Raw genomic sequence first — 57671 nt, 5'->3', positions numbered from 1 at the left:
GGGACAGGGCTATGAGGCGACGTAGCCAAGGAATGGCAGATGTGGCGCCAGAGAGAACGGTTTCAGCCGAAACCGGTTGGTGCAGAAGTTATTGATGAGATGCCAGGGATTAAGCAGGCGAGACGCGGGGCCGCACCGGCGTCCCCGACTTGGGCCCTGACTGCCGTCGTCAGGCCCTGGTGGGTGGCACTGCCGGGTCGGCCGGCCCGGTCAACCGGACCCGGCTGCCGGAGGTCGGGCTCCAGGTGGCAACGGCGGGCAGCCGGGCAGCGGCTGTGTGTCCGGGAATCTCCGGTGAACTTCCGCCTCCCCTAGCACAAGCGTTCTCCAGCCTCGACCATCGGACCGGGCCGGCCACCAACACACCGCCTGCCCCCATGCCCCCAAGGGCATGGCCGTTGCCGGCCTTTGTGGGCTGGATGAAACACGGGGGAAGCCATGCCCAAGCTGTTGAAGACACCCAAGCTCCGCCGCACCATAGCCATGGCCGCCGCCGTGCTGACCATCGCCGGCGGTGCCACCCTCACCACCGCCGGCACAGCCAACGCGAACGTCGGCGGCGAGCAATGTGGCCCCTCTCAGGGCCCCTGGTGGGGCTGGACCCTGCAACCCTGCGTCGATGAGGTCTCCCCCGGCGTGTACTACAGCAGGGTCCTCATGATGGGTGGCAGCACCGACGTGCGCGTCTACACCGGCGTCTACGACAAGTGCAACGGCGTCACCTACGGCATTCCCGGTGACTCGCCCGCCAACGACATCTTCCCGGGCACAGCCTGGTTCTACAGCTACCAAACCCCCTACATCAACTGCTCCCAAGGTGTGTGGGGCATCGCGCGGGTCGCTGACGACGGGATCGGAGCTTCTTGGGCTCCGGCCTTGGCGCCGTGCGGTGTTCCGTCGAGCGCTGCCCGAGGCGCCTCTAGGGGTCGCGGTAGTCGTCGAAGTTGTCATGCCTCGACACTAGCGTCTACATCTGTGTAGACAGTACCGGTGTCGCGTGTCTGCAGATGCCGATCACGGCATCGATCACCGCGTGGGTGCCGCACTCCACCCGTGCCTACCGTGAGTGGCGGCGCGGCGCAGCTCCCGGGGTCCGCTGATGAGGCGGCGTTCCGGGTGAGGCACGACAACAATGGATCACATGGACGCCGTGCAGGGGTACATCGACGGGATCGCTCTCGAACACCGCCCTCTCTTCGATCGGGTGAGCGGCCTGATCCTGGAGGCGTTCCCGGAGGCGGGCCTGGTGCTGTCATACGGGATGCCGACCTACCGAGTTGGAAAGCGCAAGCTTCATGTCGGCGCCTGGCAGCACGGTGTCTCGATCTACGGGTGGGGCAAGGACCGCGATGCGGGCTTCAGCTCCCGACACCCCACGCTCGTGAGCGGGAAGGGGACCATTCGGCTGCGGTCCCAGGACGCGGTAGTGATCACCGATGACGAGCTGCGCGATCTCATCCGCGCCACACTGAAAGCCTGAGCGAACCTGCCGTCGCGGCGGACCCAGCCTCGTCAACGCCGCGTGTTCCGGGGGATCGGGTGAGGCCCGGATGCCGCTGGGAGCCGCTACTGACCGTGATGACGACTGCGGCCAGGTGACTCCCCGTCAGGTGGCCGAGGGGCCGGCCGTTCCAGGCCGCGGGTGCTCGCCACCACCGCGTACCCGAGCAGCCCGAGGCCCAGCACCGTGGGCAGGCCCCACAGCAGACCGGCCTGCTCCAGCGAGGCCGAGTCCGCCAGCACCGGCCGCAGCGGCGAGTCACCGCCCGGCAGGTAGAACGCACTGACCGGGGCGCCCTCGGGTGCCGGGCAGGAGCCGGTGGTGCGCAGCGGCTCGATGCCGCCCGGCAGGTCCAGGTAGCACTGGCGGTAGTGGGTGCCGTGGCTGCCGATCTCGGAGTCCTCGTAGGCGATGTGGACGGTCCCGTGGGTGCCGAGCGCCATCACCGCCACCGCCCCCGCGGACGCGGTCGCGTAACAGAGCGCGAGGGCGCCCAGCACGTAGGCGACCTTCACTGCGCGCGGCGCGGTCCGCCTGCCGTAGACCAGCCGGCGCACCGGCAGGAACCAGCCGACGATCAGTCCGATACCGCCGATCACGATGCCGATGCCCAGGTCCACGAAGCCCAGCAGCGCCTGGACGATGACCAGCAGCAGCACCAGCGCCCAGCCCAGCACCGCCCGCCTCGGGGTGCGCGGGCGCAGCGGTTTGCGCTCCCGCTCTTCCAGCGCCTTGCGGTCGCCGAGCGCCGAGCGCGTCAACCCGTTGTCCGGGTCCAGGTGGCCGAGGCCGCGTTGCTTCAACTGCTCGCGCAGCACCGACCCGGGCCGATGGCTCGCCATCCGCCACGCCTCGCCCACCCGCGCCACGTCCGCGGTGCCGGGCTGCTCGCCCGGGTAGCAGTCGGTGAAGCAGAGCAGCACGCTGCGGATCTGCGAGACGCCGTACTTGCTGCGGCTCAACTGGTAGAGCCGATCGAGGTCGAACCCGACCTTGGTGAGCTCCCTGCGCTGCTCCTTCGTCAACGCCGGAAGCCCAGGTGAGCGCCAGTCCTGTGGATCGTCCATGGTGTCCCCCGTTCGCCTGTCGGGCGGACCATACCGCACGGCGCTCACAGGGTGTTCGTGCGTTCGACGCGTCCACAGGTCCATCACTTCCGGATCCCCTGACGGGACAGCGGCACACCGACAACCCGCCTGTCGCATATCTGATTACTATGCGATTCGACTGCTCAAGCAGTGCGAGGACCCGGGGGCGTGCGCGTGGAGCTGGAGCTTCGACACCTACAGGCTCTGTGCGCGATCGCGGACGCGGGGAGCCTGGGCCGGGCCGCGGCCGAGTCGGGGTACTCGCAGCAGACGATGAGCACGCAACTGCGCAGGATCGAACTCCACTTCGGCGAGCCGCTGTTCGAGCGCAACGCTGCGGGCGTGCGGCCGACCAGGTTCGGTGTGGAGGTGGTCGCGCGGGCCCGGGACGTGCTGGCCCGGGTCGAGGCCATCGGACGGGGCCCGGTCGAGGACGCGGCGCCGCGACCCGTGTTGCGGCTGGCCGCCACCAACTCCCCGATCCTGTCGGGCATGGTCGGACGCCTGCGGACCGAACTGCCTGATCTGGTACTGACGGTGAGCAGCGTGTACCGGTCCTCCCAGATCGTCGAGCTCCTGGAGACGGGCATGCTCGACGCCGCCATCGGCGTGGACTACCCGGGTCTGGAGCTGCGGCACTCCATCGCCATCGAGCATCGCGGGATCGTCACCGAGCCCTCGTTCGTGGCCCTGCCCGCCGGGCACCGGCTGAAGCACCGCACGGCGGTCGAGCTCGCCGACCTGGCCGAGGACCCCTGGTTCCTCACCCCCGACGACGGTGCCGGCTGGCCCGGCGTCTTCTACGCGGCCTGCGCGGCGGTCGGCTTCGCGCCGGCGATGGTGCACGAGTTCCTCGGCGACCGGCTCCAACTGCTGGACATGATCGCCGACGGCCTCGGCGTCTCGCTGGTGCAGGCGACGACCCGGACGATCCCCGGCGTCATCGTCCGGCCCCTGATCGGCACGCCCGTCTGGTGCCGCTACCTGCTGGCCTGGCGCAAGGAGAGCGTGGCCGAGGACGTGGCGGCGACGCTCTTCGGCGCGGCCGCCGCCTCGTACCGGGACCTGATAGCGCGGTCGCCGCACTTCAAGACGTGGGCGGCGCGGACCTACCGCGGGACGCTTCCGTAACGGCACTGCCACGCGTGTTGAGGCGAGGACAGGTCAATCGCTGTGCCCGGCCGCACTGTTCGGCGCAGCCGCGGTGAGAGGTCGTGCGGTGCGGGGTGGAATCGGAACTCGCGGTCAGTACCAGTTCGGTTGGGGGCGGACGAAGAGCACGTTCTGCTGCCCCTCGGCCCGGACCTCGTGCTCGGTGCGTCCGTCCAGGCTGACGTTGAGCCGCGGATCGGAGTGCTGGGTGTAGCGGACGTCGCCGTCCGGGGTGACGGCGGTGACGATCGCGGTGTGGTGGATCTGGCCCTGCGGGAGGCTGGGGTCCTGGTTGTTGTTCTCCTGGAAGAAGACGAGGTCACCCGGCTTCACCTGATCCTGTGTCACCTCCTGGCCGCCGTTGCCGGTCAGGAAGTCGTGCAGGTTCTGCGCGGCGCTCCAGCTGTCGCTGTGCTCCTGCCCGGCGATGAAGCCCAGGCCGAAGTCCCAGCCGCTCTGGCCGGCGATGCTCTGGTTCCAGCCGTTCGAGTCGTACGTGTTCCAGCCCTTGTACTGCATCCCGGCCTCGTGCAGCGCGTTCGAGGTGAAGTTGGTGCAGTTGTCCTCGCCGCTCACGTCCCCGTGGCCGTCGTTCCAGTGCGCCTGCGCGTACTGCACGAACGCCACCCGGTCGTACTTGCCGTCCGTGCCGTGCAGTTCGGCCTTGACGTCGTCGGGGATGCCGGGCAGGCCGGCGATGGCGACCGGTTCGGAGAGCATGAACTGGTGCTGCTGGAGCGGGGTGAGGCCGTTCCACCAGTCGGTGACCAGTTGCGGATTGTCACCGCTCGGGATGTCGCCCTGGTAGGCGGCGAGTTCGACGTTGGAGGCCTCGCCCTGGATCTGGTCCAGGGCCTGACCCAGGTCCGTCACATTGGTGTCGTTGCCCAACTTGGCGAGCTCGGCGGCCACTTGCTGGTCGGCCTGCGCGGCCTCGCCCAGCGCCTCGACGAGCAGCCCGTTGACTTCGGCGAGCGCGTCGCGGTTGTCGGGCGAGTCGGCTCCGCCGGGCGGGATGCTGGCACCCGCGCCTTCGAGGTCGACCGACAGGTTGAACTGCTGGGCGAGGGCCAGTGCGCGGTTGAGCGTGCTCTGGGCGTACTCGATGCTGTGGGTCAGGCCGTGCAGCACCATCGCCACACCACGCATGATGTCGGAGGCGGCCTCCAGCGCGTCGGCCTGGCCGGAGAGCTTCTGACCGGCCGCCTGGCCGACCGCGTCCTGCCAGTGGTCGCCGAGCGGGCCGACGCCCTGCGCGTGCAGGTCGTTGGAGGCATCGGTCGCCTCCTGGGCGGCGAGCATCCAGCCGTCGGCGGCCGTCATCCACTGCGTGGGGTCGGCCTGTTGCAGGTCCGCGAGGGTGATCATGGCGGCCTCAGCTCGCGTTCAGGTCGGCGACCGCCTGCTGGAAGCGGCGGCCCGCCTCGGCGTCGGCCGCGTCATAGGAGTTGGCAGACTGGTTCAACTGGTCGGAGTAGGCCCGCAGTTGGCCGACGATGTCGTTCAGCCGAGCCTGCCAGTTGGTGGCGCAGGTGGTCAGCGCCGAGGAGGACTGCCAGGCGGGCTGCGCCTGAGCCACCGTCAGGCTGTCGTCCAGCAGGTGGTCGGCGGTCGGCGAGGCCTGGTCGGAAATCGCGCGCACCGCCCTGGCCGTGCCACGCACGCCGTCGGGATGGACCTGGATGTCATTCATTTCTTTCGCGCTCCCCCGTCATCCACCGGCGGCGAGCCACCCCCGGTGGCAGGATACTAGCGCGTGCCCGGGCCCGTGGTCTGCACTCAATCGCAGGCGTACGGAGCCAAGTTGCCCGGCATGAAGTCCTGGTGCACCGCCAGCACGTCGACCAGCAGCAGCACCACCGCGACCAGCAGCAGCAGCGCCAACAGCGCCGTCCCGAGGCCGACCCCGGCACTACCGTCGCGTGGGGAGCGGACCAGCGCCCACACCGCGACCGCCGCACCCGCCAGGGTCAGCAGCAGCGCCGCAGCGCTCGCCACGCTGGCGAGCGCCGGCACCCCCGCGACGTGGTGGCAGTGCGCGAGCACCTGGGTCACCTGCTGGTCGTAGACGTGCGCCTCGAAGGACAGCCCGGCGACCCCCAGCGCGAGCAACCCGAAGACCACCGCGATCCGCCGTCCGAACCGCCCGGCCCCTGCCTCGGCGGCGGGCGAGCGAAGTCCCTGCTGTGCCGGCCTGTCGTTCATGTCAGTTCCCCCTCGTGAGGCGCGCCACGTGCCTTCAACCTGGGGAATTGTACGGACGGACGGGAGTAGTGCGCCCACCAGGGCCACGGTGTCCGCTAGGGCCTGTACGGCGGATCTTTCCGGGCCCGCGACGCCGGGCATCCCGGCTGGACGCACGCCCGAATCGCCCAAGTACGTCCAGTACGAGGACGACTCGGGCGCACGCCCAGCCGGGCGCCCAACGCCGCGGGCTCATCCGAAAAGATCCGCCGTACAGGCCCTAGGCCACGTTCGGGTTGGCGGGCCGCTCCCCGCCCGCCGCCACGCGGGGACCCCTGCCGCGCCTTCCGATGACGACCGTCTTCATGGTGACCTGGGGGTAGTGCGGGCTGTAGTAACCGCCGGTCCAGTAGTCGTGGAACGATGACGTCGAGCCGACGGTGTACGTCCCGGGCTCCGGGGCGGTCTGCCCGCTGCCGGCGAATGCCTCCATGGTCACGGTGTCGTCGCCGTCGACCCCCACGACCGCCGCCGCGTGGTACTGCGACATGACCGTTTCGCCCGGGTTCATGGCGACCATGACGTAGGCCTGGCCGACGACCGGAGCTGCCCGGCGGTCCGGCTCCCCGTCGAAAGCATCCGCACGCTCGCGGTTCAACTCGTCCGACGTACCGAAGGGCAAGGTTCCGCCGGTCGTGCGGATGTTGCTGTTCAGAGCGCCGTCCTTCAGTTCTCCCACGGCGTTGTGCATGATCTCCTCCGCGGTGTGGAGGCAGTCGTCGAAGATCTCCCTGGCGAGCTGGTACTCCCGGTAGTTCCCGGTACCGAAGAAGTCCTGCGGCTGCGCGCGCGTCGGCCGCAGGGCCGGGGAGATGCTCGCGGCCGGCGCTCCGACGTGCACCCAGATCGAGGTGGGGGTATGGGCAGCGACCGCGAACAGCCCGCCCGCCGAAACCGTCATGGCTTGCTGGGCCTGGGAGTTCTGGTTCGCCCAGCGCTGGACCGCCTGCCCCGGGGCCTGCTCGGCCGCCCGCGCCTCGTTCTCGGCCTGCCGGGTCGTCGGCACCGGGCCGGTCAACACGCGGCGTGCGGTGCTCTCCGCCTCCCGCTCGAAGCGGTCGGCGGGGTCGGACACCCGGAGGCCGGCTCCGTTGTCGGTGCCGGCCACCGGCCCCTGGCGCTGCTGGATGACGTGGGTGAGCTCGTGGGCCAGGGTGTGCTTGTCGGCACCGCCCTCGCCGATGACCACGTGCTGGCCGGCGGTGTAGGCGCGAGCGCCGATGGCGGCCGCGGACGCCCTCGCGGCGCTGTCGTCGTGGATGCGGACATCGGAGAAGTCGGCGTCGAGACGGCTCTCCATCTCGGCGCGCGTGCTGTCGTCGAGCGGCCGTCCGTTGGTTCGCAGGACGTCCTGGACCTCTGCGCGCTGCACCGCCGCCGGCTCGCCGGGGTGCCCGGCCTTGCGAAGCATCTGCACGACGGCGGAGTTCCCGACGGTCGACTGCAGGCGCTGGAGACCCGGGAGTTGCCCGCCCTGGGCGGCTTTGCGGACCGCCGGAGCGGCCTCCTCCTTGTCGGTGCCCCTGGTGTTGGCGTGGTCCCGCACAGTGCCCCCTTCCGGCGTAGGAGTACGTCTCCTCCTGGATACTCGGGAACGGGGCGCGGACGTCAGGTCCGCAGGGGTAGATTGCACCGGCTGTGAGGGCAGACCGCAGGGACCACGAGGGCATCTTCGCCCGCGACGGCCAGGACCTCGTCCAGCCGGCGGCGAGGCCCGGCCGGGCGGCCGGCCACCGCACGTCGAGCCCCGACCTGGAGGATTGCGAAACCATGGCGACTGACAACGACCGAGCCGCCGAGTCCCGCGCGCACCTGTTCGCCCGGCTGGAGGACGTGGTGCGAGGCGGCTTCGAGAGTCGCCAGGACATCCTCGACCGCGTCGAGGAAGACGTGGAGGACGAGTTCGGTGAGCTCGATGCCGACGACCTGGCCGACCTGGTCGCCGAGTTGGAGGCACACGTCAGGCGACTCTGGGACGACCAGCGCGCCCGCGAGGCGAGTTGGCGCGAGCCGACCACGAACGACGCCATCGACCAGGCCTTCGCCGAGCTGAACGCACGCGGCATCGTCGCGTTGCAGAACGCGGGCTACACCATGTCCGACGGCTGGTGCGAGGTGAACGAGATCGCCACCGAGCGCCGCACCCCGCCGCGCGGGGCGGTCTTCTACCACGGCCAGGATTTCGAACGCGCCGTCGGAGGCGGCGGGTTGCTGCTGGCGTTCGGTGCCTACGAGGACGACGACGCGAAGCGTGACGCGGCGAGTGCCGCCATAGCCCGCGAGGCCTGCGAGACGCTCGCCCGCCACGGCGTGGCGACGAAGTGGAACGGCTCGGTCACCTCGCGCGTCTCGATCCTCCCCTTCGAGTGGCGCAAGCGCTGCCGCCCGCACACCGCCCGCTGAGCGCGCGGCCCGGCGCTTGCGTCTCCCCCAGGGGGAGGCGCGAGAGTTGGGCCCATGGACGGCGACACGCTCTACTCGATCGGCGATCTGGCCCAACGGACCGGACTGACGGTCAAGGCCATCAGGTTCTACGCGAACCGTGGCATCGTGCCACCGACCGACCGCAGCCCGGCCGGCTACCGGCGCTACGACACCGACGCCGTCGCACGCCTGGACCTCGTACGGACCCTGCGCGACCTCGGCCTCGACCTGCCCACGATCCGCAAGGTGCTGGATCGTGAGCTCTCGCTCCCCGAGGTCGCCGCCGCGCACGCCGAGGCACTCGCGGTGCAGATCCGCACGCTGCGCCTGCGGCACGCGGTGCTCACGGCGGTGGCCGAACGCGGGTCGACCCCGGAGGAGATGGATCTCATGCACAAGCTGGCCAAGCTCTCGGCGGACGAACGTCGGCGTCTGATCGGCGAGTTCCTCGACGCCGTCTTCGGCGACCTGGACGCCGCTCCCGAATTCGCCGGGATCAGCCGGACGATGACTCCCGAACTGCCCGACCACCCCGAGACCGACCAGGTCGCGGCCTGGGTGGAACTGGCCGAGCTCGCCCAGGACCCGCACTTTCGCGCCGCCGTGCGGCGCATCGCCGGGCACCACGCGGCCGACCGCGCCCGGGACGGCGCCGTGGGCCCGCGTCGCGATCCCGCCTCAGTGGTCCGCGACCTGGCCGGCCCTGCGTTGGCGGCCGGCACCGACCCGCAGTCGGCGCAGGCCGATCCGGTGGTCGCGGCGGTCGTGGCCCACTACGCGCACGTCCTCGGCCACCCCGACGATGTCGGGCTCCGGGAACGACTGTTGGCCAGGCTGGAGGCCGCGAACGACCGACGGTGGGAGCAGTACCTCCAGCTGCTCGCGGTGATCAACGGCTGGCCCGCCCCGGACAGCCTGGCGCCCGCACTCGACTGGTTCATCCCGGCCCTGCGCGCCCGGGTGCAGGAGTGCTGGTCGGGCATCCCGAACTAGGCCCCGCCCGTCGCCAGCAACGCCGCGAACGCCGTCGCGAAGGCGTGCACGTCGCCCGGCCAGCGGGCGGAGACGTAGTGGCCGTCGCGCACCACGAAGGACGGACGGTCGTCAGCCGCGCTGTCCCGGTGGCGACCGTCGGACTTCAGCCCGGCGTGCGGGGTGCCGGGTGGCACGTCGAGGAAGTCGGCGGGGGTGGCCAGCGCCCTGGTCACCTCCTGCTGGACGGACATGTAGCCGTCGGGCTCGCCGGGCTCCTCGCGGTACGTCCGGTAGTAGTCCGGGTCCCAGAAGCGGGTGCGGCGGGCCACCGACCAGGCGCGGCGCTCCAGGCTCCAGGTCAGGGCGGTGGTGCGACGGCCGTGCAGCACCGAGCGCCCGGTGGCGGGGTCGATGCTGCGGGCGGCGAGCAGGACGCCGTGGCAGATCGCGGCGACCGGCAGTTCGCGTCGGAAGGCGTCGACCACCAGGTGCTGGAGGATCTCGCTCTCCAGGTAGGCGCGCATGCCGCGGGCTCGGTGGCCGCCCGGCAGCAGCAGCCCGTCGATCCCGGCCGCCCCGTCCGCCGCGTCGAGGCCGGCCTGCTCCCAGCTCAGCGGCGCCCGGAAGGCCGGGTCCCGCTCCAGTGCCCGGTACGCCGTCAGCGCGTCCTGGCCGGCCCGCAGCACCCGGCCCACCAGGACCAGGCGTTCCAGCCCCGGCACCCGGCTCCAGAGATCGAGGCCGCGACCGGTGACCATCAGCTCGTCGGCGCTCGCGGGGCGGCCGTCCGGGGTGGCGAACAGCACCCGGTGGCCCGACCCGGTCAGGATCTGCCAGGGGACGGCCACCTCGGAGGGGTCGAAGTCCCGGGTCGGGAGCGGGATGAGCACGGTGGCCACGGCGGGGTACGCCTTTCGCTGGGGGTCGGGACGGGTGGGCCCCAGCTAACTCCACCTACCGCACGAACCGGACGTCAGGGTAGGCGGCCGAGGGCTGGTCGAGCAGGTGGTCGTCCTGGCCACGCAGCCAGCGGTCGAAGAACGCGCCGAGATAGGCCCGTTGAGCGGCCACGGCACGCTGGGGTGCGATCGTCCCGAGGGTGCCGGTGACAGTGGCCGGCGGCAGGTTCAGCTGCCGCGCGAGCTGCGGCAGCATCGATTCCTTGTCGGTGTAGGTCGTCTCGGTGGCACCGTTGAGCGTCAAGTCCCGGTGCCAGCCGGTGCTGTGCTGCCACAGGGCGCCCCAGGACGGGTTGGTGTGGTGGTCGTCGCCCTGACTGCCCATCAGCAGCATCGGACGGTCCAGCCCGTCGGTGGCGGCCGTGCCGGGATTGGCGGGATCGGTGTCGTCCCCGACGTAGCCGAGGACGCCGTCCAGGTCGGCGGCGGCCTTGATCCGCGGGTCGTCGTGCATCGCCTGGGCCGCGGTGAAGCCGCCGCCGGACTGGCCGAACATGCCGATCCGGTGGGGATCGAGGGCGCCCGCGAGGCCACAGGGCAGCTGCCGCCGCTCGACGTCCGGGTTGTGCCCGGCGGCCAGCGCGTCCAGCTGGTCGAGCACGAAGCGGGTGTCGGCCACCCGGACCGCGACCAGCTTGCGCAGCAGGGCGGCGAGCTTGGCGGGGTCGTTCCCGACACCGGCGGCCTGCTGGGCCAGCACGCCGGTGACGACGCGGCCGCCGGGGAACTCCACCGCCGGCGCCTCGTAGGTGTGGTCGATGGTCACCACGAGGTAGCCGCGGGAGGCGAGGTCGTCGGCCAGCGTGCTGTTCAGCGCGGCGGGGTCGCCGGCCCCGGGCGAGTAGAGCACCACCGGGAGCGGACCGCCGCGCCGGTCCACCGGCGCGTCCTGGTGGGCGTAGCTGCGGGTGGCCGCCCAGTCGACCTGGTCGAGCGGGATGCCGTCCGCGTTCAGGTACTGCGCGGGGAAGGCGGCCGCCACGCCGGGCGGCAGCTGCGGGGCGAGCGGGTGGCGAGCGGTGTCCCGGGCGGGGTAGCGGATGGTGACCATCAGCTCGCGGAAGGGCTGGGCGGCGACCCACGGGTCGGCGCGGGAGTCGTCGACCAGATGGAGCGAGACGGTGCCGACCTGGTGCGACCCGGTGGGCGCCGGCAGCACCGCCCGGGCACCTTGCCGGGGGGCAGCCGCTGGAGCGGCAGCCGAGGCGTCGGCGACCGGCCCGGCGGCAGCGAGCCCGGCCGACGCGACCACACCGACGGCGGCCAGCAGGGCCGAGGCGAGCAGCAACCGTGGCCGCCCCGTACGACCGGCGGGTACGGCAGCGACGGCAGACCCGGTAGCGCTCCCCCGGGCGGACTGGCTGGTGCTGTGCATGGCGTAACTCCCCTTGCTGGTAAGCGTTTGCGAGCGGTCCCCGCCGGTGGCAGCAGACTCCCGCGCCCGCGCACCCGCACGACAGCGTGGCAGCACCCCGACCGCAGGTGGTGCCAGCACGAGTCGGCCTCGGCGAACCCGGCGGCACGCGTCCGCCACCGGTGCCGCCCGGCCGTACCCGGATCTCGGCCATGACAGCGAAGACCTCGGACTTCACCGTGCTGGCGAACGACGGTCCGGCAGGCGCGCCGGGACGCCCCGCCGGCCGGGGGCCGCGCACCGCTCCGCACCTGATCCGGGGCGCGGACCGGCCCCGGGATCACTCCCGGCGTCAGGCTGACAGTGCGGGCGGATACGCTGTGCGCCGTGACAGAACGGCTGCCGATCTTCCCGCTCAACGCCGTGCTCTACCCCGGGCTGGTGCTCCCGCTGCACGTGTTCGAGGACCGCTACCGCCAGCTGGTGGCCGATCTGCTGGCCGGTCCCGAGGACCAGCCGCGGCGGTTCGGAGTGCTGGCGATCAAGGACGGGCGCGAGATGACGCCGGTGACCGAGAGCGACGAACCGGCCGGACCGCTGGGCGGGCTCGGCACGGCGAGCGGCGACCCGCTGGAGGCACTGCACCAGATCGGCTGCGTGGCCGACGTGGCCTCGGTGACACCGCAGGCGGACGGACGGTACGAGCTGCTGATCACCGGGACCACCCGGTTCCGGCTGCGCGAGGTGGACACCGGCGGCCCGTACCTGGTCGGGCAGTGCGAGCTGATCGAGGAACGGCTGGGCAACGGGGCGGGCGCCCTGGCGGGCGGGGTCGAGCGGGCCTTCCGGGTGTACCAGAAGCGGCTGGCCGGGGCCCGGCAGGCGAGCCTGAGCGGTGAGCAGGAGCTGCCGGACGACCCGCAGGTGCTCTCCTACCTGGTGGCGGCCGCGTCCGTGCTGGAGGTCCCCGTCAAGCAGCGGCTGCTGGCCTGCCCGGACACCGCGACCCGGCTGAGCACCGAGCTGGAGCTGCTGCGCCGCGAGGCCGCGCTGCTGGCCTGGCTGCCCTCGGTGCCGGCGGCGGAGCTGACCCGGCAGGCGTTCAGCCCGAACTGAACCGAGGCCCGAACCGGGCCCAGCCCGAACCGAACCGAACCGAACCGACGGGAGTCACCGACGGATGGCGAAGAAGAGCGGCAGCAACGGCGGCAAGGGCACCCCTGCCACGGTGGCCCTGGAGTCGGCGGGCGTCCCGTTCACCGTGCACGCCTACCAGCACGACCCGGCCGCCGCCTCCTACGGCGGCGAGGCGGCCGCGGCCCTCGGGGTGGACCCGAGCCGGGTGTTCAAGACGCTGGTCGCCGAGGTGGACGGCGCGCTCACGGTGGGCGTGGTGCCGGTGGCCGGGCAGTTGGACCTGAAGGCGCTGGCGGCGGCCATGGGCGGCAAGCGGGCCGCGATGGCCGACCCGGCGGCAGCCGAGCGCAGCAGCGGGTACGTGCGCGGCGGGATCTCGCCGCTCGGGCAGCGCAAGGCGCTGCCCACCGTGCTGGACACCGGCGCGCTGGCCCACCCGACGATCTACGTCTCGGCGGGCCGGCGCGGCCTGGAGGTGGAGCTGGCGCCCGCCGACCTACTGCGTCTGACGGGCGCTGTCAGCGCCCTGATCAGCCGAGCCTGAGCCGGCCGGGCTGGAGCTGGCCGGGCTGGACTTGGCCGGGCTTGCGGAGCCGCCCCGGGAGGACGGCGGCGGGACCACCGGGGCGCCGGCCGCGTCCGAGCCGGGCGCGGTGGCCGGGTCGGACGGAGCTGACGGCACGTCAGCAGCGGGAGCCGGCGGCGCCAGCTCGTCCACCGGACCACCCGCCGACGGCACCGTCGGCCCGGCCCAGTACGGCGGCGGGTCCTGCTCACGCTTGCCGAAGGCGGCCGTCAGCGCGAGCAGCACCACCAGGGCGGCCATCGGCCAGGCCAGCAGCGCGCCCTTGGCGCCCAGGTCGAGCGCCTCGCTGAAGGTGTGCCCGTCACCGACCTGCTTGGCGTGGGCGACGATGTCGCTGGTCGGGCCGAGCGCGATGCCGAGCCACATGGCGATCAGCGATCCGACCAGCCCGCCGGCCGTGAGCCCGGCGGCCACCACGATGCCGCCGCCGCGCCGGCGGGTGTAGAGGAACGCGGCCAGCGCCGTGACCAGCCCGAAGCCGAGGCCGAGCAGTACGAAGGTGCCGTCCGCACCGGCCCGCTGCTCGCCCTCCGGGTCCACGTACAGCACGCTCTGACCGTGCACCACCAGCGGCACCTCCGGCGCCAGCCAGTACCACATCGCCGCCATCAGCACGCCGAGGACCAGGCAGGCGCCGAAGATCGGGGCGCCGACCCGGAGCTCGGGCGACAGCCGGGCCCAGCGGGCGGCGGGCGACGGGTGCGGGTCCGGCAGCGCTTCGCCATCCGCCGGCGGGGCCCACGGCGACGGGGAGTCCGACGACGGAGAGTCCGGGGAACTGTTCGGTACGGTCACGTCACCCATCGTTTCACGCCAACCCCGCGAATCCCGCTAGCGGGTCGTGGCGCGGCGGTAGGACCAGGTGGCGAGCACCAGTGAGAGCACCCCGACACCCGCACAGACGGTCAGGTCGGCCAGCACCAGCGGCCAGTCGGGGTGGCGGGCGAAAGTGGCGGCGAAGGCGTCCACCCCGTAGGTGGAAGGCAGCAGGTCGCGCAGTGCCCGCACCGCCGCCGGCAGGTGGGAGGCGGGCAGCACGCCGAGCAGCAGCGCGGCCGACATGCCCAACTGGCCTGCCATGGTGGCCAGTTCCTGCTTCGGTGCGAGCAGGCCGAGCGTGGCGCCCAGGCCGGAGAGCGCGGCGCCGGCCAGCGGGACCACGGCCAGCAGCACCCAGACGTGGGCCAGCGAGAGCCCGAAGAGCACCGAGCCGAAGGCCGCGGTGACGAGCGCACCGGGCAGCGTGAAGGAGGCGTAGGCGGCGGCCGCGCCGAGCACCACCGAGGCGGCCGGGACCGGCAGCGTCGCGAAGTGGTCCAGGCCACCGGTGGCGCGCAGCTTGCCGAAGTACTGGGCGAGCAGGTTGAGCGCCACGAAGGCGACCACCAGCACGCTGGATCCGGCCACCACCGCGCGCGCCGACGGGTTGTCGCCGCTGTCGACCACCCCGCGCATCATCACCAGGATGCCGACCGACTGGAAGGTGGCCACGAACATCAGCGGGATCCGGGCCACCTTGGCCCGGGCCAGCTGCGCCCGGTAGACCGCCGCCAGGGCGGGCAGCAGCCGGGCGGCGGGGGCCAGCGGGGCGGCGAGCGGGGCGGCCTTGACGGGGGTGGGGGTCAGTACGCTCACTTCGCCAGTCCTTGGTGGCGGCCGCCGAGCCGGAGGTAGACGTCCTCCAGGCTCGGGGTGGCCAGGGTGAAGTCGTCCAGCGCCGCGAAGGCCGGTCCGGTGGTGACGGCGGCGACCAGCTCCCTGGCCTCGTCCGGGGTCGTGCGCAGGGTCCAGCGCCGTCCGGTGCGCTCCGCGCGCTCGGCCAGCCGGGCGACCGCGGCCACCTCCAGCGGCGGCTCGGTGCGCCAGACCAGGTCGAGCCGGACGTCGCCGTCGACCATCGCCTTCAGCCCGCCCGGCGTGTCGCAGGCGATCACCCGGCCCTCGTCCAGCACGGCGACCCGGTCGAGCACCGTCTCGGCCTCGATCACGTTGTGGGTGACCAGCAGCACCGTGGTGCCGCGCTCGGCCCGGCGACGGTCCACCGCCGACCAGACGGCGCGGCGGGCCACCGGGTCCATGCCGGTGGTCGGCTCGTCCAGCACCAGCAGCGGGCGCTCGCCGACCAGGGTGGCCGCGAAGCAGGCCAGCCGGCGCTGGCCGCCGGAGAGCTTGGCCAGCGGACGGGCGGCCAGCGGGGTCAGCCCCAGCTCGGCGAGCACGCCGGCGCTCTCGGCCCGGGCGGCGGCCCTGGTCAGACCGCGCAGCCGACCGGTGGTCTCGGCCGCCAGCGCCACGGTCAGCTCGTCCAGCGCGGTGGACTCCTGCCCCAGGTAGCCGAGCAGCCGGGCGGCCCGGTCCGGGTGACGGACCACGTCGTGGCCGAGGATCTCGACGCTGCCCGCGTCCGGGCGCAGCAGGCCGGTGAGCTGGCGGACCAGCGTCGACTTGCCGGCGCCGTTGGGTCCGAGCAGCCCGAAGATCTCGCCCTGGCGGATCTCCAGGTCGACCCCGTCATTGGCCAGGATCTCGCCGTGGCTCTTGGTGAGGCCCCGGACGGAGCAGCAGGGCAGGGGGGCGTCACTCACGAACGCAGACTCTACGCGTCGACCATGAGGAATCCGGACCAGGGGGCGACCGCCGGCCCACCGGGACCAGGCCGCCCGATCGGCGAGGATCAGTCGATCGGGATCAGGCCGCCCGACCGGCGAGGATCAGTCGTCCACCACGATCAGCTCGCCGCCCGGCACCCGGGTCGCCAGCTCCTTCCAGAAGCCGGCCCGGATCGCGTACCGGTCGTGCTCGTCGATCTGGTCGTCCTTGTGCGCGAGCAGGCCGAACCGGGCCGCGTACCGCAGCAGCTCGCCGTCCACCCGGTGCGGGATCCGCGGGTAGTCCGACCAGAGCATGGTCAACCGCTCGCGATCGCCCAGCCGCTCGGTCCAGCGGCGGGCGAAGACCTGGCCGACCTCGTGCGGGTCGCCGCCGATCGCCGTGATGTCCTCCTCGCGGTCGGCCCAGCGCTGCTCGGCGGTGGTGAGCTGGGCCAGGGTCGGCAACGCGTCACCGGCCGTGGGGGCCTCGGCGGGGCGGTCCACCCAGCCCCGGTCGGAGGACCAGCGCAGCACCGGACCGTTGCCGGCGACGGCGGCGCCCGGCTGCTGCTGGTGCGACTGCGCGGCGGTGCGGCCGGCCAGATCCTTGGGGGTCGGCACCACCTTCAGTGCGGTGGGCGGCAGTTCGGCGGGCTCGGCCGGCGGGGCCGGGGCCTCGGCGGCGGCCGGCGGGGCGGCGGAGGGCGCGGCCGGCGGCGCGGCGAGGATCTTGGCGATCTCCGGGCGCGGCCCGGCCGGCGGGAACGCGAGGGCCGGATCGCGCAGCCGCACCGAACGGGTGATCCACTCGCGGTCCAGCACCCGGCGCTCGTCGGCCTCGCCGACCAGGTCCTCGGACTGGTTGAAGTCCCCGTCGGCGGCCTGCAGCGCCCACAGGTGGACGGCCACCCCGTGCTCCTTGGCGGACATCATGCCGGGCAACAGGTCGCCGTCGCCGGTGACCAGCACCACGTCCGCGCAGGCCCGGTTGCGGGCGAGTTCGGAGAGCTCGGCGTGCATCGCGGCGTCCACGCCCTTCTGCACCCAGCGGCCCTCGGCCCGGGTGAGCGCGCCGAGCCGCACGGTGACCCGGGGCAGCACCCGCAGCCTGCGGTGTTCGGGCATCGGGCGGCGCTCGGGGGCCGCGTCGAACCAGTAGATCCGCAGCAGCGGAAGGCCGGTCTCCTCCTCGGCCCGCTCGCGCAGCGAGGCGATCAGCGCGGTGTGGTCCACCGTCACCCGGGACCTCGCGGACTCACCGGCGAGCAGGCTGGCCGCGGCGCCCAGCAGGTATCCCGCGTCCACCAGGACGACGCAACGGTCCATGAGGTACCCCTCTTCCTGTGCTCTGCCGCTGAGCACGGGCAGTCCGTGCAGTCTGCCCGAGCGAGCCTCACCTGGGCACCCTGCCGGACCGTTGCGATCTCCTTTACCCCCCGAAGGCGTGGTGAATCACCCGGCTGCGCCGCCCGATCGCCCACGTGAGCGCCACCCCGTCACCCGGCTGCGCGTCGCCCGATCGCCGGTGTGAGCGTCACCCGATCGCCGGACGGCAGCTGCTCGCCGACCGGCCCGGCCGCCGTCCCGCCGCCCGCGCCGCGTTACCGACCCGTCAGACCCGGAAACGCCGCAGGGCGCCTGACGGTCCGTCAGGCGCCCTGGTCCGTTTTGACGGGTCAGCCGCGCCGTGCCGCGACCAGCTCGGCGATCTGCACCGCGTTCAGCGCCGCGCCCTTGCGCAGGTTGTCGTTGGAGAGGAAGAGGGAGATGCCGTTCTCCGCCGTCTCGTCCCGGCGGATCCGGCCCACGAAGGTCGGGTCCTGGCCGGCCGCCTGCAGCGGGGTCGGGATGTCGGTCAGCACCACGCCGGGTGCGTCGGCCAGCAGCTCGGCGACCCGCTCGGGGCTGATCGGCCGCGCGAAGCGGGCGTTGACCTGCAGCGAGTGGCCGGTGAAGACCGGCACCCGGACGCAGGTGCCGGACACCTTGAGGTCCGGGATGCCGAGGATCTTGCGGCTCTCGTGGCGCAGCTTCTGCTCCTCGTCGGTCTCGTTCAGACCGTCGTCCACGATCGAGCCGGCCAGCGGGACCACGTTGAACGCGATCGGGCGCTGGTAGACCTGCGGCTCGGGGAACTCGACGTTGGAGCCGCCGTGGGTCAGCGCGGCTGCGCCGTCCACCACCTTGGCCGCTTGCTCCTGCAACTCCGCGACGCCGGCCAGGCCGCTGCCGGAGACGGCCTGGTAGGTGGCCACGACCAGGCCGGTCAGCCCGGCCTCCTCGTGCAGCGGGCGGAGCACCGGCATCGCGGCCATCGTGGTGCAGTTCGGGTTGGCGATGATGCCCTTGGGCAGCTCGGCGATCGCCTCCGGGTTGACCTCGCTGACCACCAGCGGGACCTCGGGGTCACGGCGCCAGGCGGAGGAGTTGTCGATCACCACGGCACCGGCCGCGGCCACCTTGGGCGCCAGCTCCTTGGAGGTCGAGCCGCCGGCCGAGAAGATCACGATGTCCAGACCGGTGTAGTCGGCGGTGGCCGCGTCCTCCACCGTCACCTCAGCGCCCTGCCACGGCAGGGTCTTGCCGGCCGAACGGGCCGAGGCGAACAGCCGCAGCTCGGTCACCGGGAACGACCGCTCCGCCAGGATCTCCCGGACCACGCCGCCGACCTGGCCGGTGGCACCCACGATGCCGATCTTCATCCGTACTTCCTCCTCCGGTCTACTGCTCTGCTTCATCTTGCCCGCTGCCTGGCCTTTCTCCGCACGGTATTCACCTGGTGGACAGCTGCGGCGCGACCAGCGGGTCGAGCGCCGCGAGCGCCCGGTCCACGCTCGCCGAGCTCGCGGCCAGCAGCGGCAACCGCACCGCCGGGCTCGGGATCCGACCCTGGGCGTGCAGCACGCCCTTGATCACGGTCGGATTCGGCTCGGCGAACGCGGTCGCCGAGAGCGCGGCCAGCCGGTGCCCCAACTCCCGGGCCCGCACCAGATCTCCGGCCCGCCAGGCGTCGGCCAGCGCGACGAACCGCCCGGTGGCCAGGTGCACGGAGGCCAGGATCCCGCCCGCCGCGCCGAGCGCGAGCAGCGGCGACAGCACGGCGTCGTCGCCGGCCAGCACCGCGAAGCCGGGCGGCGCGGCGGCCAGCAGGGCGACGACCTGCGGGTCGAGGGCCCCCGTGGCGTACTTCACACCCGCCAGGCCCGGCACCTGGGCGAGCGCGCAGAGCGTCTCGGCGTCCAGCGCCTGACCGGTGCGGTGCGGGATGTGATAGGCGATCAACGGCACCGGGCTGCGGGCTGCCAGGTGCTCGAAGTAGGCGAGCACCCCGTCCGCCCCGGGCCGCACGAAGGCCGGCACCGGAGTGAGCGAGGCCGTGACCTCGGGACGCTCCCCCAGCTCGGCCAGCGCCCGCAGGCCCTCCCGGGCGCCACCGCCCGCGCCGACCACCAGCGCGGCCCCCCGCTCGCGGCAGACCCGGGCGCAGAGCTCGACCACCGCGGCCCGCTCGGCCGGGTCCAGCGCGCTGGGCTCGCCGGTGGTGCCGAGCGCGACCAGCCCGGCCGCGCCCTCGTCCAGCACGCCGTGGGCGAGCTGCTCCAGCGCGTCCAGGGCGACGGTGTCGGCGGCGGTGAACGGAGTGATCAGCGGGACGAGGATCCCGTGCAGTGACTGGCTTCCGTGCAGTGGGTGGCTCATGGCCTGATCCTCGCCGCCGACCGCTGTACAGGTCCAGTTCGCGTTTCCACCGTGAACCGTAAGCTGTGCTGATGCTCGATGTCCGCCGTCTGCGGCTCCTACGGGAGCTGGCCCACCGGGGCACCATCGCCGCCGTCGCCGAGGCGCTGGCCTTCAGCCCCTCCGCCGTCTCCCAGCAGCTCTCCGCACTCGAACGCGAGGCCGGGGTCGCACTCCTGGAGCGCACCGGACGGCGGGTGGCGCTCACCCCGGCCGCGCACAACCTGGTCCGGCACGCCGAGGCCGTGCTGGCCCACCTGGAGCAGGCCTCGGCCGAGCTCGCCGAGGCCCGGCACGGTCCGGCCGGACCGCTGCGGATCGGCACCTACCCGTCCGCCGCCCGGGTGGTGATCCCGCCCGCCCTGATGCTGCTCGCCGAGCGCTGGCCCGAGCTGGAACCGATGGTCGCCGAAGTCGACCCGGCGGGCGTGGCCGACCTGCTGCGCGCGGGCGAGCTGGACGTCGCGCTGGTGCACGACTACGACTTCGTCCCCGCGCCCGTCGAGCCCGGCATCGCCGGCGAGCCGCTGTTCGCCGAGGCGATGTACCTGGCCACCCGCACCTCTGACCCCGGCAACCTGGCCGCCCACGCCGCCGACCCGTGGATCCTGGCCACGCCCGGCACGCTCTGCCACGCGATGACCATCCGCGCCTGCCAGGCGGCCGGCTTCAGCCCGCGGATCCGCCACCGCGCCGACGACTTCGTCACCGTCCTCGCCCTGGTCGCCGCCGGCCAGGGCACCGCCCTGGTCCCCGAACTCGGCCTGCTGGACCCGCCGCCCACCGTCCACCTGCACCGCCTGCCGATGTCCCGCCGCACCGCCATCACCTTCCGCCACGGCGCCGCCGGCCACCCGGCGATCACCGCCTTCGGCACGGCGGTGCGCGACGCGCTGCCGACGGTGCTGCGGAGTTGATGTCCGTTCAGGTCAACGTGTTGTTCGCATAACAGTTGTGATCAAAGTCTTTTCGCGACCTCCCCACACGGATAGAACTTCTCTGGGCAGGTCCCCACGAGACAAGCGAGCGGCTTCATGAGCAACGACCAACCTCCGGGCTACGGTTACCCGTCGGACCCGCAGAACCCCTACGGCCAGCAGCCGCCCCACGACCAGCAGGCCTACGGCACGCCGGGCTACGGCCAGCAGGCACCCGGCTATGGCCAGCAGCCGCCCGGTTACGGCCAGCAGCCCTACGCCGCGCCCGGCTACGGCCAGCAGGCACCCGGCTGGCTGGCACCCCCGAACCCCTACGGCCCGCCCGCCCCCGGCACCCGGCAACTCGCCTCCGCCGGCGACCGCTTCGTGGCCCGGCTGATCGACCTCGCCGTGCTGATCATCCCGATCTTCCTGATCGAGTTCGTCGCCGCCACCGCCGTGGGCAGCATCGTCGCGAGCATCCTCGGCGCGGCCCTGGTCTTCCTCTACGAGATCGCGATGCTGCTCACCCAGAACCAGCAGACCGTCGGCAAGAAGGTGATGAAGCTCCGCGTCGTCTCCCTGGCCCACGGCGCCCGCCCGACCGACAACGAACTGTGGACCCGCGCGGCGGTCTACGGGCTGCCTCAGGCGGTCTACTGCGTCGGCAGCCTGTTCAGCCTGCTCAACATGCTCTGGCTGCTCTGGGACAAGCCCTACCAGCAGTGCCTGCACGACAAGGCCGCCAAGACGGTAGTGGTCAAGGAAGCCTGAATCAAGGCGAGTTGAATACCCCGGCCGGGCCCGATAGGGTCCGGCCGTCGCCTTGTGCGACGTCTGTGAGCATGGTCACGGCGCGAGGTGTCCGAAGCACCCTGGGTGGCCCGAGTGGCGGCGAATGATCAGAGTGGCGGCGCGCTAGGGTGGATAACCCCCAGCCGCAGACCTACGCCGAGGAGCCTGCCCCCGTGGCCGACAGCTTCGTTCACCTGCATGTCCACACCGAGTACTCGATGCTCGACGGGGCGGCCAAGAACGGCAAGCTGATGGCCGAGGCCCAGCGCCAGGGCATGCCCGCCATCGCGATGAGTGACCACGGCAACATGTTCGGTGCCTACGAGTTCTTCCAGCAGGCCAAGAAGCTCGACGGCGCCGTGAAGCCGATCATCGGCATCGAGGCCTACGTCGCACCTGGCTCGCGCTTCGAGAAGAAGCCGGTCTTCTGGTCGCCCGGCGGCCAGCGCCCGACCAACGCGGACGGCGAGGGCGGCAAGGACGTCTCCGGTGGCGGCCGCTACACCCACATGACCATGTGGGCCGAGAACGCCACCGGCCTGCGCAACCTCTTCAAGCTCTCCTCGCTCGCGTCGATGGAGGGCTACTACATGAAGCCCCGGATGGACCGCGAGCTGATCGCCGCGAACGCCACGGGCATCATCGCCACCACCGGCTGCCCCTCCGGCGAGGTGCAGACCCGGCTGCGGCTCGGGCAGTACGACGAGGCACTCAAGGCGGCCTCCGCCTACCAGGACATCTTCGGCAAGGAGAACTACTTCCTGGAGCTGATGGACCACGACCTGTCCATCGAGCGGGACGTCCGGGCCGACCTGCTGCGGCTGGCCAAGGAGCTGAAGATCCCGCTGCTGGCCACCAACGACTCGCACTACGTCACCGCCGACCAGGCGGACGCGCACGACAGCCTGCTCTGCGTCGGCGTGGGAAAGAACAAGGACGATCCGAACCGCTTCAAGTTCAACGGCAGCGGCTACTACATCAAGACGCCGGAGGAGATGCAGGCGCTCTTCAGCGAGCTGCCCGAGGCCTGCGCCAACACGCTGGCGATCGGCGAGCGGATCCAGCCGTACGACGAGGTCTTCAATTACGTCGACCGGATGCCGCAGTTCGACGTGCCCGAGGGCGAGACCCAGGCCTCCTACCTGCGCCAGAAGATCAAGGCCGGCCTGCAGCACCGCTACGGCGACAGCCCGAGCCAGGAGGTGCTGGACCGGATCGAGCTGGAGATGGGCGTCATCACCCCGATGGGGTTCGACGCCTACTTCCTCGTGGTCGCCGACATCTGCCAGTACGGCCGGGACAACGGCATCCCGGTCGGCCCCGGCCGTGGCTCGGCGGCCGGCTCGATGGTCGCCTACCTCACCGGCATCACCCAGCTGGACCCGCTGGAGCACGATCTCCTCTTCGAGCGCTTCCTGAACCCCGAGCGCATCAACCCGCCGGACGTCGACATCGACTTCGACGACCGCCAGCGCGACCAGATGGTGCGCTACGTCACCGAGAAGTACGGCGAGGCGTACACCGCCCAGGTGAACACCTTCGGCACCATCAAGGCCAAGGCCGCCGTCAAGGACGCCAACCGGATCCTCGGCTACCCCTTCGCCATGGGTGACCGGATCACCAAGGCGATGCCGCCGGACGTCATGGGCAAGGGTGTCCCGCTCACCGATCTCTTCAACGAGTCCCACCCTCGCTACAACGAGGGCACCGAGATCCGCACGATGTACGCCAACGAGCCGGACGTCAAGAAGATCATCGACACCGGTATCGGCATCGAGGGCCTGATCCGCGGCACCGGCGTGCACGCCGCCGCCGTGATCCTCTCCTCCACCCCGCTGCTCGAACTGATCCCGCTGCACAAGCGGGACAAGGACGGCGTGATCATCACCGGCTTCGACTACCCGTCGTGCGAAGCCATGGGCCTGATCAAGATGGACTTCCTGGGTCTGCGGAACCTGGGCATCATCGACCACTGCATCAAGATCGTGAAGGCCAACCGCGGCGTCGACGTCGACATCGAGAAGATCCCGATCGACGACCCGACCACCTACGAACTGCTCGCCCGCGGTGACACCCTGGGCGTCTTCCAGCTCGATGGCGGCCCCATGCGCGCGCTGCTGAAGCTGATGAAGCCGACCGAGTTCGCCGACATCTCCGCCGTCTCGGCGCTGTACCGGCCCGGCCCGATGGGCATGAACTCGCACACCAACTACGCGCTGCGCAAGAACGCCCAGCAGGAGATCATCCCGATCCACCCGGAGCTGGAGGAGCCGCTCAAGGAGGTCCTCGGCCCCACCTACGGCCTGATCGTCTATCAGGAGCAGGTGCAGCGAGCCGCCCAGGTGCTGGCCGGCTACAGCCTCGGACAGGCAGACCTGCTCCGCCGCGCGATGGGCAAGAAGAAGAAGGAGGTCCTGGAGAAGGAGTTCGTCCCGTTCCACGCGGGCTGCCACGAGCGCGGCTACTCGGACGAGGCCATCCAGGCGGTGTGGGACGTGCTGGTCCCGTTCGCCGGCTACGCGTTCAACAAATCGCACTCCGCCGCGTACGGGCTGGTCTCCTACCAGACCGCCTACCTCAAGGCGAACTACCCCGCCGAGTACATGGCCGCGCTGCTCACCTCGGTCGCCGACGACAAGGACAAGATGGCGATCTACCTGGCGGAGTGCCGCCAGATGGGCATCAAGATCCTCTCTCCCGACGTCAACGAGTCCGTGGTCGACTTCACCGCCGTCGGCAGCGACGTCCGGTTCGGCCTCAAGGCGGTGCGCAACGTCGGCGTGCCGGTGATCGAGTCGCTGATCAAGACCCGGAAGGAGAAGGGCAAGTACACCTCCTTCGCGGACTTCCTGGACAAGGTCGAGCTGGTCGCCTGCAACAAGCGCACCGTCGACTCGCTGATCAAGGCCGGTGCCTTCGACTCGCTGAACCACACCCGCCAGTCGCTGGTCGCCGTGCACGAGCAGGCGATCGATGCCGTCACCGGAGTGAAGAAGCAGCAGGCGATCGGGCAGGACGACCTGTTCGGCGCGCTGGACACGGGGGACGACACCCCGACCATCGGCCTGGACTTCGAGCTCACCGACCGCGAGTGGCCGCGCCGCCAACTGCTCAGCCTGGAGCGCGAGATGCTCGGGCTCTACGTGTCCAGCCACCCGCTGGACGGCGCCGAGCACATCCTGGCCCGCAACCGGGACGTCTCGATCGCCGAGCTGATGGGTTCGGGCCGCACCGAGGGCGAGGTCCGGCTCTCCGGTCTGATCACCGGCGTGGACCGGCGGATCAACAAGGCGGGCAACGCCTGGGCGATCATCACGCTGGCCGACCGCGACGGCTCGGTGGAGGTGCTCTTCTTCCCGGCCACCTACAACCTGATGGCCGATCAGATGATCGAGGACAACGTCATCTCGGTGCGCGGCCGGCTCAACGAGCGGGACGGCGCGCTGAGCATCTTCGGCCAGGAGATCACCAGCCTGGACATCTCGGCGGCCGAGCACGGCGGCAAGCCGCCGGTGCAGATCACCGTGCCCTACCCCAAGGTGACCCCGAACATGGTGCGCGAGCTCAAGCTCACGCTGCAGGCCCACCCGGGCGACGTGCCGGTGCGGCTGATGACGACCAGTCGGCAGCGGGACGTGCTCTACGAGCTGGGGTTCCTGGTCAACCCGGACACCGCGTTCGCCAGCGAGGTGAAGACGCTGCTCGGCCCGGCGGCCTGGAGCGCCTGAGCCTCGAAGCCGGACGTCTGACGGGCAGCCAGCGGACCGCGTTCCCCGGCTGCCCGTCGGCGCGCTAGTCTCGGCGCGCGCGAGATTCCGTGGCACGGCTGCGGCGCGCCCACCTCGAGGGGGAGACGATGAGCTATGCGCCGCCGGTCGGAGGCTTTCCGACGCCACAGCGGGCGCCGGCCGGGCCGCGCGCCGCGGCGCTGCCCGGGCTGGCGGTCCTGCTGATCCTGATCCTGCTGCTGGACCTGGCGATCCTGGGCTTCGACCTCAACCGGGACGGCGTGAACTACCTGCCGACCGCGCTGGGGATCAACTACGACCACTACATCCAGGGCGTCCCGGTCTACTACGTGGGCGGGAACACCGCGTTCGACCTCGGGCTGATCGCCATGATCATCGGGGCGTTCAGCGGCGGTGGCTGGGTCCGCCCGGCCGGCAGCGCCGTGCTGCTGGTGGCCGTCTACAGCGACGTGATGTCCGTGGTGGCGCAGCTGACCGGGAACTCCGAGTCCCGGCACGAGTTCTCCTCGCCGGGATCGAACCTGCTGCTCAACCTGGACGTGATCGGCCAGGCCGTGCTCGGGGTGCTCTTCGCGGTGATCGTGGCCGCCACGGTCAAGAGCAAGAGTGCCCCCGCCCTGCCCGGCCCCGGCGCCCCGGCCGGCTTCGCCCCGCAGTTCGCCCCGCCGCCCGGCCCCGGCCGCGCGCCGGCGGCTCCCGGCTTCGGCGGGCCGCCCGCCCAGGGCTACGGTGCCCCGATCCCGCCGCAGCCCACCCCGGGCTACCCGGCACCGGCCGCACCCGCCATGCAGCCCCCGGCGCCGGCCCAGCCCCCCGCGATGCCGCCGGCGCCGCCGGCCACTCCCCCGGCGTACGGCTACCCGCCGCGCCCGCAGGACGGCCCGCCGGCGCCCTGACGCCCGGTCAGCCGCCGGCTAGGAGTCCAGCTCGCTCAGGAAGGCGAGCGACGCCGCCCACGCCGCGTCGCTCGCCTCCTCGTCGTAGTCGGCCAACTCGGGGTCGGTGAACAGGTGCCCGGCGCCCCGGTAACGGTGCACCTCGACCTCGGCACCGGCCTTGCGCATCCGCAGGTACCAGGCGTTCAGCCAGTCCTCGGTCTCGAACGGGTCGGGCTCGGCCACGTGCAGCTGCACCGGGATCTCCGCCACGGCCTCGTCCCGCACGTCCGAGGTGCCGTGCAGGAGCAGCAGGCCCAGCGCGTGCTCGTCGGCCAGTGCCAGGTTCTGGGCGAGCGCGCCGCCGAGCGAGAAGCCCGCGTAGACCAGCCGGGTCCCGGGGGTCAGCAGCGGGGCGGCCGCGCCGATCGCCCGGCGCAGCAGCTCGTCGGTGCCGACCTGCTCGTGGTACGCCAGGCCGGCCTCGATGTCCTCGAAGACCTCGCCGTCGTACAGGTCGGGCACGTGGACGGTGTGCCCGGCCGCGCGCAACCGGTCGGCGGCGGCGGTCACGGCGGGGCGCAGCCCGTAGGCGGAGTGGAGGAGCAGGATCTGGGCCACGGGGACTCCATCAGCAGACGTCGGGGGACGTCCAATGATCGCTCAGGACACGATGTCCTTGCGCGCGAAGCCCCGGAAGGACAGTGCCAGCAGGATCGCCGCGTAGGAGAGCGAGAGCGAGACCCCCTGCACCATCCCGCCCCACTCCAGCTGCGGCTGCAGTGCGTCCGCCCAGGCGTACTGCCAGTGCGCCGGCAGCCACTCGCGCAGGCCGCCGAGCGCCGTGATGGCGTCCAGCACGCCGGTGATGATGGCCAGGAACACCGCACCGCCGACCGCGCCCAGCGGGGCGTCGGTGGCGGTGGAGAGGTAGAAGGCGAGCGCGCCGATCACCAGCTCGCTGAGGATCACGAAGCCGACCGCGATGGCCAGGCGCGGCAGCACCTCGGCGGCCGGCAGGCTGCCGCCGGTGGGCAGCCGCAGGTCGCCCCAGCCGTAGGCGGCGGTGCCCACCCCGAGGCCGACCAGTGGCAGCAGCACGATCGCGGCGGCCGAGTAGAGCAGCCCGATGGTGAGTTTGCTGGCGAGCAGCCGGCCCCGGGGCACGGGGGCGGCCAGCAGGTAGCGCAGCGAGGACCAGCCGGCCTCGGCGGCCACCGTGTCGCCGCAGAACAGCGCGACCGGGATCACCAGGATGAAGCCGGTGCCCATGAAGAGCAGGGTGGCCGCGAAGTTGGGTCCCGAGGCGGTGGCCAGCGTCACGAAGGTGGTCTGGTCGGGCCGGGTGGGCGTGCCGCCGATCTGGAAGGCGGCCAGCACGATGAACGGCAGCGCGAAGAGCACCGCCGCGATCACCAGGGTGCGGCGGCGGCGCAGCTGGCGCAGCGCCTCCACCCGCAGCGGCAGGGTGTGCTGCGGGCGGTAGCCGGCGGCTCGGTCAGCAAGCGTTCCGGTCACGCGGACCCTCCGATCATCGAGAGGAACGCGTCCTCCAGGCGGCGGTGCGGGCCGGCCCGCTCCACTGGGACGTCCAGGCGGACCAGTTCGGCGACCAGCTGATGGGCCGTCAGGCCGTCCAGCCGCACCAGCAGCCCGTGCCCGGCGACCTCCACCGAGGCGACGCCGGGCAGCGCCGCCGCCTTGTCGGCCGCCGTGACCAGTTCCTCGGGCGGGTAGTCGGCGGGGGTGCCGACCAGCAGCACTTCGCCGCCGCCGACGATCTCGCCGACCTCGCCCGCGCTGACCAGCCGGCCGCGGTCCATCACCACCAGGTGGGTGCAGCTCTGCTCGACCTCGGAGAGCAGGTGGCTGGAGACGATGACGGTCCGTCCGGTGGCCGCGTAGCGGATCATCACCTCGCGCATCTCGCGGATCTGCGGCGGGTCGAGCCCGTTGGTCGGCTCGTCCAGGATCAGCAGGTCCGGCAGGCCGAGCATGGCCTGGGCGATCGCCAGCCGCTGGCGCATGCCCTGCGAGTAGGTGCGCACCGCGCGTTCCAGCGCCTCGCCGAGGTCGGCGATCTCCAGCGCCTCGGCCAGTTGCGCGTCCTCGGCGGGGCGTCCGGTGGCCTGCCAGTAGAGCTCCAGGTTGGCCCGGCCGCTCAGGTGGGGCAGGAAGCCGGCGCCCTCGACGAAGGCGCCGACCCGGGAGAGCACCGGGGCGCCGGGCCGCACGGCGTGGCCGAAGATCCTGATCTCGCCCTCGTCGGGACGGATCAGACCCATCAGCATCCGCAGGGTGGTGGTCTTGCCCGCGCCGTTGGGGCCGAGCAGGCCGAGCACCTGCCCGGGCTGGACGGTGAAGCCCAGCTCGCGCACGGCGTAGCGGTCGGCGGCGCCCTTGTAGCGCTTGCTCAGGCCGGTGATCTGCAGCGGCACCTCGGCGAGCGCCGGGTCCGGCGGCGGCATCGCGCGGCGGCGACGGCCGGTCAGCAGCAGCACGGCGGCCGCGGCCAGGGCGAGCAGCGGCAGGATCCAGGTGCGGGCGGGCAGCGCGGTGGCCTCGGTGGTCAGCGCGTTGTCGGTGGGGACGGTGAGCGGGCTGGCCAGGCCCACCTGGTAGGTGGCGGGCTGGTTCGGCGAGGCGTAGGCCAGGTCGGTGCTGGCGAGCACCAGGCGCAGCCGGTGTCCGGCCGGGAAGTCGTGGTCGACGGCGGGCAGCCGGACGGTGACGGTCTTGCCGTCGGGCGCGTCGGCGCCGGTGATCCGCAGCGGGGCGGCGAGTTGCTCGGGGAGCGTCTGCTTGCCGTCGGGGCCGACGTCGTAGAGCTTGCCGAAGAGCACCGCGTCGGGCTGGTCGGCGTGCACGGTGAGGCTCACCGTGGGGCTGCCGGTCAGCTGGAGTCCGGAGCTGAGCGGGGCCGAGTCGAAGGCGGCGTTCTGGCCGGGGAAGTCGATCGAGATGCCGACGCCCAGCTGGGCGGCCTGGGCGAGCGCGCCGAGCCCTGGCACGGTGGAGATCGCGGGCGGTGCGCCGCCGGGCGGGTTGGCGATGGTCTGCGGGCGGCCGGTCAGCTGGACGGAGCTGTCGGCGGTGCCGTCCAGGCCGGGGTAGCGGGAGCCGTCGGCGCCGCGCAGCACCACCTGGAAGCCGGTGGAGTCCACGCCTCCGGTGCGGGTGACCCGGAAGGTCGGCCCGGTGTCGTTGCTCTGATGCTTCAGGCCGCGATTTTTCAAATAATGGTCGAACCAGGAGATCACCCGGTCGTCCACCCGGTCGCTGGTCTCGGTGCCGCCGTCGTGGCCGCCGTCGAACCAGTCGACCGAGACCGGCGCGCCGTTGGCGGCGATCGCCTTGGCCATCGCGTCGCCCTGGTCGAGCGGGAAGAGCGAGTCCTGCTGGCCCTGGACCACCAGGGTGGGGACCTTGATCTGCGAGGCGTAGCTCGACGGGCTGGACTTCGCGAGCAGCGCGACCGCGGCGGCGTCGGGCCGCCCGGCGGTGGCCACCCGATTGTACATCGCGCAGAGTTCGGGGGTGAAGCGGCCGCAGCCCACCGGCCCCGTGGTGTTCTCCGAGGGGGCCGGCTTGCCGGTGGTGGAGGCGGTCAGGTCGCCGGCCGAGCCGTCGGTGAAGAAGATCCCGGCCCAGAGCTTCTTGAAGACCCCGTCGACCGGGCTGCTGCCCTGGACGTTCTGCGGGAAGAGCGCCTGCGGCAGGTCCCACCAGGTGATCCGCGGCGCGATGGCCTTGATCCGGGGGTCCGCGGCGGCGGCCAGCAGCGAGATGGCGCCGCCGTAGGAGGCGCCGGTGATCCCGACCACCGGGTCGCCGGGCTTGTCCTTGAGCACCTCGGGCCGGGCGGTCAGCCAGTCGACCAGGTGCTTGACGTCCTGCACCTCGCCGTCCGGCGAGTCCAGGCCGATCTGCCCGGTGGAGTGCCCGAAGCCGCGCGAGGACCAGGTGAGTACGGCGTAGCCGGAGCGGGCCAGCTTGCGGGCCTCGTCCGCCTCGTCGGTCTTGCTGCCGCCGAAGCCGTGGGCGAGCAGCACCGCCGGGCGCGGGCTGCTGCCGGTGGTGAAGAAGGAGGTGTCGATCGAGACCTGCTCGGCGCTGCCGGGCGCCTGGGGCATGGCGAGGAACTGGTCCTGCTGACGGACCGTCACCGGGGTGTTGGCGATGGCGTTCACCGCGCCGAGCCCGACCAGTACGAGCAGGGCCAGCGTGCTGGCCAGCAGCCGGCGGCGCGTCGACATGCTCCGTGTGCGCGAGCGCCGCCAGCGGCCGGGGAGGTCCATGGATAGCGATCGTATCCGTGGCTTCTGAGAATCAGCCAGGAGGGCGGCCCGGCGGCGACGAACTGCCCATTTCTTACGCTTTGCCGGCTTTCTCCGCCGGCCGCTCCGAGGTCGGCCGTCAGAAGTTGGTCAGCTTCTCGCCCTTGGCGTCCTGCAGGATGTGGTCCACGCAGACCGCCAGGATGATCATGAGATAGGCATCCGGCTGGCTCATCACGTCCACCGCGTAGGCGTCCCTGATGGTGAACCAGCGCCGCGAGACGTGGGCCAGTGTGGTGCCCTCGGCGCGTATGTCGAACTCGCGGTCCCACAGGTTGCCGACGACCTTCAGCCGCCGCCCGTCCCGCAGCTTGACCTTGAAGCGGTCGCCGAAGAGCTTGAAGAGCTTCTTGCTGATCTTGGCGATCACCTCGCCGTCGTGCTTGATCAGGATGGTGTGGTGGACGGTGAAGAACTTCTTGACGATCGAGCCCACCACGGTGCCGTCGGTGTCCACGAAGGTGAAGGTGCTGCGGAACCGGAGCAGCTTCTTGTTGACCCGCCAGACCTTCTCGCGGTGCTCGGTCTCGATCCAGGCCTCCTCGTGGAAGGCGAACATCCGGTCACGCACCAGGTAACGCATCAAGATCCCCCGTTCGGGTCAGTGCAGAGCCGCCCCAGAGTAATGGGGCGGCCTGACGGACCGGCAGGGGGATCGGGTCAGAAGACCTTGACCATGGTGCGGTGCGGGATCCCGGCGTCGTCGTAGACCGGGCCCTCGGCGGTGTAGCCGAGGCGCTCGTAGAAGCCCATCGCCTGGACCTGGGCGTGCAGCTCGCACTCGGTGGCGCCCAGCTCGCGCCCGGCCCGCTCGACGGCGCCGACCAGGGCCGCGCCCAGACCGGTGCCCCGGGCGGGCTTGAGCACGGCGAGCCGCCCGAGCAGCACCCGGCCCTTGACGCCGGTCAGGGCCAGCGCCTGCTCGCCGCTGATCAGCCGGGCGGCGCCGACCGGGCGGCCGCCCTGGTCGAGCGCGACCAGGTGGGTCGAGGTGGCGTCCAGCTCGTCGTACTCCAGCTCGGCCGGGATCTGCTGCTCCACCACGAAGACCTCGTGCCGCACCTGCTTGGCCAGCGCGACCTCGCCCTCGGTGCGGGCGGTCCGTATCTCCATCGCCGGGCTCTCCATCGGGGGGCCTCAGCTCTCGGCGGCGATGACGTCGAGGGCCGTGCGCAGGTCCTCGGGGTACTCGCTGTCGAACTGCACCCACTGGCCGTCCCCCGGGTGCTCGAAGCCCAGCGAGACGGCGTGCAGCCACTGCCGGGCCAGCCCCAGCCGCTTGGCGAGCGTCGGGTCGGCGCCGTAGGTGAGGTCGCCGACGCACGGGTGGCGCAGCGCCGACATGTGCACCCGGATCTGGTGGGTGCGGCCGGTCTCCAGCTTGATCGTCAGCAGCGAGGCGGCCCGGTAGGCCTCGATCAGGTCGTAGTGGGTGATCGAGGGCTTGCCCTCGCGGGTCACCGCCCACTTCCAGTCCGAGCTGGGGTGCCGGCCGATCGGGGCGTCCACCGTGCCGCTCATCGGGTCGGGGTGGCCCTGGACCAGCGTGTGGTAGGTCTTCGAGGTGATCCGGTCGTGGAACTGGCGCTTGAGGTCGGTGTAGGCGCGCTCGGACTTGGCGACCACCATCAGACCGGAGGTGCCGACGTCCAGGCGGTGCACGATGCCCTGGCGCTCGGCGGCCCCCGAGGTGGAGATCCGGTAGCCGGCGGCGGCCAGGTGACCGATCACGGTCGGGCCGGTCCAGCCGGGGCTCGGGTGCGCGGCGACCCCGACCGGCTTGTCGACCAGCACGATGTCCTGGTCGTCATGGACGATCCGCATGCCCTCGACATGCTCGGCGACGATCTGCACGGGTGCGGCGGGCGCGGGGATCTCGACCTCCAGCCAGGATCCGGCGATCACCCGGTCCGACTTGCCGGCCGTCGCACCGTCGATCCGGACCTTGCCCTCGGCGGCCAGCTCGGCCGCCTTGGTGCGCGAGAGACCGAACATGCGGGCGAGGGCGGCGTCGAGACGCTCGCCCTCCAGGCCGTCGGGGACGGGAAGCGTACGGATCTGCGCTGCGGTACTCACCCGTACGAGTATGCCGCACCGACCGACGGCGCTATTCGCCCTTCGGAGCGGGCTTGTGCGTCGAGCCGTCCGGGTTGCTGCCGCGGAACGAGAGCAGCACCACCAGGATGCCGCCGCAGACGATGGCCGAGTCGGCCAGGTTGAAGACCGCGAAGTGCTGCACCGAGATGAAGTCGACCACGTGGCCGCGCAGTACCCCGGGGGCGCGGAACAGCCGGTCGGTCAGGTTGCCGAGCGCCCCGCCGAGCAGCAGGCCGAGCGCGATCGCCCAGGGCAGGCTGTAGAGCCGGCGCGAGATCCGCCAAATCACCACGATCACGGCGGCCGCGATCAGGGTGAAGACCACGGTCATGGTCTGGCCCATGCCGAAGGCCGCGCCCGGGTTGCGGATCACCTGGAAGGTCACCATGTCGCCGATCACCTTGATCGGCGTACGGCCCTCCAGCCTGGCCACCACCAGCAGCTTGCTGCTCAGGTCGATCAGGTAGGCGAGCAGCGCCACCGAGAAGAGCACCCCGAGCCGGCGACGGCGCACCGCGGCCGACCCGCCGACGGCACTCGCACCGGCCGGCTCAGCCTGCTCGGTCGACTCGACCGGCATGGTCGGCGCCGACACCGCGGCCTCGGCGGGCCCGGTGGGCTCGTCCTGGGTCTGGGGAGAACCTGGCGTAGTGATGATCCGCTCCGCTGCCGAGAGAGAAGGGCCGACGTTACGGGGTCGAGCGTACGGCACGCGGTGCCCGCGACGACTCGACCCCGAGGGGCGACCGCCCCTCGACCGCCGTGGTCAGCGACGCTCCTGCTTCGCCTTGCAGGAGACGCAGAGAGTGGCCCGCGGGAAGGCCTGCAGCCGGGCCTTGCCGACCGCCTGGCCGCAGGACTCGCAGACCCCGAAGCCCACGCCCTCCAGCCGGAGCAGCGCGCGCTCGGTCTGATCGAGCATGTCGCGGGCGTTGTTGGCCAGCGCCAGCTCGCTCTCCCGGTTGATGTTCTTGGTGCCGGCGTCCACCTGGTCGTCGCCGGCCCCGTCGTTGGAGTCGCGCATCAGGCCGGTGATCGCCGCCTCGGCGGCGTCGATCTCGTCGCGCAGCCGGACCAGCTCGCCGTTGAGCTCGGCGTGCACCTCGGCGACCTCGACGGCCGTCCAGGGCTCCTCGCCCGGGCGGACCGGCAGGTCGGCCCGGTCGACGGCCTCGGCGCCGGCCGCGACCGCCGCCCGGGCGCCGGTGGCGGCGGGGGTGTGGTTACGGCTGGTCACCGCGCCGCGTCCGGTGGTGGTGCTGGTCTTCCGCCGTGTCGTGGTCACGGAACCCTCCCCTTGGTCGCCCGCCACGGCCTTTCGGGCCCGCCTGGTGGCGGTGCCCGTGCCCGTTGCCTTCTCAGCCATGGCTCGACCCCATCTACGAATGACTACGGCCGACGGTTCCCGTCGGCCTCCGGTGCCGGAACGATAATCCTGAACGAATCAGGTCACAACGGGACATACCGATACCCTCGGTGTTCCCACCCGGGCAGCCGGGGTGGCACGGCCGAGGAAGCTCCGTGCCTGGGCATTGACAAAGTTGTGCCCAGATCGTCACTTCCTAACCGCCCGGGCGCGCGGTGACGTGCGGCGGCAATGGCGCAAATGGCCTTGCGCCGCCCTATAGACTGGGCCGGCAAGGCGCAGATGGGACGAGTACCGACGTACGCAGCCACGAGCGACCCGGGGACGGTGCGAGCCCGGGGGTGTGCGCGGCGGGAAGATCACCCCGGAGCCGCCGGAAGAACGGCCGCGAGAGCGGCCTACTAGACCCGGCAGCAAGCCCAAGGAGTGGGCCGTCGGCAGGTCGCGGCGGCCAAGGAGGGTGGTACCGCGGGACGCCTGGCCGTCTCGTCCCTCCGTCGGAATGCCCGTCCACGCATCCGCCGGAGGCGCAGTGAGCACGTACAACCCCGTCCCCGCCCAGGTCGACCTGCCCGTCCTCGAGCACGGAATCCTGAGCTTCTGGCGTGACCAGAAGATCTTCGCCAGGAGCCTGGAGCAGTCCGAGGGTCGCCCCGAGTGGGTGTTCTACGAGGGTCCGCCGACCGCCAACGGCATGCCGGGCGCCCACCACATCGAGGCCCGGGTCTTCAAGGACGTCTTCCCGCGCTACCGGACCATGAAGGGCTACCACGTGGCCCGCAAGGCCGGCTGGGACTGCCACGGCCTGCCGGTCGAGCTGGCCGTGGAGAAGGAGCTGGGCTTCTCCGGCAAGCCGGAGATCGAGGCGTTCGGGATCGCCGAGTTCAACGCCAAGTGCCGCGAGTCGGTGACCCGGCACACCAGCGAGTTCACCAAGCTCACCGAGCGGATGGGCTACTGGGTCGACCTCGACGAGGCGTACCGGACCATGGACCCGTCCTACATCCAGTCGGTCTGGTGGTCGCTCAAGCAGATCTTCGACAAGGGCCTGCTGGTCCAGGACCACCGGGTGGCGCCGTGGTGCCCGCGCTGCGGCACCGGCCTGTCCGACCACGAGCTGGCCCAGGGCTACGAGACCGTGGTCGACCCCTCGGTCTTCGTCCGCTTCCCGCTGACCAGCGGCCCGCTGGCCGGCCAGGCCGCGCTGCTGGTCTGGACGACCACCCCGTGGACCCTGGTCTCCAACACCGCCGCCGCGGTGCACCCCGAGGTCACCTACGTGGTGGCCACCGACGGCAACGAGCAGCTGGTGGTCGCCGAGCCGCTGGTCGGCAAGGCGCTCGGCGAGGGCTGGGAGGTGACCGGCCGGTCGTTCACCGGCGCCGAGATGGAGCGCTGGGCCTACCGCCGCCCGTTCGACCTGGTGGAGATCCCGGACGCGCACTACGTCCTGAACGCCGAGTACGTCACCACCGAGGACGGCACCGGCATCGTGCACCAGTCGCCCGCCTTCGGCGCCGACGACCTCGCCACCTGCCGCAAGTACGGCCTGCCGGTGGTCAACCCGGTCGAGGCCGACGGCACCTTCGCGGCCGATGTGCCGCTGGTCGGCGGCGTCTTCTTCAAGAAGGCCGACGAGACCCTGGTGGCCGACCTCCAGGCGCGCGGCCTGCTCTTCCGCCACCTGCCGTACGAGCACAGCTACCCGCACTGCTGGCGCTGCCACACCGCGCTGCTCTACTACGCGCAGCCGTCCTGGTACATCCGGACCACCGCCGTCAAGGACGCGATGATCCGCGAGAACGAGGCGACCAACTGGTACCCGGAGACGGTCAAGCACGGCCGCTTCGGCGACTGGCTGAACAACAACATCGACTGGGCGCTCTCCCGCAACCGCTACTGGGGCACCCCGCTGCCGATCTGGCGCTGCGAGGAGGGCCACCTGACCTGCGTCGGCTCGCTGGCCGAGCTGAGCGAGCTGACCGGCGCCGACCAGAGCGAGCTGGACCCGCACCGCCCCTACATCGACGACGTCACCTTCGCCTGCCGCACCTGCTCCGGCACCGCGGTCCGGGTGCCCGAGGTGATCGACGCCTGGTACGACTCGGGCTCGATGCCGTTCGCGCAGTACGGCTACCCGTACCAGAACAAGGAGTTGTTCGAGAGCCGCTACCCGGCCCAGTTCATCTCCGAGGCGATCGACCAGACCCGCGGCTGGTTCTACACGCTGATGGCTGTCGGCACCCTGGTCTTCGACAAGTCGTCCTACGAGAACGTCGTCTGCCTGGGCCACATCCTGGCCGAGGACGGCCGCAAGATGTCCAAGCACCTGGGCAACATCCTGCAGCCGATCCCGCTGATGGACCAGCACGGCGCGGACGCGGTGCGCTGGTTCATGGCCGCCGGCGGCTCGCCGTGGTCGGCCCGCCGGGTCGGGCACGGCACCATCCAGGAGGTGGTGCGCAAGACCCTGCTCACCTACTGGAACACCGTCGCCTTCCAGGCCCTGTACGCGCGCACGGCCGGCTGGGCGCCGAGCGCCTCGGACCCGCGCCCCGCCGACCGGCCGCAGCTGGACCGCTGGGTGCTCTCCGAGCTGAACACCCTGGTCCGCGAGACGGATGCCGCGCTGGAGGCCTACGACACCCAGCGGGCCGGCAAGCTGCTCTCCGGCTTCGTCGACGACCTCTCCAACTGGTACGTGCGGCGCGGGCGTCGCCGGTTCTGGCAGGGCGACGCCGCCGCGCTCGCCACCCTGCACGAGGCGCTGGAGACGGTCACCCGGCTGATGGCGCCGCTGACCCCGTTCATCACCGAGCGGGTCTGGCAGGACCTGGTGGTGCCGGTCGACCCGCACGGCCCGGCCTCGGTGCACCTGGCCTCCTGGCCGGTGACCGACGAGTCGCTGATCGACGGTGCGCTGTCCCGGCACATGGCGCTGGTGCGTCGCCTGGTCGAACTGGGCCGCGCCACCCGCGCCGAGTCCGGGGTGAAGACCCGTCAGCCGCTGTCCCGCGCGCTGATCGCGGCCCAGGGCTGGGAGGAGTTGCCCGCCGACCTGCGCGCGCAGATCGCCGAGGAGCTGAACGTCGCCACCCTGGAGTCGCTGGCGGCCGTCGGTGGCTCACTGGTGGACACCACCGCCAAGGCCAACTTCCGCGCGCTGGGCAAGCGCTTCGGCAAGGGCGTGCAGGAGGTGGCGAAGGCGGTCGCCGCCGCGGACGCCGCCGTGCTGGCCGCCGAGCTGCGGGCCGCCGGCACCACCTCGGTGGTCATGGGCGAGGAGACGGTCAGCCTCTCACCGGACGAGGTGATCATCACCGAAACCCCGCGCGAGGGCTGGGCGGTGGCCAACGAGTCCGGCGCCACGGTCGCGCTCGACCTGGCGATCACCCCGGAGCTCAAGCGGCTGGGCGCCGCCCGCGACGCGATCCGCCAGATCCAGGAAGCCCGGAAGAACTCCGGCCTGGACGTCTCGGACCGGATCGTGCTGCGCTGGCAGTCCACCGACACCGAGACGGCGGCGGCGATCACCGAGCACACCACCCTGGTCGCCGACGAGGTCCTGGCCACCGACTTCGCCGCCGGCGAAGCCGACTGGGCCTCGGAGAGCTTCACCGACGAAGGCGCGGGTCTGACCTTCCAGCTGCGCAAGGCGTAGCGAATCGGACAGGAGCGCGACTGCCACTCGTTGGAGTGGCAGTCGCGCTTCTCCCTTGGAGCAGAATCACACACGGTGTTACGTTTTCTGCATGGCCAAGACCCGCTTCTCGATCTCGATGGACGACCACGTCGCCGAGCAGATCAAGAGAACCGCCGCCCAGCTCGGTGAGGACGTCTCCTCCTTCATGACGTCCGCCGCGATGGAGGTCGTGCGGAGGAAGAACCGTGAGAAGGAGATCTTCGCGGAGATCGACGCGGCGATCGCTGCGATGGAGGCAGCGCAACCCGAGCCGATCCCGGTCGATCCTGAGCTGGAGTTGGAGGTCCACGAGCAGCTGAACTCGTTCTTTGCTCCGGAGAGCCACCGGGACGTCGCATGACCGAGGCCGTCGTCTACGACACGGGGATGCTCATCGGCCTCGCCAACCGCAGCTCCGCTGTCGCCAGCTTCCACAGTGGCGTGCTCCGCTCCCACACTCCCATCGTGCCCGGCCCCGTCGTGGCACAGGTCTGGCGGCGCGGCGCCGCGACCGAGTTCACGCTGGGGATGTACCTGAAGGACTGCGAGGTGGTCACCGACTACGACCTCGACCAGTACAAGCGCGTCGGCGTGATACTGGGCCAAGCCGCACTGCCACCCAAGAAGCGTCCCGATGTGCTCGACGCTCTTGTCGTCATGACCGCTGCCCGCTACGGAAGCGCCGCGATCCTGACCTCTGATCCCGAAGACCTCAAGGCCTACGCGGCGACGCTCCCGAAGAGCCGGCTCCTGATCCGGGGCATCTGACCACACGCATGAGGGTGCCCCCACCGCGGCACGGTGGGGGCACCCTCATGCGTGTGGAACACCGGGACGCGCACACCAGGCTCAGCGCAGGAGCCCGGGGCACGCGCCTCGGTGTGACGGAGACCTTAGTTGTCGCCGTCCTCGTCGATCAGGAAGCCGCGCATCGGCGCCGGGGCCTGCTGCATCGGCTGCATGGGCTGCGGCGGCTGCGGGCGGACCGCGGCCATCGGCTGGGTCATCCCGGCCGGGGCCATCTGCGGCGCGCCGTTGCCCGAGGGCTGACCGCCGAAGGACGGGGCGTTGCCGCCGCCGAACGACTGGTTGCCACCGAAGGACTGGTTCCCGCCGAAGGACGGCTGACCGCCGAAGGACGGGGCGCCGGTGGAGGCCATCGACGACGCGGCCGGCGGCAGCGAGGCGGTGGCGGGGATCCGCGGCGGGGCGAGCGAGTCGTCGGCCTGCGACTCCAACTGGCGCAGCTGGGTCTCCAGGTAGGACTTCAGGCGGGTGCGGTACTCGCGCTCGAAGGCACGCAGGTCCTCGACCTTGCGCTCCAGCGTGGCGCGCGCCGACTCGAGCGAGCCCATCGCGACGCGGTGCTTCTCCTGCGCGTCCCGCTCCAGCGCGTCGGCCTTGGCACGGGCGTCGCGCTCCAGACCCTCGGCGCGGCTGCGGGCCTCGCCGACGATCTTGTTGGCCTCGGAACGGGCCTCGGAGATCGCCTGGTCAGCGGTCTGCTGAGCGAGCGCGAGCACGCGGGCCGCGCTGTCGCCGCCGGGGCCCTGCTGCTGCATCGGAGCGCCGAGCGGGCCGCCCATCTGCTGGCCGAGCGGGCCACCCATCGGGGCGAGCTGCTGCTGGCCGCCCATGGTGCCCATCTGCTGCGGCATGCCCTGCTGGCCCATCTGCTGCTGGCCCATCTGCTGCTGGCCCATCTGCTGCTGCATCTGGCCGCCCATCGGCTGCAGCATCTGACCACCCATCGGCTGCACCAGCTGCTGCTGGCCGCCCATGGTGCCCATCTGCTGCTGCGGCATGCCCTGCTGCTGCATCTGCTGCATGGGCTGCATCTGCTGCTGGCCGGGAATCTGGCCCTGCATCGGCGCGCCCTGGCCGGGCGGCAGCTGCGGAGCGCCGGACGGCAGACCCAGCGGCTGGCCGCCCATCTGCTGCTGCGGCTGCTGCTGGCCCGGGCCCTGCTGGCCGGGGACCGGCGGGCCGGATATGGCCGCCGGCACGGGGCCACCGGGACGCGGCGCGTCCTGCGGCTGCTCCTTGCGCATGTTCGCCTGGTTCTGCGCGGCGGCCCGGGTCGCGGCGGCCAGCTTGGCCCGCAGGTCCTCGTTCTCGCGGTGCAGCCGGGTGAGTTCGGCTTCGACCTCGTCGAGGAAGGCGTCGACCTCGTCCTCGTCATAGCCTTCGCGCAGGCGGACGGTCGTGAACTGCTTGTTCCGAACGTCCTCGGGGGTCAACGGCATCTCTTCACCTCAACGTGATCGTCGGCACACTGGCATCCCGCCGCATCGCTCATCACGGCAGCTGCTGCACGAGCCAGATCAGGAAATACACAATGATCAGCAGTACGAAGAAGGACAGGTCGAGCGCCACGCCCCCGAGACGCAACGGCGGGATGAACCGCCGAAGAAGCTTCAGTGGCGGATCCGTGACAGTGTACGTGGCCTCCAGGACCACCACCATGGCCTTGCCGGGTCGCCACGAGCGGGCGAACTGGAAGACCCAGTCCATGACCAGGCGGAACAACAGAATCACCAGGAAGACGGTCAGTGCGTAGTAGAGCACTGCCCCCACGATCCCCATCGGGTATCCCTCTCCCAGCTTCTTCCGGCTCTGCCTGCTCTTGAACTGCTCTTACTGTTCTGCGACTACTGTTCTGCGACTGCTGGGTCACTCACTGTCCATCAGGTCCACACATGACGTCGTGGCCGGGTCAGCTCTGGTTGAAGAACCCACCCTCGGCGATCCGAGCCTTGTCCTCCGCCGTGACATCGACGTTAGCAGGAGACAGCAGGAACACCTTCTGCGTCACGCGCTCGATACTGCCGTGCAGACCGAAGACGAGTCCAGCCGCGAAGTCTACGAGCCGCTTCGCGTCCGTGTCGTCCATCTCGGTCAGATTCATGATCACCGGGGTCCCGCCACGGAACTGTTCCCCGATGGTACGGGCCTCGTTGTAGGTCCGCGGGTGCAGCGTGGTGATGCGGTACGGCTCCCGCTCGTTCACGACCTTGGGCATGATCACCGGCGCACTCTTCTCCAGGTTCTGACGGCGTTCGGATGTGATGGACGACACGGGGGCCATCCGCGGCGGGTCCTGCCGGATCGGCACCGCGGCCGGCACCGGCTGGGGTGCGATCGAGGCGACCTGTGCCGTCGGGGCGGCTGCGGCGGGCCGGGGAATGTCCTCGGTCCGCCCGGTCCGGATCGGCTCGGGGTCCGTGTCGTAGTCGTCGTCCGGGTCGTAACCCTGGCCGTCGTACGTCTCGTCCTCCACGAGGCCGAGGTAGACCGCCATCTTGCGCATTGCGCCGGCCATGCTCCTGTCCTCCGCTCTGTGGTGGATCGGCTTCGTCACCGGCCGGGCCCGCGAAACCCGCTCCCGTCGAGTACGGTGGGCTTCCGGACCCGCGGTCCGCTCACATCCCGTCAGATCTCGGCTACTCTGTGCCGATGGTCCGTCAGTTCATGAGCGTGGCCGCGGACATACGATCCACGATTTGGGTTGCCAAGCATTTCAGTTTGGCGACCGCAGGACGAATCGGTGCATTGTCCTGATTTGTCCTGCAGTCTGATCTACTACCCGGTGACGTTACCCGAGCCGCGACCGCGCACCGAGCACCGCCGTACCGACGCGTACATGTGTCGCTCCGGCCGCGATCGCCTGCTCCAGGTCATTGCTCATTCCCGCCGAGACCATCGTGGCAGCAGGATGGGCCGCGCGTACGCCGGTTGCGATTTCCGCCAAGCGCTCGAACGCGGCCGCCGGGTCGCCGGCCAGCGGGCCGGAGAGCGGAGCCACCGTCATCACCCCGTCCAGGCGCAGGCCCGGCGTCCCGGCGATCTTGTCGGCCAGCGCGAGCACCTGCTCCGGAGCCACCCCGGCCCGGCCCTGCGCTCCCTCGCCGCGCTGCTCGGCGTCGAGCGCCACCTGCACCAGGCAGCCGAGCGGCGGCCGTTCGGCCTTCGACACCGCGTCAGCCAGCGCTGTGACCAGCCGCTCCCGGTCGACCGAGTGAACATGGTGTGCGTAGCGCACCACCGAGCGCACCTTGTTGGTCTGCAACTGTCCGACGAAGTGCCAGGTCAGCGGCAGGTCGGCGCACTGCGCGGCCTTGGGGGCGGCGTCCTGGTCGCGGTTCTCGGCCACTTCGCGCACGCCGAGCGAGGCCAGCAGCCGGGTGTCCGAAGCCGGGTAGGTCTTGGTCACCACGATCAGCGTCACCGCCGAGCGCGGCCGGCCGGCCGCCGCACAGGCGGCCTCGATCCGGTGCTCGACGGCCGCCAGGCCGGCCCGGAGCTCGGCGAGGCGATCGGCTGCCGGAAGCCCGGTGAACTGCTGGTTCGTCATATTCACTGCCTATCACACACGACGATGCCCACTCCGGCCTCATCGGCCGGAGTGGGCATCGAGCCCCGCAGAATATTCTGGAAATTCCTACAAATTACTTAAGGAAATCCGGGACGTCCAACTCCTCGGCCTGGCTGTCCACATACGGCAGTCGGGACGGCTGCACCTGGGGCGGCACCGGCGCAGCGTGCGCGGTGTCGGCCTTGGCCGCGGCCGACGCCGTGCTGCCGCCGTCCTCGGAACGACCCGTCACCGAGCCCATCTGACCGTAGGGCCGGGTGGTCGGACGCTCGGTGGGCGCCGCCGGGGTCGCCTTGACCACCGGGTCGCGCACGATGGCCGGCGGCTGGCCGCCGTCGAAGCCGGCCGCGATCACGGTGACCCGGACCTCGTCGCCGAGCGCGTCGTCGATCACCGCACCGAAGATGATGTTCGCCTCGGGGTGCGCGGCCTCGCTGACCAGCTGGGCCGACTCGTTGATCTCGAAGAGGCCGAGGTCGGAGCCGCCGGAGATGGAGAGCAGCACGCCGCGCGCACCGTCGATCGAGGCCTCGAGCAGCGGGGAGGAGATGGCCATCACGGCCGCCGCCTTGGCCCGGTCCTCGCCGCGGGCCGAGCCGATCCCCATCAGCGCCGAACCGGCGTCCGACATGACCGACTTCACGTCGGCGAAGTCGAGGTTGATCAGGCCCGGGGTGGTGATCAGGTCGGTGATGCCCTGGACACCGGAGAGCAGCACCTGGTCGGCCGAGCGGAACGCGTCCAGCACGCTGACCTGGCGGTCGGAGATGGAGAGCAGCCGGTCGTTCGGGATCACGATGAGGGTGTCGACCTCCTCGCGCAGCCCGGCGATGCCATCCTCGGCCTGGTTGGCCCGGCGGCGGCCCTCGAAGGTGAACGGGCGGGTGACCACGCCGATCGTCAGCGCGCCGAGCGAGCGGGCGATGTTGGCGACCACCGGCGCGCCGCCGGTGCCGGTGCCGCCGCCCTCGCCGGCCGTGACGAAGACCATGTCGGCCCCCTTGAGGACCTCCTCGATCTCCTCGCGGTGGTCCTCGGCGGCCTTGCGGCCGACCTCGGGGTTGGCGCCGGCGCCGAGGCCCCGGGTCAGCTCGCGGCCCACGTCGAGCTTGACGTCGGCGTCGCTCATCAGGAGGGCCTGGGCATCGGTGTTGATCGCGATGAACTCGACGCCCTTCAGACCGACCTCGATCATCCGGTTGATGGCGTTGACACCGCCGCCGCCGATACCGACGACCTTGATGACTGCGAGGTAGTTCTGCGGTGCTGCCACGTCGAAGGCCTCTCGCCTCGGATGTCCGGGTCGGCTTCGAACCAAGATGCCGACGGATGTCGATGGGTGGGGAGCCCGGTTTCTGACTGATTGTCCGAAATTGAGACCGCCGACCCGAACCCTAAACTTGACGTTGAGAGTTCATGCTGTGCCCGTGCCACATCGTGAAGATGCCTCAGATCACTGTGGAGCACAGCCTGGTGACACAGGACACTAAGTGCCGAGCGGGTCCGTGTTCAACGAACACGCCGAGCTTCCCTTTTTTCTTTTGAGCCTATGTGATCACCGTCCGGCGTTGGGCACCGGGGTGGAGCACCCAGGGTCGGGGAATCACCGACGAATCGTCAACAGTGGCGAATCACGCGGTAAAGCCCCCCGGGAGTACAGAACCTACCGGATCCGGACTCAACCGGAGATCGCCGGGGCATCCGGAGCGCTGACGTCGTAGTTCGCCGCCTTCTGCTTCAGCAGTGCGATCAGCACGCTCGCCTTGCGGTCGGTCCGCTCCGGACTCCCCCACCGCACGGTGGTCCCACCGGCCAGTCTCAACTCGATGTCGTCATACGAACGAACCAGCAACGAAGGGGCCAGCTTGGCGACTTCGGCCGGCAGCCCGGCGGCCACCCGGACCGCGCCCTGGACCAGCGCGCTCTGCGGAATGGCCGAAATCGCATCCTGGGCCGGCTGGCTCAGCTGGAGTTCGACCACGGGAACGCCGGGCGGCGGCGTCGGTTCGGTGGCGAAACTCACCCCAGATGCATCCATCTGAGTGAACTTTCCATCATTGCCCTTGACAGCTGCCACCGGCTGACGCTCTATCACCTTCACCCGCAGGGTGTGCGGCCAGCCGCGCCAGACCTCGGCCTTCGCCACCCGGGGAACGGCCTGGACCCGGCGCTGCACCGCGTCCAGGTCGACCCGGGACAACGGCCCGTGCTGCACCGGCCCTATCGCTGCGCGCACCTGGTCGACCGTCAGCTGGTCGTTCTGCAGCCCCTGGATGGCGACGGTGCGGACGTCCAGCACCGAGGAGAAGAAGAACAGCCAGCCCAGCAGGCCGAGCACGGCCGCGCCGAGCCCGCTGAGCACCAGGATCCCGCGGCGCGACAGGCGCAGCGGCGGCCGCTCCTCCTCGTCGTCCTCCGCCGCCTCCTCGACGAGCGCGGCGTCGAGCCGCTCAACCACGTCGGCGACCGCCCCGGGCCGCGTCGATCGCCTCGTACACCATGCCGACCAGCAGGTCGTCGGCGTCCCGGCGGCCGAACTCGCCGGCCGCCCGGCTCATGTCCCAGAGCCGCTGCGGGTCGGTGAGCACCGGCAGCACGTTGCCCAGCACCCAGTCCGGGGTCAGTTCGGCATCGTCCACCAGCAGGCCGCCGCCGGCCTTGACCATCGGCTGGGCGTTCAGCCGCTGCTCGCCGTTGCCGATCGGCAGCGGGACGAAGCAGCCCGGCAGCCCGACCGCGGCCAGCTCGGCCACCGTCATCGCGCCGGCCCGGCAGAGCATCAGGTCGGCGGCCGCGTAGGCCAGGTCCATCCGGTCCAGGTAGGGCACCGCGCGGTAGGGCGGCATCCCCGGGATGTCGTCGATCTGCGGCAGCTCGTTCTTCGGGCCCACCGCGTGCAGCACCTGCACGCCGTACTGCTGCAGGCGCGGGGCGATCGCCTGGACGGTCTCGTTCAGCCGGCGCGCGCCCTGCGAGCCGCCGGAGACCAGCAGGGTGGGCAGCCGCTGGTCGAGGCCGAAGTAGTGCCGGGCCTCGGGGCGCACCGCGTTGCGGTCCAGGGTGGCGATGGTGCGGCGCAACGGGATGCCGATGTAGCGCGAGTCGCGCAGCTTGCTGTCCGGGGTGGAGACGGCGACGAAGTCGCTGTACCGGGCGCCGATCTTGTTGGCCAGGCCCGGGCGGGCGTTGGCCTCGTGCACCACGATCGGCACCCCGGCCCGCTTGGCGGCCAGGTAGGCGGGCATCGCGACGTAGCCGCCGAAGCCGACCACGGCGTCCGCCTTGACCCGCTCGATGATCTCCTGGGCGGCCCGGACGGTGCCGCGCAGCCGGCCCGGCACGGTGATCAGCTCGGGGGTGGGCTTGCGCGGCAGCGGCACGGCCGGGATCAGCTCCAGCTGGTAGCCGCGCTCCGGCACCAGCCGGGTCTCCAGGCCGCGCTCGGTGCCGAGCGCCGTGATGCCGATGCTCGGGTCATGCCTGCGGAGCGCGTCCGCGAGCGCCATGGCCGGCTCGATGTGTCCTGCGGTACCCCCGCCGGCGAGTACGACATGCACCGAAAATCACCGCTCCCTGCGCGGCGGCCGGGCGGCCGGGCGCGCTGTGGTTCGTCGTGGCAGCACCCGGCGCAGACCTGTCCTGAACCGGGACTTCGAGCTCCGGGCGGCAAGTGCCGCCTTCGCCCCCGGGACGCTGCGAGCGAAGCAGAGCAGCATCCCGAGTGCGCACATGGCCGACAGCATGGCGGACCCGCCGTAGGAGAACAGCGGGAGGGGTACGCCCGCGATGGGCAGCAGTCCCAGCGCCGACCCCAGGTTGATCATGGCCTGGGCCATGATCCACGTGGTGGCGGCTCCCGCGGCATACCTGACGAAGGAGTCCTTCGTGCCGATGGCCACTCGGATACCCGCATACCCTAGTGCCGCGAAGAGACCGATCACTGACAGCGTCCCCACCAGACCGAGTTCCTCCCCGGTGGCGGCGAAGATGAAGTCGGTGTGCGCCTCGGGCAGCTGGCCCCATTTCTCGTAGCCGGCGCCCAGTCCGGTCCCGAACAGCCCGCCCAGACCGAAGGCGTAGAGGCCGTGCAGGGCCTGGAAGCAGTCGTGCGCCGCGTCCGGCTTGGTGGTGCCGATGCAGGCCAGCCGGTCCAGCCGGTGCGGCACGGTGATGATCAGCGCGGTGCAGGCGACCACGGCGATGCCCAGGGTGGCCACGAAGAGCCGCAGCGGGGCGCCGACCATCCAGAGCAGCGCGAAGACCATGGCGACCAGGATCATCGAGGTCCCCATGTCGCCGCCGAGCATGATCAGCAGCAGCAGCAGGAGGGCGCCCGGCACCAGCGGCACCAGCAGGTGCTTCCACTGGGTCAGGGTGCCGGCCTTCTGCTTGCGGGCCAGCAGGTCGGCCCCCCAGAGCAGCAGCGCCAGTTTGGCGAACTCCGAGGGCTGGACCTGGAAGAAGCCGAAGTTCAGCCAGTTCCGGTTGCCGTTGACGGTCATCCCGATGCCGGGGATGGCGACCAGCACCATGGCCCCGATCGAGCCGAGCAGCACCGGGTAGGCCAGCACCCGGTGCACGGCCACCGGAACCCTGGCGGCGGCCACCAGCAGCACCGAGCCGAGCAGCACCGCGACCAGCTGCTTGCGGAAGTAGAAGAGCCCCGGCAGGCCCTGGTGGATCGCGGTGATGTTGGAGGAGGAGAAGACCATGATCAGGCCGAGCACCAGCAGCAGCGAGGTCGAGCCGAGGATCAGGTAGTACGGCGTCAGCGGGCGGTTCAGGAACCAGCGCAGCCGCTCGCGCAGCGCGCGCAGCCGTCCGGTCAGGCCCTCGGTCTTGAAGACCGTGCTGGTCGCCGAGATCAGCGCCGGGGAGGGGCCGCGCTCCGGCGGCGCGGCCGTGTCCGCCTTGCCCTGACCCGCCACGCGTGCCTGCCCCTCTCCGATGTGCCCGGTTCTACTGCGTCAGCCCTCGCACCGCCTCGGCGAAGAGGTCGCCCCGCTCGCCGTAACTGGTGAACATGTCCATCGAGGCGCAGGCCGGGGCCAGCAGCACGGTATCGCCCGCCCGGGCGACTTGGGCGGCCACCCGTACCACCTCCGCCATCGCCGTCGCGCCAGTCTGGCCCTCGGCCGGCTCGATCACCTGTACATCCGGGGCGTGTCGCGCCAGCGCCTCGCGGATCAGCCCGCGGTCCTCGCCGATCAGCACCGCGGCGCGCAGCCGGCTCGCAGCGCCCTTGACCAGCTCGTCGAAGGTGGCGCCCTTGGCCAGGCCGCCGGCGATCCACACGATCGGCTGATAGGCCGCCAGCGAGGCGGCCGCGGCGTGGGTGTTGGTCGCCTTGGAGTCGTCGACGTAGCTGACCGAGTCGACCTCGGCGACCAGCGCGATCCGGTGCGCGTCGGGGCGGAAGGCCCGCAGGCCGTCGCGCACCGCCTTGGCGTCCACCCCGTAGGCCCGGGCCAGCGCGGCGGCGGCCAAGGCGTTGGCGATGTTGTGCGGGGCCGGCGGGTTCACGTCGGACACCGCGCCGAGTTCGGCCGCGTTCTTGGCCCGGTCGGGGACGAAGGCACGGTCCACCAGCAGGCCCTCCACCACGCCGAGCTGGGAGAGCCCGGGGGTGCCGAGGCCGAAGCCGATCGCCCGGCAGCCCTCCTCGACGTCGGCCTCGCGGACCAGCTCCTCGGTGGCCGGGTCGGCCAGGTTGTAGACGCAGGCCACCTGGTTGCCCTGGAAGATCCGGCCCTTGTCGGCGGCGTAGGCCGCCATCGAGCCGTGCCAGTCCAGGTGGTCGGGCGCCAGGTTGAGCACGGCCGCCGAGTGCGGGCGCAGCGAGGGCGCCCAGTGCAGCTGGTAGCTGGAGAGCTCGACGGCGAGCACGTCGTACGGGCGCTCGCCGGTGCCGGCAGCGTCGTCGAAACCCGCGAGGACGGCGTCCAGCACCGAGACCCCGACGTTGCCGACGGCGGCGGTGTGCTTGCCGGCCGCGGTGAGGATCGAGGCCAGCATCTGGACCGTGGTGGTCTTGCCGTTGGTGCCGGTGACGGCCAGCCAGGGGGCCGGCTCGCCGGTGCCGGGCAGCGGCTCGCGCAGCTGCCAGGCGAGTTCGACGTCGCCCCAGATCGGCAGCCCGGCCGCCTCGGCGGCGGCGAACAGCGGGCTGCTCGGCGGCCAGCCGGGCGAGGTGACGACCAGCCGGGTCCCCTCGGGAAGCGTGTCACCGTCCCCGAGACGCACCTCAATGCCCGTCAGCTCGGCCGCCCGGTCCCGCAGGACCGGGCTGTCGCCGCCGTCCACCACGGTGACCTCGGCGCCCAGCCGGTGCAGCACCCGGGCGGCGCTGATCCCGGAGACGCCCAGGCCCGCGACCACGACCGGCAGGCCGGGCCAGGCGACGGCGTCGGTGCTCACTGGCTCACCCAGCCCGCGTAGAAGATGCCGAGGCCGACGGCCACGCAGAGGCCCTGGATGATCCAGAAGCGGACCACGATCAGCACTTCGCTCCAGCCCTTGAGCTCGAAGTGGTGCTGCAGCGGCGCCATCTTGAAGACCCGTTTGCCGGTCAGCCGGAACGAGCCGACCTGGATGATCACCGACAGGGTGATGATCACGAAGAGGCCGCCGAGCAGCGGCAGCAGCAGCTCGGTGCGCGAGCAGATCGCCAGACCGGCGAGCGCGCCGCCGAGCGCCAGCGAACCGGTGTCGCCCATGAAGATCTTGGCCGGCGAGGTGTTCCACCACAGGAAGCCGAAGCACGAGCCCATCAGCGCCGAGGCCACCACCGCCAGGTCCAGCGGGTCGCGGACCTCGAAGCAGTTGGCGGTCGCGGTCACGAACCGGTCGCAGGACTGGCCGTACTGCCAGACGCCGATGAAGACGTAGGCGCCGAAGACCATCACCGAGGCGCCGGTGGCCAGGCCGTCCAGACCGTCCGTCAGGTTCACGCCGTTCGACATGCCGGCGATCATGAAGTAGGCCCACATGACGAACAGCACGGGGCCGATCGACCAGCTGAAGTCCTGGATGAAGGACAGGTGGGTGGAGGCCGGGGTCAGCCCGCGCGGGTCGTGGAACTGCAGCGACAGGATCGCGAAGGCCAGGCCCACGAAGGACTGCCCGAGCAGCTTCGCCTTGGCCCGCAGGCCCAGCGAGCGCTGCTTGACCACCTTGATGTAGTCGTCCAGGAAGCCGACCAGGCCCAGGCCCGACATCAGGAAGAGCACCAACAGGCCCGAGGCGCGCGGCTGGTCGCCGGTGATCACCTTGGTCAGTGCGTAGGCGATCAGGGTGGCCAGGATGAACGCGATGCCACCCATGGTCGGCGTACCGCGCTTGCTGTGGTGCGCCTTGGGGCCGTCGTCGCGGATCATCTGGCCGTAGCCGTGCCGGGCCAGCACCCGGATCAGCGCGGGGGTGCCGAAGAGCGACAGCACCAGGCCGATCAGTCCGGAGTAGAGAATCTGCTTCACCGCGTGGCACCGTCCGCCAACAGGGCCTGTGCGACCCGCTCCAGGCCCACCGAGCGACTGGCCTTCACCAACACCACGTCCCCTGGCCGCAGCTGACCGCGCAGCAGCTCGACCGCCGCGTCCGCGTCGGACACCAGCACCGACTCCTCACCCCACGAACCTTCGTTCCTCGCGCCCAGTTCCATGCAGGCCGCTTCGCGTCCGCCCACCGCCACCAGCTTGGTGACGTCCAGTCGAACCACGAGCCGCCCGATGGCGTCGTGCTCGTCGAGGCTCTCCTCGCCGAGCTCCCGCATCTCGCCGAGCACCGCCCAGGTGCGGCGGCGCTCCGGGCCACGGCCACCCATCGTGGCGAGCGCGCGCAGCGCGGCCCGCATGGACTCCGGGTTCGCGTTGTAGGCGTCGTTCACGACGGTGACACCGTCGGCCCGGTCGACGACCTCCATGCGCCAGCGGGACAGCGCACCCGCCTCGCCCAGGGCGGTGGCGGTGTCGTCGACGGACAGTCCGAGCTCCATCGCCACCGCTGCGGCGGCGAGGGCGTTCGAGACGTGGTGCTCACCGTACAGGCGCAGTTGGACGTGCGCGGAACCGGCCAGGGTGGTCAGCGTGAACGATGGACGGCCGGTGGAGTCGAGGCGAACGTCCTGTGCGCGGACATCGGCGCCCGCGCTCTCCCCGAAGGTCACCACCTTGGCCCGGGTGCGTCCGGCCATCGCGCGCACCAGCGGGTCGTCGGCGTTCAGGATCGCGGTGCCGTCCGCGCCCAGCGACTCGACCAGTTCGCCCTTGGCCTCGGCGATGCCCTCCTTGGAGCCGAACTCACCCAGGTGCGCGCTGCCGACGTTGAGCACCAGGCCGATGCCGGGCCGGGCCAGCGAGCAGAGGTAGGCGATGTCGCCCTTGTGCCGGGCACCCATCTCCAGCACCAGGTGGCGGGTGTCCGGCTCGACCCTGGTGGCGGTCATCGGGAAGCCCAGCTCGTTGTTGAGCGAGCCTTCGGTGTAGACGGTCGGGCCCAGCCGGGTCAGCAGCTGCGCGATCAGGTCCTTGGTGCTGGTCTTGCCGACCGAGCCGGTCAGCGCCACCACCGCGGCCTCGGTCCGCTCGGCCACCGCCTGGGCGAGCCGGCCCATCGCGACCTGGACATCGGCGACCAGCACCGCCGGCACGCCGACCGGGCGCTCGGCGAGCACCGCCACCGCGCCGGCCGCCACGGCCCGCTCGGCGTAGTCGTGCCCGTCCACCTGCTCGCCACGGAAGGCCGCGAAGAGGCCGCCGGAGGCCACCTTGCGCGAGTCGATCGCCAGCGGGCCGGTCACCAGCGCCTGCGGGTCGGCGCCGTCGGCCGGCTTCCCGTCGGTCACGGCGGCCACCTCGGCCAGGGTCAGTGCGATCACGGCTGCTCCACTCCTCGGTCGGGATGCCGGCGCGTGATGGCCGCGCGCAGCACTTCCCGGTCGTCGAACGGGCGGACCTCGCCCTTCACGTACTGGCCGAGCTCGTGGCCCTTGCCGGCCACCAGGACGGTGTCGCCGGCGTGTGCGCGGGCCACCGCCGCGGCGATCGCCGCGGCCCGGTCCGGCACCACCAGCACGTCGCCGCGCTCGTCCTCGGGGACCTCGACCGCGCCGCCGAGCATGCTGGCCAGGATCGCCAGGGCGTCCTCCGAGCGCGGGTTGTCGCTGGTCAGCACGGCGGTGTCGGCGAGCCGGGCGGCGCTGGCCCCCATCGGGCCGCGCTTGAACGGATCGCGGTCGCCGCCGCAGCCGACCACCACGTGCAGCCGGCCCTTGGTGACCTCGCGCAGCGACTCCAGGACGGCCCGCAGCGCGTCCGGCTTGTGCGCGTAGTCGACCACCGCGACGAAGTCCTGACCGGCGTCCACCCGCTCCAGCCGCCCGGGCACGCCCGGCACCGCGGCCACCCCCGCCACCGCCTCGGCCAGCGGCAGCCCGGCGGTGACCAGGGCGGTGATCGCGGCCAGCGCGTTGGAGACGTTGAACGGGCCGGGCAGCGGCACCGAGGCGTCCGCCTGGCGGCCGTCGGGGCCCAGCACCCGGAAGGTCGAGCCGATCGGACCCAGCTGCACGTCCAACGCCCGCCAGTCGGCGTCGGCGGCGCCCTTGGCGGAGAAGGTGGTGACCGGGATCGCGGCCTCGGCGGCCAGCCGGCGCCCGTAGGCGTCGTCCAGGTTGACCACTGCGACCCGGCTGCGGCCCACCTCGAACAGCCGTGCCTTGGCCGCGAAGTAGTCCTCCATGTCCGGGTGGAAGTCGAGGTGCTCCGGCGTCAGGTTGTTGAAGACCGCGACGTCGTACTGGACGCCGTCGGCCCGGCCGAAGACCAGCGCGTGGCTGGAGACCTCCATCACCACCGCGTCGGCGCCGCGCTCGCGCATCACCGCGAGGATCGCGTGCAGCTCGGTGGCCTCGGGGGTGGTGCGCTCGCTCTTGATCCGCTCGGTGCCGACCCGCATCTCCACCGTGCCGATCACCCCGGGCGTACGGGCCGCGCCGCGCAGGCCGCCCTCCACCAGGTAGGAGGTGGTGGTCTTGCCGTTGGTGCCGGTGATCCCGATGGTCAGCAGTGCCCGCGACGGGTCGCCGTAGATCCGGGCCGCCAGCGCGCCCATGAAGGCGCGCGGGCTCGGGACCACCAGCAGCGGCACCGCGAGGCCGCCCGCCTGCTCGGCGCCCGCCGGGTCGGTGAGCACCGCCAGGGCCCCCGCGGCGGCGGCCTGGCCGGCGAACGCGGCGCCGTGGTGGTTGGCCCCGGCGAAGGCCACGTAGAGGTCGCCCGGACGGACCGCGCGCGAGTCGTGGGTGATCCCGGTGATCCCGGTCGCCGCGGCGCCCTCGGCCGCCGCGACACCCAGGATCTGGGCGAGCTCGGCGAGCGGGACGGGCGGCACCGCGCTCGGGCGGGGCGGGCTCACGCGGGTTTGGTCTGATTTCGGCACGGCGGGCAGGCTATCGGCCTCGGGGTGGAAGAAGCCAAGCGAGCCTTCCGCCGCCGCCTGGGGCGGGCGGGCCTCGGCACTCCCGGGTGTGACACGGTTCACAGCTGTGGCCATGGTTCAGGGCTTCCAGTCGACGGGCAGGTTGGGCGCCGCGCTGCCGCTCGGCGGCACCTGGAGGGTCTTCAGGGCGAACTCCATCACCTGCTTGAAGACCGGTCCGCACAGGGGGCCGCCGAAGTGGCCGTTGATCGGGTTCTGGATCGTGCAGGAGACCGTGAGCCGGGGCGCGTCGGCCGGCGCGAAGCCGATGAAGGAGGCGGTGTAGCCGTTGTACTTGCCGGTCCTGGGGTCCACTCGGTTGGCCGTGCCGGTCTTGCCGGCCACCCGGTAGCCGGGGATCTGGGCCGTGTTGCCGGTGCCCTGGTCGTCGGTGACCACCGACTCCAGCATCTGCTCCAGGGTCTTGGCCGTCTCCGGCTTGACCACCTGGGTCTGCGCGCCGGGCGCGGCCGGGGTGTACCGGCCGTCCGGTCCGGTGATGCCCGCCACCAGGCTGGGCGCCACCCGCACCCCGCCGTTGGCGATGGTCGAGTACACCGAGGTGGCCTGCAGCGCGTTGACCGAAAGACCCTGGCCGAACGGGATGGTGTACTGCTGGGTGCCCTGCCAGGTCGCCGGGTTGGCCAGGATGCCGCGGGTCTCGCCCGGGAAGTTCAGGCCGCTGGGCTGGCCGATGCCGAACTTCTGCAGGTAGCCGCCGAGGATCCGGTTCGACTGCTGCTGGTCCTTGCCCAGGTGCTCGGCGGCCTCGATGGTGCCGATGTTGGAGGACTTGGCGAGCACCCCGTTCAAGGTCAGGTACCAGGTGTCGTGGTCGACGTCGTCGTGGAAGACCTGGCCGGCACGGGTCAGCGTGCCGGGGACGGTCACGTGGGTGTCCCAGGTGGCGGCGCCGCTGTCCAGCACGGCGGCCATGGTCATCAGCTTGGCGGTGCTGCCCGGCTCGTAGGCGTCCTGCAGGGCCGGGTTGCCCAGCTCGTCCGGGCCGGCGGTGCTCAGGTCGTTGGGGTTGAAGCCGGGCGAGGTGGCCATCGCCAGGATCTGACCGGTCTTCACGTCCTGGACGACCACGTAGCCCTTCTCGGCGCCGGCCGCGGTCACCTGGTCGGTGATGGCCCGCTGGGCGGCCCACTGGATGTCCGGATCGATCGTCAGCCGCACGTCGCTGCCGGGCACCGGGTCCTTCTCGGTGGTGCCGCCGCCGGTCGGGATCGGCTGGCTGCCGGAGACCGCGGAGGTGCGGTGGCCGTCCTGGCCCGCCAGCTGCTTCTGGTACTGCTGCTCCAGGCCGCCGGCCCCGGCGCCCTCGCCGTTCACGAAGCCGACCAGGTTGGCCGCCAGGCCGTCCGCCGGATAGACGCGGTTGGTGGTGTCCTGCGAGAAGACGCCCTCCAGCGGGTTGGCGCAGCTCTCGTCGATGGTGGTCCGGCCGCCCTGGCCCACGGGCTTGGCGGTGAGCGCCTTCTGGGCCCGGCAGGTCTTGGTGTCGACCTTCTTGGTGAGCGCGGTGCGCAGGTCCATGATCTGCTTGCGGATCTGCGGGGTCTGCCGGGGGGCCAGCGTGATGCCCCTGGTCTTGGCGCGCAGCTTGGCCGCCACCTTGTCCCGGGGCATGTTCAGGATCGGGGCCAGCAGGCCGGCGGCCTGATCGGGGCCGTCGGCGATGTGCAGCGCGTCCTGGGTGAACATGGTCGGGTCGGCGGTGATGTCGTAGGCGTCCACGGTGGTGGCCAGGGCCGTGCCGTCGGCGGACGTTATCGCGCCGCGGGTGGCGGGCAGCGCGACGTCGACGTAGCGGTAGGTGCTGGCGTCGGCGGCGAGCGTGCCCGCGTCGAACAGCTGGATCTGCATCAACCGGGCGGCGAAGAGCGAGAAGACCACCGCGAGCGAGATCAGCACCACCCGCAGCCGGCGCTTGGGGTCGGCGAGCTTGAGGCGGCGCGGCTGCGGGCGGCTGCCGGGGCCCGGGCGCCTGGTGGCCGGGCGCTTGGCGGCCGGGCGGCTGCCGGGCGCGGCGGGCCGGCGGGTCGGCGGCTTGGCGGCGGCGGCCTTGCGGGGAGCCGGCTTGCGGGTGCCCTCGCCGGGCCCGCGCTGCTGCGGGGCGGCGGGGCGCGCGCGGCGCTCGCCGGGGTTCTGGGGGCGGCGTGGGGTACTCATCGTGCGCTTCCGCTCGGGCTGCTGCTCGGGGTGGGAGTCGGGCTGGTGCGCTGGCCGGCGCTCGGCGAGGGGCTGACCGGGTCGACCCGCAGCGCCCCCTCGGCAGTGGCCGGATCGGTCGATGGCTGGGCGGCGGACGGGCCGGCGGCGGGCGCGGGCGCGGCCGACGGGCTGGGCGCGGCGCCCGGCTGGGCGACGCCCGGCCACAGGTCGGCGCCCGAGCGCTTGACCGGCGGACTGTCCTTCGCGGCCGACGGGCTGCCCAGCACCTTGCCGTCGGCCAGCAGGAAGGCCGGGTCGCCTCCCGGCACCATGCCGAGCTGACGGGCCCGCTGCTCCAGCGCGTCGGGCGCGGCGGCATGGTCGATCTGCTGTTGCAGGCGCTGCTGCTGGTCCGTCAGCGTGGTGGTCTGGTTCTGCAGTTTCGTCAGCTCGAAGGAGCCCTCGTTCAGCGCGGTGTTCAGCATCAGCAGCCCGAGCAGCCCGAGCGCCAGCAGCAGCACCGTCAGCACCACGAACGGGGTGCGCCCGCGCCCGCCGCTCGATGGGCGCCCGGGGCGCACGGTGATCCGGGCCCGCCCCAGTTGCCCCGGCAGCAGCCTGCCCTCCTGGATGCCCTTCCCGGCCGCCTGCACCATGTTCTCCCGGTCCGCCCTCACGCTCTCGCCCGTTCGTCCCCCCGTACGGCAGCTAGCCCCGGGTTCCCGTACTGCGGATCCTCTCCGCCACCCGCAGCCGGACGGGAGCGGCGCGCCGGTTCTCCTCGATCTCCGCCTCGGTGGCCAGTTCGGCACCTCGGGTGATCAGCTTGAGCCAGGGCTGGTGCTCCTCGGGGATGAACGGCAGCCCGGGCGGCGCGGTGGTGGTGGCACCCGCCGCGAAGTACTGCTTCACCAGGCGGTCCTCCAGTGACTGGTAGGACATCACGGCGATCCGCCCGCCCAGCGCGAGCACCTCCAGCGCGTTCGGGATGGCCCGGTCCAGCACCTCCAGTTCGCCGTTGACCTCGATCCGCAGCGCCTGGAAGGTCCGCTTGGCCGGGTTGCCGCCGGTGCGCCGGGTGGCCGCCGGGATCGCGTTGCGTACCAACTCCACCAGACGCGCGCTGTTGCTGAACGGTTCCTTCTCGCGCTCCCGGAGGATGACCGAGGCGATCTTCCCGGCGAACCGCTCCTCGCCGTAGACCTTGAGGATCCGGGCCAGCTGGCCGTGTGTATAGGTGTTGAGCACCTCGGCCGCGCTCAGCCCGCGGGTCTGGTCCATCCGCATGTCCAGCGGGGCGTCCTGGGCGTAGGCGAAGCCGCGCTCGGCCTCGTCCAGCTGCATCGAGGAGACCCCGAGGTCGAAGAGCAGGCCCTGCACCCGGTCGATGCCGAGGTCGGCCAGCACCTCGGGGATCTCGTCGTAGACCGCGTGCACCAGGGTGGCGCGCTCGCCGAACGGCGCGAGCCGCTCGGCCGAGAGCCGCAGCGCCTGCGGGTCGCGGTCCACCGCGACCAGCCTGACCTCGGGGAACTGGGTGAGCAGCGCCTCGCTGTGGCCGCCGAGACCCAGCGTGGCGTCCACCACCACGGCGCCGGGAGTGCTGATCGCCGGGGCCAGGGCGTCCATGCAGCGTTGCAGCATGACCGGGACGTGCTTGGGTTCCGGTGTGCCAGTGGCCATGCGCGCGGGCGCCTTTCGGTAGCGGGAAGCCGCCCGCCGGCCTTCTCAGGGCGCCGGGAGCTGTGGTTTCGCCCCATTCTGGACCACGGTGCCGGCGAGCCCGGACGCCGCCCGGGGTCCCCGCCCGCTCACTGGGGGGAAGGGGTGCCGCCCGGCGCCGGGGAAGGTGCGTCAGGTGGCACGGGAGCGGGAGGAGGCCGCGGGCTGCGTACGGAGCGTCAGACTACCGGCCTGGTCCGCGCCGCCCGCGCGCGCCACGCGCGCCCTATGCGCTCCATCACACCGGTCCGGGTTATTCGTCACACGGCGACCATGACCGACAGATTCCTACTAACGTCATACCTATGACAGTGACCCCTGACCGGTCGTCCCCCGGCGATCCCACCGCCCCGGCCACTGAGACGATCATCGATCGCTTCGTCACCGCCAACCGCGTCTACGCCGAGACCTTCCGGGACGGCGGCATGGACGCGCGTCCGGTCCAGAAGGTCACCGTGGTGGCCTGCATGGACGCGCGGCTCGACCTGTTCGCCGCGCTCGGCCTGGACTTGGGCGACGCGCACGTGATCCGCAACGCCGGCGGCGTGGTCACCGACGACACCATCCGCTCGCTGACCATCAGCCAGCGCGCACTCGGCACCCGGTCGATCGCGCTGATCCACCACACCGGCTGCGGCCTGCTCGGCCTGACCGAGGACTTCCGCCACGAGCTGGAGCGGGAGGTCGGCCAGCGCCCGCAGTGGGCGGTGGAGTCCTTCCTCGACCTGGACGCCGACGTGCGCCAGTCGATGCAACGGGTGCGCACCTCGCCGTTCCTGCTGCACACGGACGACGTGCGCGGCTTCGTCTTCGACGTGCACACCGGCCTGCTCCGCGAGATCCACTGACCTCGCGGCTCGCCCCGCAACCGATCATGCGGGCCACGCGTCGCTCCTTCGGGTGACTTCTGGCCACCCCTCAGGGAAGAATGCGGCTGCGGCGGGTCCCGGACAGGTGGACCGGCACGGAGCGGGGCGAGGAGCGAACGGGTGACGACCTACAACGAGCAGACCGGCCTGGACCGGCACGGGGCCGACCCGCGGCCGGCGCGGCCGGTCGCGGTGCCACCGGTGGGTCTGCCCGAGCTGAGCGCGGTCATCGAGCGGGTCCGCGCCTCGGTGGAGAGCGTGATCGAGGGCAAGCCGGAGGCGGTACGCCTGGCGCTGACCGTGATGCTGGCCGAGGGCCACCTGCTGCTGGAGGACGTCCCCGGAGTCGGCAAGACCATGCTGGCCAAGGCGCTGGCCCGGTCGGTGGACTGCACCGTGCGCCGGATCCAGTTCACCCCCGACCTGCTGCCCTCCGACGTGACCGGCACCAACGTCTTCGACCAGCAGCGAATGGACTTCGAGTTCCGCCCCGGCGCGATCT

The 57671-nt window shown here is 71.7% G+C and carries 52 protein-coding genes (1 of these 52 running past the window's edge); 16 read left to right on the top strand and 36 right to left on the bottom strand.

What is annotated here, in order from left to right:
* Positions 1-438: 438 nt before the first annotated feature.
* Both P3T41_RS01325 and P3T41_RS01320 read left to right on the top strand, forming a co-directional pair.
* The gene (locus P3T41_RS01325) at positions 439-981 is read left to right on the top strand and encodes a hypothetical protein (RefSeq protein WP_280687038.1); all 543 of its coding nucleotides are present in this window, start codon (positions 439-441) and stop codon (positions 979-981) included.
* A 160-nt stretch (positions 982-1141) separates the two neighbouring features.
* Entirely contained in the window at positions 1142-1480 is a 339-nt protein-coding gene (locus P3T41_RS01320) for a DUF1801 domain-containing protein (RefSeq protein WP_280687037.1), read from the top strand.
* A gap of 86 nt (positions 1481-1566) precedes the next feature.
* Here P3T41_RS01320 and P3T41_RS01315 read toward each other — a convergent pair whose 3' ends face one another.
* Positions 1567-2568, bottom strand: coding sequence for a hypothetical protein (locus tag P3T41_RS01315; protein ID WP_280687036.1), 1002 nt, complete (start codon positions 2566-2568; stop codon positions 1567-1569).
* A 195-nt stretch (positions 2569-2763) separates the two neighbouring features.
* Between P3T41_RS01315 and P3T41_RS01310 the strand changes: the two genes are divergently transcribed.
* Positions 2764-3720, top strand: coding sequence for a LysR family transcriptional regulator (locus P3T41_RS01310; protein WP_280687316.1), 957 nt, complete (start codon positions 2764-2766; stop codon positions 3718-3720).
* Positions 3721-3834: 114 nt separating this feature from the next.
* Here P3T41_RS01310 and P3T41_RS01305 read toward each other — a convergent pair whose 3' ends face one another.
* The 4 genes from P3T41_RS01305 to P3T41_RS01290 form a co-directional block, all read right to left on the bottom strand.
* Entirely contained in the window at positions 3835-5109 is a 1275-nt protein-coding gene (locus P3T41_RS01305) for an amidase domain-containing protein (RefSeq protein WP_280687035.1), read from the bottom strand.
* 7 nt (positions 5110-5116) lie between these two features.
* A complete protein-coding gene (locus tag P3T41_RS01300) occupies positions 5117-5434 on the bottom strand; it encodes a type VII secretion target (protein ID WP_280687034.1) in 318 nt (105 codons plus the stop codon).
* Between the two features lie 86 nt (positions 5435-5520).
* A complete protein-coding gene (locus P3T41_RS01295; RefSeq protein ID WP_280687033.1) occupies positions 5521-5946 on the bottom strand; it encodes a hypothetical protein in 426 nt (141 codons plus the stop codon).
* Between the two features lie 259 nt (positions 5947-6205).
* A complete protein-coding gene (locus tag P3T41_RS01290) occupies positions 6206-7531 on the bottom strand; it encodes a DUF4157 domain-containing protein (protein WP_280687032.1) in 1326 nt (441 codons plus the stop codon).
* Positions 7532-7755: 224 nt separating this feature from the next.
* Between P3T41_RS01290 and P3T41_RS01285 the strand changes: the two genes are divergently transcribed.
* Complete coding sequence (locus P3T41_RS01285; protein ID WP_280687031.1) at positions 7756-8388, top strand: hypothetical protein; 633 nt, start codon at positions 7756-7758, stop codon at positions 8386-8388.
* A gap of 54 nt (positions 8389-8442) precedes the next feature.
* Positions 8443-9402 carry a MerR family transcriptional regulator gene (locus tag P3T41_RS01280; protein WP_280687030.1) on the top strand — a complete coding sequence of 320 codons (960 nt, stop codon included), beginning with the start codon at positions 8443-8445 and terminating at the stop codon, positions 9400-9402.
* Here the strand turns inward: P3T41_RS01280 and P3T41_RS01275 are convergent.
* Positions 9399-10283, bottom strand: coding sequence for a type 1 glutamine amidotransferase domain-containing protein (locus P3T41_RS01275; protein WP_280687029.1), 885 nt, complete (start codon positions 10281-10283; stop codon positions 9399-9401). The genes P3T41_RS01280 and P3T41_RS01275 overlap by 4 nt on opposite strands.
* A gap of 55 nt (positions 10284-10338) precedes the next feature.
* Positions 10339-11718, bottom strand: a complete 1380-nt coding sequence (locus P3T41_RS01270) for a hydrolase (RefSeq protein ID WP_280687028.1) — start codon at positions 11716-11718, stop codon at positions 10339-10341.
* Between the two features lie 366 nt (positions 11719-12084).
* Here P3T41_RS01270 and P3T41_RS01265 point away from each other — a divergent pair, with 366 nt between their 5' ends.
* Positions 12085-12813 (top strand): LON peptidase substrate-binding domain-containing protein, encoded by a 729-nt coding sequence (locus tag P3T41_RS01265; protein ID WP_280687027.1) that lies wholly within the window; start codon positions 12085-12087, stop codon positions 12811-12813.
* 64 nt (positions 12814-12877) lie between these two features.
* The gene (ybaK, locus tag P3T41_RS01260) at positions 12878-13378 is read left to right on the top strand and encodes a Cys-tRNA(Pro) deacylase (RefSeq protein ID WP_280687026.1); all 501 of its coding nucleotides are present in this window, start codon (positions 12878-12880) and stop codon (positions 13376-13378) included.
* Here ybaK and P3T41_RS01255 read toward each other — a convergent pair.
* The 6 genes from P3T41_RS01255 to P3T41_RS01230 form a co-directional block, all read right to left on the bottom strand.
* Entirely contained in the window at positions 13331-14215 is an 885-nt protein-coding gene (locus tag P3T41_RS01255) for a hypothetical protein (RefSeq protein WP_280687025.1), read from the bottom strand. The two genes, ybaK and P3T41_RS01255, sit on opposite strands and share 48 nt — an antisense overlap.
* Before the next feature lie 36 nt (positions 14216-14251).
* Positions 14252-15046 (bottom strand): ABC transporter permease, encoded by a 795-nt coding sequence (locus P3T41_RS01250; protein WP_280687315.1) that lies wholly within the window; start codon positions 15044-15046, stop codon positions 14252-14254.
* Positions 15047-15051: 5 nt separating this feature from the next.
* Entirely contained in the window at positions 15052-15945 is an 894-nt protein-coding gene (locus P3T41_RS01245; RefSeq protein WP_280687314.1) for an ABC transporter ATP-binding protein, read from the bottom strand.
* A gap of 186 nt (positions 15946-16131) precedes the next feature.
* Entirely contained in the window at positions 16132-17337 is a 1206-nt protein-coding gene (locus tag P3T41_RS01240; protein WP_280687024.1) for an NYN domain-containing protein, read from the bottom strand.
* Between the two features lie 350 nt (positions 17338-17687).
* Positions 17688-18713: an aspartate-semialdehyde dehydrogenase gene (locus P3T41_RS01235; RefSeq protein ID WP_280687023.1), complete on the bottom strand. Its 1026-nt coding sequence runs from the start codon at positions 18711-18713 to the stop codon at positions 17688-17690.
* 70 nt (positions 18714-18783) lie between these two features.
* Complete coding sequence (locus P3T41_RS01230; RefSeq protein ID WP_280687022.1) at positions 18784-19710, bottom strand: dihydrodipicolinate synthase family protein; 927 nt, start codon at positions 19708-19710, stop codon at positions 18784-18786.
* 71 nt (positions 19711-19781) lie between these two features.
* Here P3T41_RS01230 and P3T41_RS01225 point away from each other — a divergent pair, with 71 nt between their 5' ends.
* The 4 genes from P3T41_RS01225 (at position 19782) to P3T41_RS01210 (ending at position 26106) form a co-directional block, all read left to right on the top strand.
* Entirely contained in the window at positions 19782-20666 is an 885-nt protein-coding gene (locus P3T41_RS01225; RefSeq protein WP_280687021.1) for a LysR family transcriptional regulator, read from the top strand.
* Between the two features lie 117 nt (positions 20667-20783).
* On the top strand, positions 20784-21440 hold the full coding sequence (locus P3T41_RS01220) for an RDD family protein (RefSeq protein WP_280687020.1): 657 nt from the start codon (positions 20784-20786) through the stop codon (positions 21438-21440).
* A gap of 194 nt (positions 21441-21634) precedes the next feature.
* Positions 21635-25189 carry a DNA polymerase III subunit alpha gene (gene dnaE / locus P3T41_RS01215; protein ID WP_280687019.1) on the top strand — a complete coding sequence of 1185 codons (3555 nt, stop codon included), beginning with the start codon at positions 21635-21637 and terminating at the stop codon, positions 25187-25189.
* Between the two features lie 128 nt (positions 25190-25317).
* Positions 25318-26106, top strand: a complete 789-nt coding sequence (locus P3T41_RS01210) for a hypothetical protein (protein ID WP_280687018.1) — start codon at positions 25318-25320, stop codon at positions 26104-26106.
* Positions 26107-26124: 18 nt separating this feature from the next.
* Here the strand turns inward: P3T41_RS01210 and P3T41_RS01205 are convergent, their stop codons facing one another.
* The 8 genes from P3T41_RS01205 to P3T41_RS01170 form a co-directional block, all read right to left on the bottom strand.
* Positions 26125-26706 carry a dienelactone hydrolase family protein gene (locus tag P3T41_RS01205; RefSeq protein WP_280687017.1) on the bottom strand — a complete coding sequence of 194 codons (582 nt, stop codon included), beginning with the start codon at positions 26704-26706 and terminating at the stop codon, positions 26125-26127.
* Between the two features lie 42 nt (positions 26707-26748).
* Positions 26749-27603 (bottom strand): ABC transporter permease, encoded by an 855-nt coding sequence (locus P3T41_RS01200; protein WP_280687016.1) that lies wholly within the window; start codon positions 27601-27603, stop codon positions 26749-26751.
* Positions 27600-30383, bottom strand: a complete 2784-nt coding sequence (locus tag P3T41_RS01195) for an alpha/beta fold hydrolase (protein WP_280687015.1) — start codon at positions 30381-30383, stop codon at positions 27600-27602. Before P3T41_RS01195 ends, P3T41_RS01200 begins: the two co-directional genes overlap by 4 nt.
* Positions 30384-30501: 118 nt before the next feature.
* Positions 30502-31005 carry an LURP-one-related family protein gene (locus P3T41_RS01190; RefSeq protein ID WP_280687014.1) on the bottom strand — a complete coding sequence of 168 codons (504 nt, stop codon included), beginning with the start codon at positions 31003-31005 and terminating at the stop codon, positions 30502-30504.
* Between the two features lie 77 nt (positions 31006-31082).
* Positions 31083-31535 (bottom strand): GNAT family N-acetyltransferase, encoded by a 453-nt coding sequence (locus tag P3T41_RS01185; RefSeq protein WP_280687013.1) that lies wholly within the window; start codon positions 31533-31535, stop codon positions 31083-31085.
* Positions 31536-31559: 24 nt separating this feature from the next.
* Positions 31560-32498, bottom strand: a complete 939-nt coding sequence (locus P3T41_RS01180; RefSeq protein WP_280687012.1) for an RluA family pseudouridine synthase — start codon at positions 32496-32498, stop codon at positions 31560-31562.
* A 31-nt stretch (positions 32499-32529) separates the two neighbouring features.
* Complete coding sequence (gene lspA, locus P3T41_RS01175; protein ID WP_280687011.1) at positions 32530-33114, bottom strand: signal peptidase II; 585 nt, start codon at positions 33112-33114, stop codon at positions 32530-32532.
* Between the two features lie 171 nt (positions 33115-33285).
* Complete coding sequence (locus tag P3T41_RS01170; protein WP_280687010.1) at positions 33286-33804, bottom strand: TraR/DksA family transcriptional regulator; 519 nt, start codon at positions 33802-33804, stop codon at positions 33286-33288.
* A 613-nt stretch (positions 33805-34417) separates the two neighbouring features.
* Between P3T41_RS01170 and ileS the strand changes: the two genes are divergently transcribed.
* From ileS to P3T41_RS01155, 3 genes are all read left to right on the top strand, one after another.
* The gene (gene ileS, locus P3T41_RS01165; RefSeq protein WP_280687009.1) at positions 34418-37546 is read left to right on the top strand and encodes an isoleucine--tRNA ligase; all 3129 of its coding nucleotides are present in this window, start codon (positions 34418-34420) and stop codon (positions 37544-37546) included.
* A 91-nt stretch (positions 37547-37637) separates the two neighbouring features.
* On the top strand, positions 37638-37928 hold the full coding sequence (locus P3T41_RS01160) for a hypothetical protein (protein WP_280687008.1): 291 nt from the start codon (positions 37638-37640) through the stop codon (positions 37926-37928).
* Positions 37925-38335 (top strand): hypothetical protein, encoded by a 411-nt coding sequence (locus P3T41_RS01155; RefSeq protein ID WP_280687007.1) that lies wholly within the window; start codon positions 37925-37927, stop codon positions 38333-38335. Before P3T41_RS01160 ends, P3T41_RS01155 begins: the two co-directional genes overlap by 4 nt.
* A gap of 125 nt (positions 38336-38460) precedes the next feature.
* Here P3T41_RS01155 and P3T41_RS01150 read toward each other — a convergent pair whose 3' ends face one another.
* The 15 genes from P3T41_RS01150 to rsmH form a co-directional block, all read right to left on the bottom strand.
* Positions 38461-39813 (bottom strand): DivIVA domain-containing protein, encoded by a 1353-nt coding sequence (locus P3T41_RS01150; protein WP_280687006.1) that lies wholly within the window; start codon positions 39811-39813, stop codon positions 38461-38463.
* 52 nt (positions 39814-39865) lie between these two features.
* Positions 39866-40153: a YggT family protein gene (locus P3T41_RS01145; protein WP_266301002.1), complete on the bottom strand. Its 288-nt coding sequence runs from the start codon at positions 40151-40153 to the stop codon at positions 39866-39868.
* Positions 40154-40283: 130 nt separating this feature from the next.
* Positions 40284-40889 (bottom strand): cell division protein SepF, encoded by a 606-nt coding sequence (gene sepF, locus P3T41_RS01140; protein WP_280687313.1) that lies wholly within the window; start codon positions 40887-40889, stop codon positions 40284-40286.
* 273 nt (positions 40890-41162) lie between these two features.
* Positions 41163-41921 carry a YggS family pyridoxal phosphate-dependent enzyme gene (locus tag P3T41_RS01135; RefSeq protein WP_280687005.1) on the bottom strand — a complete coding sequence of 253 codons (759 nt, stop codon included), beginning with the start codon at positions 41919-41921 and terminating at the stop codon, positions 41163-41165.
* A gap of 94 nt (positions 41922-42015) precedes the next feature.
* Entirely contained in the window at positions 42016-43215 is a 1200-nt protein-coding gene (gene ftsZ / locus P3T41_RS01130; protein WP_280687004.1) for a cell division protein FtsZ, read from the bottom strand.
* A gap of 405 nt (positions 43216-43620) precedes the next feature.
* Positions 43621-44400, bottom strand: a complete 780-nt coding sequence (locus P3T41_RS01125; RefSeq protein WP_280687003.1) for an FtsQ-type POTRA domain-containing protein — start codon at positions 44398-44400, stop codon at positions 43621-43623.
* The gene (murG, locus tag P3T41_RS01120; protein WP_280687002.1) at positions 44393-45499 is read right to left on the bottom strand and encodes an undecaprenyldiphospho-muramoylpentapeptide beta-N-acetylglucosaminyltransferase; all 1107 of its coding nucleotides are present in this window, start codon (positions 45497-45499) and stop codon (positions 44393-44395) included. The genes P3T41_RS01125 and murG overlap by 8 nt, the downstream gene beginning before the upstream one ends.
* A gap of 6 nt (positions 45500-45505) precedes the next feature.
* Complete coding sequence (ftsW, locus tag P3T41_RS01115; protein WP_280687312.1) at positions 45506-46771, bottom strand: putative lipid II flippase FtsW; 1266 nt, start codon at positions 46769-46771, stop codon at positions 45506-45508.
* Positions 46772-46901: 130 nt separating this feature from the next.
* Positions 46902-48359, bottom strand: coding sequence for a UDP-N-acetylmuramoyl-L-alanine--D-glutamate ligase (gene murD / locus P3T41_RS01110; protein WP_280687001.1), 1458 nt, complete (start codon positions 48357-48359; stop codon positions 46902-46904).
* Positions 48356-49417, bottom strand: a complete 1062-nt coding sequence (gene mraY, locus P3T41_RS01105; RefSeq protein WP_280687000.1) for a phospho-N-acetylmuramoyl-pentapeptide-transferase — start codon at positions 49415-49417, stop codon at positions 48356-48358. Before mraY ends, murD begins: the two co-directional genes overlap by 4 nt.
* Positions 49414-50817 (bottom strand): UDP-N-acetylmuramoyl-tripeptide--D-alanyl-D-alanine ligase, encoded by a 1404-nt coding sequence (gene murF / locus P3T41_RS01100; RefSeq protein ID WP_280686999.1) that lies wholly within the window; start codon positions 50815-50817, stop codon positions 49414-49416. The genes mraY and murF overlap by 4 nt, the downstream gene beginning before the upstream one ends.
* Positions 50814-52379, bottom strand: a complete 1566-nt coding sequence (locus P3T41_RS01095) for a UDP-N-acetylmuramoyl-L-alanyl-D-glutamate--2,6-diaminopimelate ligase (RefSeq protein ID WP_280686998.1) — start codon at positions 52377-52379, stop codon at positions 50814-50816. Before P3T41_RS01095 ends, murF begins: the two co-directional genes overlap by 4 nt.
* Positions 52380-52496: 117 nt before the next feature.
* Positions 52497-54596: a penicillin-binding protein 2 gene (locus tag P3T41_RS01090; RefSeq protein WP_280686997.1), complete on the bottom strand. Its 2100-nt coding sequence runs from the start codon at positions 54594-54596 to the stop codon at positions 52497-52499.
* The gene (locus P3T41_RS01085; RefSeq protein ID WP_280686996.1) at positions 54593-55255 is read right to left on the bottom strand and encodes a septum formation initiator family protein; all 663 of its coding nucleotides are present in this window, start codon (positions 55253-55255) and stop codon (positions 54593-54595) included. Before P3T41_RS01085 ends, P3T41_RS01090 begins: the two co-directional genes overlap by 4 nt.
* A 31-nt stretch (positions 55256-55286) precedes the next feature.
* Entirely contained in the window at positions 55287-56261 is a 975-nt protein-coding gene (gene rsmH / locus P3T41_RS01080; RefSeq protein ID WP_280686995.1) for a 16S rRNA (cytosine(1402)-N(4))-methyltransferase RsmH, read from the bottom strand.
* Positions 56262-56605: 344 nt separating this feature from the next.
* Here rsmH and P3T41_RS01075 point away from each other — a divergent pair, with 344 nt between their 5' ends.
* Both P3T41_RS01075 and P3T41_RS01070 read left to right on the top strand, forming a co-directional pair.
* Positions 56606-57148, top strand: a complete 543-nt coding sequence (locus tag P3T41_RS01075) for a carbonic anhydrase (protein ID WP_280686994.1) — start codon at positions 56606-56608, stop codon at positions 57146-57148.
* A gap of 213 nt (positions 57149-57361) precedes the next feature.
* Positions 57362-57671, top strand: partial view of a MoxR family ATPase gene (locus P3T41_RS01070; protein WP_280687311.1) — the 5' portion only. The gene runs 680 nt beyond the window's last position; only the first 310 of its 990 coding nucleotides appear in the window; its start codon is at positions 57362-57364; the stop codon falls past the right edge of the window.

It is taken from the genome of Kitasatospora sp. GAS204B (assembly GCF_029892155.1).
Classification (GTDB): domain Bacteria; phylum Actinomycetota; class Actinomycetes; order Streptomycetales; family Streptomycetaceae; genus Kitasatospora.
The sequence above is the reverse complement of the archived record's forward strand: the minus strand, read 5'-3'. Positions and strand labels throughout refer to the sequence as shown.

What these genes read in the sequence shown, in the direction of transcription:
- P3T41_RS01325 (WP_280687038.1), top strand. Translation starts at nt 439, where the DNA reads ATGCCCAAGCTGTTGAAGACACCCAAGCTCCGCCGCACCATAGCCATG.
- P3T41_RS01320 (WP_280687037.1), top strand. Translation starts at nt 1,142, where the DNA reads ATGGACGCCGTGCAGGGGTACATCGACGGGATCGCTCTCGAACACCGC.
- P3T41_RS01315 (WP_280687036.1), bottom strand. Translation starts at nt 2,568, where the DNA reads ATGGACGATCCACAGGACTGGCGCTCACCTGGGCTTCCGGCGTTGACG.
- P3T41_RS01305 (WP_280687035.1), bottom strand. Translation starts at nt 5,109, where the DNA reads ATGATCACCCTCGCGGACCTGCAACAGGCCGACCCCACGCAGTGGATG.
- P3T41_RS01300 (WP_280687034.1), bottom strand. Translation starts at nt 5,434, where the DNA reads ATGAATGACATCCAGGTCCATCCCGACGGCGTGCGTGGCACGGCCAGG.
- P3T41_RS01295 (WP_280687033.1), bottom strand. Translation starts at nt 5,946, where the DNA reads ATGAACGACAGGCCGGCACAGCAGGGACTTCGCTCGCCCGCCGCCGAG.
- P3T41_RS01285 (WP_280687031.1), top strand. Translation starts at nt 7,756, where the DNA reads ATGGCGACTGACAACGACCGAGCCGCCGAGTCCCGCGCGCACCTGTTC.
- P3T41_RS01280 (WP_280687030.1), top strand. Translation starts at nt 8,443, where the DNA reads ATGGACGGCGACACGCTCTACTCGATCGGCGATCTGGCCCAACGGACC.
- P3T41_RS01270 (WP_280687028.1), bottom strand. Translation starts at nt 11,718, where the DNA reads ATGCACAGCACCAGCCAGTCCGCCCGGGGGAGCGCTACCGGGTCTGCC.
- ybaK (WP_280687026.1), top strand. Translation starts at nt 12,878, where the DNA reads ATGGCGAAGAAGAGCGGCAGCAACGGCGGCAAGGGCACCCCTGCCACG.
- P3T41_RS01240 (WP_280687024.1), bottom strand. Translation starts at nt 17,337, where the DNA reads ATGGACCGTTGCGTCGTCCTGGTGGACGCGGGATACCTGCTGGGCGCC.
- P3T41_RS01235 (WP_280687023.1), bottom strand. Translation starts at nt 18,713, where the DNA reads ATGAAGATCGGCATCGTGGGTGCCACCGGCCAGGTCGGCGGCGTGGTC.
- P3T41_RS01230 (WP_280687022.1), bottom strand. Translation starts at nt 19,710, where the DNA reads ATGAGCCACCCACTGCACGGAAGCCAGTCACTGCACGGGATCCTCGTC.
- P3T41_RS01225 (WP_280687021.1), top strand. Translation starts at nt 19,782, where the DNA reads ATGCTCGATGTCCGCCGTCTGCGGCTCCTACGGGAGCTGGCCCACCGG.
- P3T41_RS01220 (WP_280687020.1), top strand. Translation starts at nt 20,784, where the DNA reads ATGAGCAACGACCAACCTCCGGGCTACGGTTACCCGTCGGACCCGCAG.
- P3T41_RS01210 (WP_280687018.1), top strand. Translation starts at nt 25,318, where the DNA reads ATGAGCTATGCGCCGCCGGTCGGAGGCTTTCCGACGCCACAGCGGGCG.
- P3T41_RS01195 (WP_280687015.1), bottom strand. Translation starts at nt 30,383, where the DNA reads ATGGACCTCCCCGGCCGCTGGCGGCGCTCGCGCACACGGAGCATGTCG.
- P3T41_RS01190 (WP_280687014.1), bottom strand. Translation starts at nt 31,005, where the DNA reads ATGCGTTACCTGGTGCGTGACCGGATGTTCGCCTTCCACGAGGAGGCC.
- P3T41_RS01185 (WP_280687013.1), bottom strand. Translation starts at nt 31,535, where the DNA reads ATGGAGATACGGACCGCCCGCACCGAGGGCGAGGTCGCGCTGGCCAAG.
- P3T41_RS01160 (WP_280687008.1), top strand. Translation starts at nt 37,638, where the DNA reads ATGGCCAAGACCCGCTTCTCGATCTCGATGGACGACCACGTCGCCGAG.
- P3T41_RS01155 (WP_280687007.1), top strand. Translation starts at nt 37,925, where the DNA reads ATGACCGAGGCCGTCGTCTACGACACGGGGATGCTCATCGGCCTCGCC.
- P3T41_RS01150 (WP_280687006.1), bottom strand. Translation starts at nt 39,813, where the DNA reads ATGCCGTTGACCCCCGAGGACGTTCGGAACAAGCAGTTCACGACCGTC.
- P3T41_RS01145 (WP_266301002.1), bottom strand. Translation starts at nt 40,153, where the DNA reads ATGGGGATCGTGGGGGCAGTGCTCTACTACGCACTGACCGTCTTCCTG.
- sepF (WP_280687313.1), bottom strand. Translation starts at nt 40,889, where the DNA reads ATGGCCGGCGCAATGCGCAAGATGGCGGTCTACCTCGGCCTCGTGGAG.
- P3T41_RS01135 (WP_280687005.1), bottom strand. Translation starts at nt 41,921, where the DNA reads ATGACGAACCAGCAGTTCACCGGGCTTCCGGCAGCCGATCGCCTCGCC.
- P3T41_RS01090 (WP_280686997.1), bottom strand. Translation starts at nt 54,596, where the DNA reads ATGAGTACCCCACGCCGCCCCCAGAACCCCGGCGAGCGCCGCGCGCGC.
- rsmH (WP_280686995.1), bottom strand. Translation starts at nt 56,261, where the DNA reads ATGGCCACTGGCACACCGGAACCCAAGCACGTCCCGGTCATGCTGCAA.
- P3T41_RS01075 (WP_280686994.1), top strand. Translation starts at nt 56,606, where the DNA reads ATGACAGTGACCCCTGACCGGTCGTCCCCCGGCGATCCCACCGCCCCG.